This is a genomic window from Stenotrophomonas sp. YJH_SMC_110 (assembly GCF_059369255.1).
In genome coordinates this window covers 56,329-110,603 of record NZ_JCAFSM010000007.1, presented here as the reverse complement: position 1 = coordinate 110,603, position 54,275 = coordinate 56,329, and the positions used below count along the sequence as shown (strand labels likewise).

At 67.8% G+C, this 54,275-nt stretch carries 61 protein-coding genes and 1 pseudogene (2 of these 62 only partly in view); 44 read left to right on the top strand and 18 right to left on the bottom strand.

All coding sequences use genetic code 11. The features are described 5' to 3' along the window. Positions 1-550, bottom strand: the 5' portion of a protein-coding gene (locus AC5P6H_RS14160) for a transposase (protein WP_495202783.1). 101 nt of this gene lie to the left of the window's left edge; the window shows 550 of its 651 coding nt (coding positions 1-550); it begins with the start codon at positions 548-550; its stop codon lies beyond the left edge, outside the window. A gap of 208 nt (positions 551-758) precedes the next feature. On the opposite strand from AC5P6H_RS14160, the gene AC5P6H_RS14155 reads away from it, so the two are divergent. The 13 genes from AC5P6H_RS14155 to AC5P6H_RS14095 all read left to right on the top strand — a co-directional run bounded on the left by AC5P6H_RS14155 (position 759) and on the right by AC5P6H_RS14095 (position 14,183). Continuing rightward, the gene (locus tag AC5P6H_RS14155; protein ID WP_069117492.1) at positions 759-1,298 is read left to right on the top strand and encodes a GNAT family N-acetyltransferase; all 540 of its coding nucleotides are present in this window, start codon (positions 759-761) and stop codon (positions 1,296-1,298) included. After that, complete coding sequence (locus tag AC5P6H_RS14150; RefSeq protein ID WP_014646265.1) at positions 1,295-1,627, top strand: non-heme iron oxygenase ferredoxin subunit; 333 nt, start codon at positions 1,295-1,297, stop codon at positions 1,625-1,627. The genes AC5P6H_RS14155 and AC5P6H_RS14150 overlap by 4 nt, the downstream gene beginning before the upstream one ends. Before the next feature lie 175 nt (positions 1,628-1,802). Next, a complete protein-coding gene (locus tag AC5P6H_RS14145) occupies positions 1,803-2,204 on the top strand; it encodes a hypothetical protein (RefSeq protein ID WP_041863144.1) in 402 nt (133 codons plus the stop codon). Between the two features lie 151 nt (positions 2,205-2,355). Beyond that, positions 2,356-4,650: a TonB-dependent receptor gene (locus AC5P6H_RS14140; protein WP_495202782.1), complete on the top strand. Its 2,295-nt coding sequence runs from the start codon at positions 2,356-2,358 to the stop codon at positions 4,648-4,650. A 68-nt stretch (positions 4,651-4,718) separates the two neighbouring features. Next, on the top strand, positions 4,719-5,438 hold the full coding sequence (locus AC5P6H_RS14135) for a tetratricopeptide repeat protein (RefSeq protein WP_495202781.1): 720 nt from the start codon (positions 4,719-4,721) through the stop codon (positions 5,436-5,438). A 10-nt stretch (positions 5,439-5,448) separates the two neighbouring features. Then, positions 5,449-6,126: a Fe2+-dependent dioxygenase gene (locus tag AC5P6H_RS14130; protein ID WP_032957365.1), complete on the top strand. Its 678-nt coding sequence runs from the start codon at positions 5,449-5,451 to the stop codon at positions 6,124-6,126. A 163-nt stretch (positions 6,127-6,289) separates the two neighbouring features. After that, the gene (locus AC5P6H_RS14125; RefSeq protein WP_197557522.1) at positions 6,290-6,691 is read left to right on the top strand and encodes a hypothetical protein; all 402 of its coding nucleotides are present in this window, start codon (positions 6,290-6,292) and stop codon (positions 6,689-6,691) included. Between the two features lie 145 nt (positions 6,692-6,836). Then, positions 6,837-9,257, top strand: a complete 2,421-nt coding sequence (locus tag AC5P6H_RS14120) for a TonB-dependent receptor domain-containing protein (protein WP_495202780.1) — start codon at positions 6,837-6,839, stop codon at positions 9,255-9,257. A gap of 191 nt (positions 9,258-9,448) precedes the next feature. Further along, complete coding sequence (locus AC5P6H_RS14115) at positions 9,449-10,087, top strand: PepSY-associated TM helix domain-containing protein (protein ID WP_164233148.1); 639 nt, start codon at positions 9,449-9,451, stop codon at positions 10,085-10,087. A gap of 26 nt (positions 10,088-10,113) precedes the next feature. Continuing rightward, complete coding sequence (locus AC5P6H_RS14110) at positions 10,114-10,632, top strand: DUF2271 domain-containing protein (RefSeq protein ID WP_005408420.1); 519 nt, start codon at positions 10,114-10,116, stop codon at positions 10,630-10,632. Positions 10,633-10,754: 122 nt separating this feature from the next. Then, on the top strand, positions 10,755-11,558 hold the full coding sequence (locus AC5P6H_RS14105) for a DUF4198 domain-containing protein (protein WP_014646257.1): 804 nt from the start codon (positions 10,755-10,757) through the stop codon (positions 11,556-11,558). 52 nt (positions 11,559-11,610) lie between these two features. Further along, positions 11,611-12,582: an FAD:protein FMN transferase gene (locus tag AC5P6H_RS14100; protein WP_495202779.1), complete on the top strand. Its 972-nt coding sequence runs from the start codon at positions 11,611-11,613 to the stop codon at positions 12,580-12,582. Continuing rightward, positions 12,579-14,183, top strand: a complete 1,605-nt coding sequence (locus AC5P6H_RS14095) for a sulfite reductase subunit alpha (RefSeq protein WP_495202778.1) — start codon at positions 12,579-12,581, stop codon at positions 14,181-14,183. The genes AC5P6H_RS14100 and AC5P6H_RS14095 overlap by 4 nt, the downstream gene beginning before the upstream one ends. A 147-nt stretch (positions 14,184-14,330) precedes the next feature. On the opposite strand, the gene AC5P6H_RS14090 is transcribed toward AC5P6H_RS14095, so the two are convergent. The 4 genes from AC5P6H_RS14090 to AC5P6H_RS14075 form a co-directional block, all read right to left on the bottom strand. After that, complete coding sequence (locus AC5P6H_RS14090) at positions 14,331-14,939, bottom strand: HutD/Ves family protein (protein ID WP_049441065.1); 609 nt, start codon at positions 14,937-14,939, stop codon at positions 14,331-14,333. A 34-nt stretch (positions 14,940-14,973) separates the two neighbouring features. Continuing rightward, entirely contained in the window at positions 14,974-15,699 is a 726-nt protein-coding gene (locus AC5P6H_RS14085) for a murein L,D-transpeptidase catalytic domain family protein (protein ID WP_478426403.1), read from the bottom strand. A 17-nt stretch (positions 15,700-15,716) separates the two neighbouring features. Next, positions 15,717-16,799, bottom strand: a complete 1,083-nt coding sequence (locus tag AC5P6H_RS14080; RefSeq protein WP_041863141.1) for a L,D-transpeptidase — start codon at positions 16,797-16,799, stop codon at positions 15,717-15,719. A 351-nt stretch (positions 16,800-17,150) separates the two neighbouring features. Beyond that, positions 17,151-17,477: a ComEA family DNA-binding protein gene (locus tag AC5P6H_RS14075; RefSeq protein WP_014036262.1), complete on the bottom strand. Its 327-nt coding sequence runs from the start codon at positions 17,475-17,477 to the stop codon at positions 17,151-17,153. A gap of 199 nt (positions 17,478-17,676) precedes the next feature. On the opposite strand from AC5P6H_RS14075, the gene AC5P6H_RS14070 reads away from it, so the two are divergent. From AC5P6H_RS14070 to murU, 4 genes are all read left to right on the top strand, one after another. Beyond that, the gene (locus tag AC5P6H_RS14070; protein ID WP_032957377.1) at positions 17,677-19,170 is read left to right on the top strand and encodes a M20 family metallopeptidase; all 1,494 of its coding nucleotides are present in this window, start codon (positions 17,677-17,679) and stop codon (positions 19,168-19,170) included. A gap of 69 nt (positions 19,171-19,239) precedes the next feature. Further along, positions 19,240-19,509, top strand: a complete 270-nt coding sequence (locus AC5P6H_RS14065) for a GlsB/YeaQ/YmgE family stress response membrane protein (RefSeq protein WP_005415577.1) — start codon at positions 19,240-19,242, stop codon at positions 19,507-19,509. 64 nt (positions 19,510-19,573) lie between these two features. Continuing rightward, positions 19,574-20,599 carry an aminoglycoside phosphotransferase family protein gene (locus AC5P6H_RS14060; RefSeq protein ID WP_014646249.1) on the top strand — a complete coding sequence of 342 codons (1,026 nt, stop codon included), beginning with the start codon at positions 19,574-19,576 and terminating at the stop codon, positions 20,597-20,599. Beyond that, positions 20,596-21,306, top strand: coding sequence for an N-acetylmuramate alpha-1-phosphate uridylyltransferase MurU (gene murU, locus AC5P6H_RS14055; RefSeq protein WP_049408158.1), 711 nt, complete (start codon positions 20,596-20,598; stop codon positions 21,304-21,306). The genes AC5P6H_RS14060 and murU overlap by 4 nt, the downstream gene beginning before the upstream one ends. Before the next feature lie 470 nt (positions 21,307-21,776). Here murU and hda read toward each other — a convergent pair whose 3' ends face one another. From hda to AC5P6H_RS14040, 3 genes are read right to left on the bottom strand one after another with little or no spacing between them, the layout of a single operon-like run. Continuing rightward, on the bottom strand, positions 21,777-22,484 hold the full coding sequence (gene hda, locus AC5P6H_RS14050; RefSeq protein WP_014646247.1) for a DnaA regulatory inactivator Hda: 708 nt from the start codon (positions 22,482-22,484) through the stop codon (positions 21,777-21,779). Further along, on the bottom strand, positions 22,484-23,653 hold the full coding sequence (locus AC5P6H_RS14045) for an AI-2E family transporter (RefSeq protein WP_014646246.1): 1,170 nt from the start codon (positions 23,651-23,653) through the stop codon (positions 22,484-22,486). The genes hda and AC5P6H_RS14045 overlap by 1 nt, the downstream gene beginning before the upstream one ends. Further along, positions 23,650-24,789, bottom strand: a complete 1,140-nt coding sequence (locus tag AC5P6H_RS14040; RefSeq protein WP_032957235.1) for a DUF2066 domain-containing protein — start codon at positions 24,787-24,789, stop codon at positions 23,650-23,652. Before AC5P6H_RS14040 ends, AC5P6H_RS14045 begins: the two co-directional genes overlap by 4 nt. Positions 24,790-24,888: 99 nt before the next feature. Here AC5P6H_RS14040 and purM point away from each other — a divergent pair, with 99 nt between their 5' ends. From purM to AC5P6H_RS14005, 7 genes are all read left to right on the top strand, one after another. Beyond that, on the top strand, positions 24,889-25,947 hold the full coding sequence (gene purM / locus AC5P6H_RS14035) for a phosphoribosylformylglycinamidine cyclo-ligase (protein WP_134808578.1): 1,059 nt from the start codon (positions 24,889-24,891) through the stop codon (positions 25,945-25,947). Positions 25,948-25,968: 21 nt separating this feature from the next. Continuing rightward, a complete protein-coding gene (locus AC5P6H_RS14030) occupies positions 25,969-26,457 on the top strand; it encodes a hypothetical protein (RefSeq protein ID WP_495202777.1) in 489 nt (162 codons plus the stop codon). Beyond that, positions 26,454-26,876 (top strand): hypothetical protein, encoded by a 423-nt coding sequence (locus AC5P6H_RS14025; protein WP_014646242.1) that lies wholly within the window; start codon positions 26,454-26,456, stop codon positions 26,874-26,876. The genes AC5P6H_RS14030 and AC5P6H_RS14025 overlap by 4 nt, the downstream gene beginning before the upstream one ends. 41 nt (positions 26,877-26,917) lie before the next feature. Next, on the top strand, positions 26,918-27,580 hold the full coding sequence (locus AC5P6H_RS14020; RefSeq protein ID WP_032957613.1) for a DUF2238 domain-containing protein: 663 nt from the start codon (positions 26,918-26,920) through the stop codon (positions 27,578-27,580). Further along, positions 27,577-28,236 carry a phosphoribosylglycinamide formyltransferase gene (gene purN, locus AC5P6H_RS14015; RefSeq protein WP_014646240.1) on the top strand — a complete coding sequence of 220 codons (660 nt, stop codon included), beginning with the start codon at positions 27,577-27,579 and terminating at the stop codon, positions 28,234-28,236. Before AC5P6H_RS14020 ends, purN begins: the two co-directional genes overlap by 4 nt. A gap of 68 nt (positions 28,237-28,304) precedes the next feature. Next, on the top strand, positions 28,305-29,129 hold the full coding sequence (locus AC5P6H_RS14010; RefSeq protein ID WP_046429311.1) for a DUF3108 domain-containing protein: 825 nt from the start codon (positions 28,305-28,307) through the stop codon (positions 29,127-29,129). A gap of 2 nt (positions 29,130-29,131) precedes the next feature. Continuing rightward, positions 29,132-29,815, top strand: coding sequence for a DUF3108 domain-containing protein (locus AC5P6H_RS14005; protein WP_014036249.1), 684 nt, complete (start codon positions 29,132-29,134; stop codon positions 29,813-29,815). Between the two features lie 139 nt (positions 29,816-29,954). Here AC5P6H_RS14005 and AC5P6H_RS14000 read toward each other — a convergent pair whose 3' ends face one another. The 3 genes from AC5P6H_RS14000 to AC5P6H_RS13990 are packed head-to-tail and all read right to left on the bottom strand — an operon-like array spanning position 29,955 to position 31,792. Continuing rightward, the gene (locus AC5P6H_RS14000) at positions 29,955-30,272 is read right to left on the bottom strand and encodes a hypothetical protein (RefSeq protein ID WP_032957609.1); all 318 of its coding nucleotides are present in this window, start codon (positions 30,270-30,272) and stop codon (positions 29,955-29,957) included. Continuing rightward, the gene (murA, locus tag AC5P6H_RS13995) at positions 30,269-31,540 is read right to left on the bottom strand and encodes a UDP-N-acetylglucosamine 1-carboxyvinyltransferase (RefSeq protein ID WP_014646237.1); all 1,272 of its coding nucleotides are present in this window, start codon (positions 31,538-31,540) and stop codon (positions 30,269-30,271) included. Before murA ends, AC5P6H_RS14000 begins: the two co-directional genes overlap by 4 nt. Before the next feature lie 21 nt (positions 31,541-31,561). Further along, positions 31,562-31,792, bottom strand: coding sequence for a BolA family protein (locus AC5P6H_RS13990; protein WP_005408396.1), 231 nt, complete (start codon positions 31,790-31,792; stop codon positions 31,562-31,564). Positions 31,793-31,846: 54 nt separating this feature from the next. Here AC5P6H_RS13990 and AC5P6H_RS13985 point away from each other — a divergent pair, with 54 nt between their 5' ends. The 17 genes and pseudogenes from AC5P6H_RS13985 (at position 31,847) to AC5P6H_RS13905 (ending at position 45,952) form a co-directional block, all read left to right on the top strand. Beyond that, entirely contained in the window at positions 31,847-32,848 is a 1,002-nt protein-coding gene (locus AC5P6H_RS13985) for a KpsF/GutQ family sugar-phosphate isomerase (RefSeq protein ID WP_014646236.1), read from the top strand. A 67-nt stretch (positions 32,849-32,915) separates the two neighbouring features. Next, positions 32,916-33,464, top strand: coding sequence for a KdsC family phosphatase (locus AC5P6H_RS13980; protein ID WP_014036245.1), 549 nt, complete (start codon positions 32,916-32,918; stop codon positions 33,462-33,464). After that, the gene (gene lptC, locus AC5P6H_RS13975) at positions 33,461-34,036 is read left to right on the top strand and encodes an LPS export ABC transporter periplasmic protein LptC (protein WP_262093209.1); all 576 of its coding nucleotides are present in this window, start codon (positions 33,461-33,463) and stop codon (positions 34,034-34,036) included. Before AC5P6H_RS13980 ends, lptC begins: the two co-directional genes overlap by 4 nt. Positions 34,037-34,137: 101 nt before the next feature. Continuing rightward, a complete protein-coding gene (gene lptA / locus AC5P6H_RS13970; protein WP_032959333.1) occupies positions 34,138-34,704 on the top strand; it encodes a lipopolysaccharide transport periplasmic protein LptA in 567 nt (188 codons plus the stop codon). Further along, entirely contained in the window at positions 34,704-35,423 is a 720-nt protein-coding gene (gene lptB, locus AC5P6H_RS13965; RefSeq protein WP_005415558.1) for an LPS export ABC transporter ATP-binding protein, read from the top strand. Before lptA ends, lptB begins: the two co-directional genes overlap by 1 nt. Positions 35,424-35,463: 40 nt before the next feature. After that, entirely contained in the window at positions 35,464-36,885 is a 1,422-nt protein-coding gene (locus AC5P6H_RS13960) for an RNA polymerase factor sigma-54 (protein ID WP_142234376.1), read from the top strand. A 58-nt stretch (positions 36,886-36,943) separates the two neighbouring features. Then, positions 36,944-37,261: a ribosome hibernation-promoting factor, HPF/YfiA family gene (gene hpf / locus AC5P6H_RS13955; protein ID WP_005415556.1), complete on the top strand. Its 318-nt coding sequence runs from the start codon at positions 36,944-36,946 to the stop codon at positions 37,259-37,261. A gap of 21 nt (positions 37,262-37,282) precedes the next feature. Beyond that, entirely contained in the window at positions 37,283-37,735 is a 453-nt protein-coding gene (locus AC5P6H_RS13950) for a PTS sugar transporter subunit IIA (protein ID WP_032130191.1), read from the top strand. Next, complete coding sequence (gene hprK / locus AC5P6H_RS13945; RefSeq protein WP_005408388.1) at positions 37,732-38,682, top strand: HPr(Ser) kinase/phosphatase; 951 nt, start codon at positions 37,732-37,734, stop codon at positions 38,680-38,682. Before AC5P6H_RS13950 ends, hprK begins: the two co-directional genes overlap by 4 nt. Positions 38,683-38,709: 27 nt before the next feature. Then, entirely contained in the window at positions 38,710-39,594 is an 885-nt protein-coding gene (rapZ, locus tag AC5P6H_RS13940) for an RNase adapter RapZ (protein WP_014646231.1), read from the top strand. 480 nt (positions 39,595-40,074) lie between these two features. After that, complete coding sequence (locus AC5P6H_RS13935) at positions 40,075-40,467, top strand: PTS sugar transporter subunit IIA (protein WP_032958481.1); 393 nt, start codon at positions 40,075-40,077, stop codon at positions 40,465-40,467. After that, positions 40,460-40,729 carry an HPr family phosphocarrier protein gene (locus AC5P6H_RS13930; protein ID WP_005408385.1) on the top strand — a complete coding sequence of 90 codons (270 nt, stop codon included), beginning with the start codon at positions 40,460-40,462 and terminating at the stop codon, positions 40,727-40,729. The genes AC5P6H_RS13935 and AC5P6H_RS13930 overlap by 8 nt, the downstream gene beginning before the upstream one ends. Positions 40,730-40,731: 2 nt before the next feature. Further along, positions 40,732-42,501: a phosphoenolpyruvate--protein phosphotransferase gene (gene ptsP, locus AC5P6H_RS13925; RefSeq protein WP_032958484.1), complete on the top strand. Its 1,770-nt coding sequence runs from the start codon at positions 40,732-40,734 to the stop codon at positions 42,499-42,501. 228 nt (positions 42,502-42,729) lie between these two features. Then, complete coding sequence (gene mgtE, locus AC5P6H_RS13920; RefSeq protein WP_008266103.1) at positions 42,730-44,091, top strand: magnesium transporter; 1,362 nt, start codon at positions 42,730-42,732, stop codon at positions 44,089-44,091. A 60-nt stretch (positions 44,092-44,151) separates the two neighbouring features. Then, positions 44,152-44,418 (top strand): hypothetical protein, encoded by a 267-nt coding sequence (locus tag AC5P6H_RS13915; protein ID WP_032958486.1) that lies wholly within the window; start codon positions 44,152-44,154, stop codon positions 44,416-44,418. A gap of 70 nt (positions 44,419-44,488) precedes the next feature. Beyond that, on the top strand, positions 44,489-45,289 hold the full coding sequence (locus AC5P6H_RS13910) for a carboxylesterase family protein (protein ID WP_495202776.1): 801 nt from the start codon (positions 44,489-44,491) through the stop codon (positions 45,287-45,289). Between the two features lie 171 nt (positions 45,290-45,460). Next, positions 45,461-45,952 (top strand): annotated as a pseudogene (locus tag AC5P6H_RS13905) (REP-associated tyrosine transposase). Between the two features lie 92 nt (positions 45,953-46,044). Here AC5P6H_RS13905 and AC5P6H_RS13900 read toward each other — a convergent pair. From AC5P6H_RS13900 to AC5P6H_RS13890, 3 genes are read right to left on the bottom strand one after another with little or no spacing between them, the layout of a single operon-like run. Further along, positions 46,045-46,995 carry an aspartate carbamoyltransferase catalytic subunit gene (locus AC5P6H_RS13900; protein ID WP_014646226.1) on the bottom strand — a complete coding sequence of 317 codons (951 nt, stop codon included), beginning with the start codon at positions 46,993-46,995 and terminating at the stop codon, positions 46,045-46,047. Positions 46,996-47,010: 15 nt separating this feature from the next. Further along, positions 47,011-47,505, bottom strand: a complete 495-nt coding sequence (gene ruvX, locus AC5P6H_RS13895; protein WP_049440988.1) for a Holliday junction resolvase RuvX — start codon at positions 47,503-47,505, stop codon at positions 47,011-47,013. Then, on the bottom strand, positions 47,498-48,064 hold the full coding sequence (locus AC5P6H_RS13890; RefSeq protein WP_014646224.1) for a YqgE/AlgH family protein: 567 nt from the start codon (positions 48,062-48,064) through the stop codon (positions 47,498-47,500). Before AC5P6H_RS13890 ends, ruvX begins: the two co-directional genes overlap by 8 nt. A gap of 91 nt (positions 48,065-48,155) precedes the next feature. On the opposite strand from AC5P6H_RS13890, the gene AC5P6H_RS13885 reads away from it, so the two are divergent. Both AC5P6H_RS13885 and AC5P6H_RS13880 read left to right on the top strand, forming a co-directional pair. After that, the gene (locus AC5P6H_RS13885; protein WP_049440990.1) at positions 48,156-49,943 is read left to right on the top strand and encodes a DUF4153 domain-containing protein; all 1,788 of its coding nucleotides are present in this window, start codon (positions 48,156-48,158) and stop codon (positions 49,941-49,943) included. After that, a complete protein-coding gene (locus tag AC5P6H_RS13880; protein ID WP_262088352.1) occupies positions 49,940-50,485 on the top strand; it encodes a DNA-3-methyladenine glycosylase I in 546 nt (181 codons plus the stop codon). The genes AC5P6H_RS13885 and AC5P6H_RS13880 overlap by 4 nt, the downstream gene beginning before the upstream one ends. Before the next feature lie 60 nt (positions 50,486-50,545). On the opposite strand, the gene AC5P6H_RS13875 is transcribed toward AC5P6H_RS13880, so the two are convergent. Beyond that, positions 50,546-51,253 carry a YitT family protein gene (locus tag AC5P6H_RS13875; protein ID WP_014036228.1) on the bottom strand — a complete coding sequence of 236 codons (708 nt, stop codon included), beginning with the start codon at positions 51,251-51,253 and terminating at the stop codon, positions 50,546-50,548. A 110-nt stretch (positions 51,254-51,363) separates the two neighbouring features. Beyond that, on the bottom strand, positions 51,364-51,576 hold the full coding sequence (locus tag AC5P6H_RS13870; protein WP_014646220.1) for a DUF4287 domain-containing protein: 213 nt from the start codon (positions 51,574-51,576) through the stop codon (positions 51,364-51,366). Between the two features lie 298 nt (positions 51,577-51,874). Between AC5P6H_RS13870 and AC5P6H_RS13865 the strand changes: the two genes are divergently transcribed. Next, complete coding sequence (locus AC5P6H_RS13865; RefSeq protein WP_495202775.1) at positions 51,875-52,771, top strand: LysR family transcriptional regulator; 897 nt, start codon at positions 51,875-51,877, stop codon at positions 52,769-52,771. Between the two features lie 62 nt (positions 52,772-52,833). Here AC5P6H_RS13865 and AC5P6H_RS13860 read toward each other — a convergent pair whose 3' ends face one another. Continuing rightward, positions 52,834-53,817, bottom strand: coding sequence for an aldo/keto reductase (locus AC5P6H_RS13860; protein WP_495202774.1), 984 nt, complete (start codon positions 53,815-53,817; stop codon positions 52,834-52,836). A 121-nt stretch (positions 53,818-53,938) separates the two neighbouring features. Further along, on the bottom strand, positions 53,939-54,275 hold the final stretch of the coding sequence (locus AC5P6H_RS13855) for a PilT/PilU family type 4a pilus ATPase (RefSeq protein ID WP_042358565.1). 827 nt of this gene lie beyond the right edge of the window; the window shows 337 of its 1,164 coding nt (coding positions 828-1,164); its start codon lies beyond the right edge, outside the window — the gene reads right to left on this strand; its stop codon occupies positions 53,939-53,941.

Below are 54,275 nucleotides of genomic sequence, written 5' to 3'. Positions count from 1 at the left end.
CAGGAATGCCCTGCGCAATGAACTCCACATACCGCCTTCGCCGCTCTTCCACATCGAAGGCCATCAAATCGAACGCCGGGTGTGGTGTAAGCAGCGCGTTGCACGTTCCCCGCGCATTGGCCCGATAGCTGGACCAGCGATAGTCGCCGGGATGCGCCACCCTCCCCGCCCGCACCGGATTGAGCTCGATGTAGCGCTGGCAGGCCAGCAGATAGCGATCCGTATCCACCTGCGTGGAATGGAAACGTCCTTCCCACAGGGTTCCCGTGCGGCCCTGTCGATCGTTCACCCGGCGCACGTAGGCCCGGTTTACCGCCTGCATCATCCGAGACAAGCCGCCGGACACATCGGGTGTCGCCAGCAGGTGGATGTGATTGTCCATCAGCACATAAGCGTGGACCCGGCAGTGCTGCTGGTCTGCGTGATGACACAGCAGGCGCAGGTAGGCGACGCGGTCGCCATCCGCAAAGAACACGCGCTGACGATTGTTGCCGCGCTGGACGACATGTTGCGGATATCCGGGCGCATCGATGCGCCGTGGCCTTGGCATGGGCTGCTCCTGGTAGCAGGGGGTCAGGGCCCTTCGCTGCGCAAAGGGATCTGACCCCGAGCATCTGCCGATTCCGGGCCCGTGCCAGTCGGTCCATGGCCTGCCGTTGAGTCAGTAGATGCCGGGGTCAGATCCCTTTCGCGTTGCGAAAGGGATCTGACCCCACTCCCCCATTTGCGCCCGCCCACGCCCCACCTAGAATGGGGCCATGAGCACCCTGACCTTCCGCGCCGCCACGCCGGCCGACATCCCCGCCCTGATCGCCCTCGTCACCTCGGCCTACCGGGGCGACGCCAGCCGCGTTGGCTGGACCACCGAAGCCGACCTGCTGGATGGCGCCCGCATCGACGCCGAAGGCATCCAGGCCGACCTCGACCGCCCGCGCTCGACCATCCTGCTGGCCGAGCGCGAAGGCGTTCTTGTGGCCTGCGCCCACGTTGCCGACGTCGACGGCAACGGCTACTTCGGCATGTTCTCGGTCGATCCTGCCCAGCAGGGCGGCGGGGTCGGCAAGCAGCTGATGGACGCCGCCGAAGCGCACGCCGCACGCGAATGGAAGGTGCCGGTGATGCAGATGACGGTGATCGACGTACGCGACGAACTGATCGCCTTCTACGAGCGCCGCGGCTACCAGCGTACCGGCATCAAGAAGCCGTTCCCGTATGGCGACGAACGCTTCGGAATCCCCAAGCGCGACGACCTGCGCTTCGAGGTCCTGGAAAAGCCACTGGCCGGAGCCGCCGCGTGAGCGATACCTGGACCTTCGTGTGTGCCGGCAACGAGCTGCTGCCCGGTGAAATGAAGAGCGTGTTCGACGAAGTGACCGGCACGCCGATCGTGGTGTTCAACCTCGACGGCGAGCTGTACGCGCTGGAAGACCAGTGCACGCATGAGGAGTTCGAGCTGTCCTCGGGCGAGTTCAACACCGACGAAGGCAGCGTGGAATGCGTGCTGCACGGCGCGCGCTTCGACGTGCGCGATGGCCGCGCCCTGTGCGCCCCGGCCTATACGCCGGTACCCAAGTTCCCGGTGAAGCGCGAACACGACGCCGTCTGGACCCGCGACGACCGCGATTGACGCGGCGTTCGGCCGCCGGCGACTCCGCCCAGGGGTGGAAGCCAGCGGAGCGCGCTGAGAGGCGTTCAGGGGCCTCCCCGGGCCTCCAGACCGCTCGTTCGCCCGCGCATATGCGAATCATTATCGTTGATGTTATCCTACGTAACATCTTCGTAACGACTCCGTCCCCTGCGCCATGGCTTTGCCCGCGCCCGCCGCCACGCTGTGCCAGCTTGCCCGCCATGGGTGGCCGTTGGCTGTGGCCCTGCTGCTGACGCTGCTGCTGGGCTGGTCGGCCCTGCACGAAGGGCGCGATGGACCCGCCACCTACGGCTGGCAGGCACACGCTGAAGATCTTCAGCAGGCTATGCCGATGCCGGCCCCGCCGGCGGACGAGTGCCCGCGCCATGCGGTGCCAGCACCGGAGCCGCCGCTGGATGGCGAGGGCACAACGCCCTGTACCGGACTGGCTCCCCCGCGCGCCGCCCTGGTCGCGCATGTTCCGCTGTGGCGCTCCGATGCCCTGCACTGGCAGCTGCACGATCCCGCACTGCGGTTGAACCCCGGCCACGCACCGCCCGCACCGCACGCCAGCTGAGGCGCCCTGCGGCCATTGCCGTGCGCCTGGAGTCGTCCGCCGCCCAGCCGAGCATCGGCTCGGCTCTACAGAAAACGCCCTCTACATGCCGTCGCGCTGTCTGCGCTTCGGCCCTCGCCCCTTTCCGATCCCAGCCACTACCACCCAAGCCATGACCCACATCACGTCCCGCAAGCGCGCCCCGCGCGTTTCCCTGCTCGCCACCGCCACCCTGGCCGCCGGCTTCGCGCCGTTGGCCGCACAGGCGGCCGACAGCGCTGACGCAGCCTCCTCCCGCAAGGCCACCGACCTGGGCAAGGTGCAGGTGCGCGGCAGCTGGTTCAATCCGTCCTCGCCGAAGTTCACCGCTGAACTGCTGGACACCCCGAAGTCGGTGTCGATCGTCTCGGAGAAGCTGATCGCCGAAACCGGTGCGACCAACCTGCAGGATGCGCTGCGCATGGTGCCGGGCATCACCTTCGGTGCCGGCGAAGGCGGCAACCCCACCGGCGACCGTCCCTTCATCCGTGGCTTCGATTCGCAGAGCAACGTCTTCGTCGATGGCCTGCGCGACGTCGGCTCGCAGACCCGCGAGATCTTCGACCTGGAGCAGGTGGAAGTAGTCAAGGGCCCGAGCTCGGCCTACGGCGGCCGTGATTCCGGCGGTGGCAGCCTGAACCTGGTCAGCAAGACGCCGAAGCTGAAGAACGAGACCAGCGCCAGCATGGGCATCGGCACCGACAGCTACGCGCGCGGCACCGTGGACGCCAACTACGTGCTGGGCGATGGCATCGCCGCGCGCCTGAACCTGATGAAGCACGAATCGGACATCGCTGGCCGTGACGCCGCCAATGTCAGCCGCTGGGGTATCGCGCCGTCGATCGCGTTCGGCCTGAACGGCCCGGCCCAGCTGATCGCCAGCCACTACCACATGCAGAGCGATGACCTGCCGGACGCGGGTGGCTTCCCGTATGGCAACCCGAACGGTGCGCCGGCCTCGAAGTGGGTCGACGGCCGCCCGATGGTGCCGGACCGCAACAACTACTACGGCCTGGTCGACCGTGACTTCCAGCGTACCCGCGCCGACATCAGCACCCTGGATGCCAGCTACGACTTCGGCGGCCACAAGCTGCGCAACATCGCGCGCCTGGGCAACACCAGCAACGACTACCTGTGGACCCAGCCGGACGACAGCCAGGGCAACCCGAACAACTACGGCACCCTGTGGCGCCGGACCAACAGCCGTGCCGTCGACGTCAAGAGCTTCGCCGACCAGCTGGGCCTGACCGGTGCCTTCCAGACCGGTGCGCTCAAGCACAGCTACAGCGCGGGCGTGGAATACAGCGACGAGAAGATGACCCGCGGCAGCTATCTGATGACCCCGGGCACCAGCAACCCGCTCACCGGCAACAGCAAGTGCCCGACCACCGGCGCGGCCACCGGCTACAACTGCACCGATTTCGCCAATCCGAACCCGCGCGATCCGTGGGCGGCCACCCATTCGGTGTACCGCAGCGACAAGGCACTGGACGTAGAGCAGCGCACCAGGACCACCTCGGCCTACGTGTTCGACACCATCGAGCTCAATGAGCAGTGGATGATCAACCTCGGCCTGCGCTACGACGACTTCCGCACCACCCTGACCACCCCGGTGGCCGGCAAGGCACCGACCCGCGTGCGCAACAGCAACGACTTCCTGAACTACCAGGCCGGCGTGGTGTTCAAGCCGGCCGCCAACGGCAGCATCTACCTGTCGTGGGGCACCTCCTCGACTCCGCCGGGCATGGACGGTGGTGATGGTTCGGACGGCCTGAGCGCCGCCGTGGCCGACCTCAAGCCGCAGGATACGAAGAACCTCGAGCTGGGCACCAAGTGGGACCTGTTCGACCAGCGCCTGAACCTCACCGCGGCGATCTTCCACACGGTGATGAACAACGCGCGCGTGACGGTCGACAACGGCACCAGCCAGAATGCCGGCAAGAAGGAAATCAACGGCTTCGAGCTGGGCTTCACCGGCCAGCTGACCGACGCCTGGAGCCTGTACGGCGGCTACACCTACCTGGACTCGGAACTGAAGGACAACGGCTTCGTCTGTGGTGCACCGGTCGGCCGCACCTGCCCGTCCAACGTCTACGTGCCCTCGCCGTACAACGGCAACGTATTCCCGAACACCGCCAAGCACAGCGCCAACCTGTGGACCACCTACCGCTTCCCCATCGGCCTGACCGTCGGTGCCGGTGCGTTCTACTCGGACAAGCAGTACGGTGACGTCGCCAACACCAAGTGGATCGCCAGCTACACCCGCTTCGACGCGATGGCCAGCTACGCGATCCAGGACAACATCAGCCTGCAGCTCAACGTGCAGAACCTGACCGACAAGACCTACTTCACCAAGGCCTATGCCTCGCACTACGCGAGCATCGCCCCGGGTCGCTCGACCACCCTGGCACTGAACGTGAAGTTCTGATGTAGCTTCGCTCCACCACGGCGGCAGGCTCTCCTGCCGCCGTTTTTGTTTCCGGCGATACTCACCCCATGGCAACCCGTACCCCCATCGACAGCGACGCCCTGGCCGAACTGCTGCAGCACGATCCGCAGGCCGCGTTCGTACGCGTGCGCGACGCTGCGCAGGCTGGGCAGGTCGATGCACAACTGCTGCTCGCGCAGATGCACATGGAAGGCAAAGGCACCGCGCAGGACGCCTCGGCGGCGCTGCTCTGGTACGAAACCGCCGCCAACAACGGCGCGCCGATGGCGATGAACATGCTCGGCCGCTGCCATGAGCTGGGCCACGGCACGGCGGTCAACCTGGCGCTGGCGGCGGTGTGGTACCGGCGCGCGGCCGACACCGGCCTGGACTGGGGCCTGTACAACCTGGCCAACCTGCTGGCCACCGGCCGCGGCATTGCGCAGGACCGCGCGCAGGCACTGGCCCTGTACACCCGTGCCGCGCACCTGGGCCACGCCAAATCGATGAACCTGCTGGCCCGCCACCTCGAAGACGGGCTGGATACCGCACCCGATCCGCAGGCGGCGCTGGCCTGGTACCAGCGCGCGGCCGAGGCCGGTGATTTCCGCGGCCAGGCCAACTACGCCTCGATCCTGCTGCAGGCCGGCCAGGTCGAGCAGGCCGTGCACTGGCTGCGGCTCGCACTGGCGCACGGCAGCCCGGCATTCATGGCGCACATCGTGCCGGAGCTGGCCGCGTCACCGCATCCACAGGTGCGCGCCCTGGTCGCACCGCCGTCCCTCTGAGGAGTCCCGCATGCTGCTGCACATCCCCGACATTCTCAGCGCCGACCAGGTCGCCGACTTCCGCCGCCGCCTCGACGCCGCCGACTGGACCGATGGCCGCGAAACCGTGGGGCATCTGGGCGCACAGGCCAAGCACAACCAGCAGCTGCCCGAGGCTTCGCCGCTGCGCCGCGAACTGGGCGAGATCATCCTCGTCGCGCTGGCCCGGCACCCGCTGTTCTTCAGTGCCGCGCTGCCGCTGAAGTACCTGCCACCACGCTTCAACCGCTACAGCGGTGGCGGCACCTATGGCTACCACGTCGATGGCGCGGTGATGAACCTGGCCAATGGCGAACAGCTGCGTTCGGACATCTCCTGCACCCTGTTCCTGTCGGCGCCGGACGAATACGAAGGCGGCGAGCTGATCATCAGCGATACCTACGGCGAGCACGAAGTGAAGCTGCCGGCCGGCGACCTGGTCGTGTATCCGTCCAGCAGCCTGCACCAGGTGCGGCCGGTCACCCGCGGCGCGCGCGTGGCCTCGTTCTTCTGGGTGCAGAGCATGATCCGCGACGATGTGCAGCGCCGCCTGCTGTGGGAAATGGATGGCGCGATCGAGCGCCTGCGGCAGACCGGCGGCGACGCCGAGGCGGTCCTGCAGCTGACCGGCGTGTACCACAACCTGTTGCGGCGCTGGAGCGAAGTCTGAGCCTTGCCGGGCCGGCCTGCGACATTTTGGCAATCATTCTCATTTGCAACAGCTAACAGCTCTCATTACAATCACGCCCCGTTGATGCCGGCCGCTGCCGGCAGCCCCAGGGAACCCCCGCTTGCTGCGCCCGCTTCGCCCTCGCCCACTCATCCATCGCAAGATGGGCACCGCCATGCGCGGCCAGCGTCCTGCGCTGGCCAGCCTGCTGGCGTGGGTGGCAATGCTGGCGTTGCTGCTGGGCACCCTGCCGCTGCTGCCACAGGCCCACGCCGGCATCGCCGTGCAGGTGCCGTTGGAGGAGCGCGGAGGCGAAGCGCCCCTGCAGGAAGAGGCGCCGGCCAAGCTGCGCCGCTGCGCCTCCGCTCCGGTGAAGTCGGCCGAGAAGGCACGCCCGCCGTTGCTGCTGGCCAGCCACTGGCTGCGCACTGAGCTCGACCTCGTACCCGCCATGCCGGCCATGCCCGGCGTGCGCGCGGACTGGCCGCTGGCCGCTCCGGACACGCCCTGGGCCGATGCGCCCGGGCGCCGTCAGCAACGCGGCCAGGCGCCGCCGCTCGCCTGATCCACGGCCCGACGTGACCGCCTGCGCGGTCGCGCCTGCACGCCGCTGCCTGCTTCATCCCTGCCGCCCCTGACCGGCCCTTCCGTGCCTGCCGCGCCCTTCGCGCACGGCACCGCGCCACCCTGCATCCTTCGAGGTAACTGCCATGGCTCAGCGCCATCGTGTCCGTTCGTCCCTGTCCCGTACCCTGCTGACCAGCGCCGTGCTGGCGGCTTGCGCCAGCCCCGCCTTCGCCCACGGTGACGCCGCAGGCGCGCCGCAGACGCTGGACAAGGTGGTGGTCACCGCCGCCGGCTTCGAGCAGAAGGTGATCGATGCCCCGGCCAGCATCAGCGTGGTCAGCCGCGAGGAACTGAGCAAGCGCCCGTACACCAGCCTGGTCGATGCGCTGCGCGACGTCGAAGGCATCGACGTCGGCCTGGAAGCGACCGACAAGAACGGCCGCGCCACCGTGTCGATGCGCGGCCTGCCGTCCGAGTACACCCTGGTGCTGATCGACGGCCGCCGCCAGAGCAATGTCGGCCAGATCTATCCGAACAACTTCGGTGGCGGCCAGTTCGCCTACCTGCCCCCGCTGGATGCGATCGAACGCATCGAAGTCGTGCGCGGGCCGATGTCCACGCTGTACGGTTCGGACGCGATGGGCGGTGTCATCAACATCATCACCCGCCGAAACCAGGACAGCTGGCACGGTTCGGTCAGCCAGGGCTTCACCGTGCAGCAGGACGACCAGTTCGGCGATGCACGCACCACCGACCTCTACCTCAGCGGCCCTTTGCTGAAGGAGCGCCTCAGCCTGGCAGTACGCGGCAGCTACTACGACGCGAAGGCTTCCAACCCGGAATGGGATGCGTTGTCCCTGCCCGACGGCACCCTGTGGGAGCGCAGCATCGGCTTCGGCGGTGGTGGCAAGTCGGTGGCCAACACCAACTGGAACAGCGGCGTGCGGTTGGACGTCCGCATCAACGACGATCACGAACTGTGGCTGGACTACGACGTGTCGCGGCAGAAGTTCGACAACAGCGAAGGCCAGACCGGCACCCTCGACAGCCTGGCCAGCCTGTGGCGCGTCGGCAATGCCGTCATTCCCAACCCGAACGGCAGCGGTACCGTCACCCGTCGCGTGGTGCAGCCGCGCGTGGGCTACACCGCCTACCAGCGCTACGAACGCGACCAGTTGTCGCTGACCCATCAGGGCCGCTACAGCTTCGGTACCTGGCAGACCTCGCTGACCCACAGCAAGAGCAGCAACCTGGGCCGTTCGCTGCCGCTGACCCTGGAAGAGCGCGCCAACCTGCAGACGCTATGGAATGACGTCTGCCGCCGCACCGGTGCTGCCAACAACTGTGCGGCCGGCCGCGGCAACGCCCTGGTTGCCCTCAACCCGAGCGAGATGGCGCGCCTGCAGGCGTTCCTGCCGCGCCCGCTGCGCACCATGGAACTGGAAGGCTACGTGCTCGACACGATGCTCGACCTGGACTTCGGCGCGCACACGCTGACCGTGGGCGGCCAGTACAACGACACTGACATGGTCGACGGTGTGTTCGGCATGGATGGCGCCGGCTACCGCAGCAACGTCAAGCAGATGCACCGCATGTGGGCGCTGTTCGCCGAGGACAACTGGGCGCTGACCGACACCCTCACCGCCACCTTCGGCCTGCGCTACGACGACCACAACGTATTCGGCAGCCATGTCAGTCCGCGTGGCTACCTGGTGTGGAATGCCAGCGATGCGTGGACCTTCAAGGGCGGCGTCAGCACCGGCTACAAGACCCCGCGTCCGGACCAGCTGTTCCCGGGCATCACCGGCTTCGGTGGCCAGGGCGCGCTGCCACTGGTCGGTTCGCCGAACCTCAAGCCTGAAACCAGCACCAACTACGAACTGGCCGCCTACTATGAAGGCCAGCGCTGGGGCTTCAACGTCACCGGCTTCTTCAACACGTTCGAAGACAAGATCGCCAGCGGCGGCACCTTTGCGAACTGCGAAGTAGCCCGCGCCGGCAGCGGCTACTGCGTGGACATCGGCCCGGGCTGGGCGGCACTGGGCTACAGCACGTTCACCCAGAGCGTGAACATCGACAAGGCCGAGACCCGCGGTGCCGAACTGGCCGCGCATGTCGACCTGCTCGACACCCTGCAGCTGCGCGGCAACTACACCTGGACCAGGAGCGAGCAGACCAGCGGCGCGCAGAAGGGCCTGCCGATCAGCGGCACGATGCCGGCCAGGCACATGGCCAATGCCAGCCTCAACTGGCAGGTCAACGAAGCGATCAGCCTGTCGCTGATCGGCGAAGGCCGCTACGACCGCTACCGCGACACGCTGCTGGACGCCAACGGCGCCAGCCACACCCGCTACTACCAGGACTACACCATCTTCCATCTCGGTGGCAGCTGGAAGGCCACGCCATGGCTGACGGTGAACGCACGGGTCAACAACCTGTTCGACAAGGACTTCGTTTCGCAGTCGTGCCTGCTGATCAGCCAGAGCGAGTTCAACTGCGTGGACGACTACGCGACCAAGGACCAGCGCCGCAGCTACTGGATCTCGTTGAACGCGAAGTTCTGATCGCCGCGCCCGGCCCCGGTGGGTGCCGACCTTGGTCGGCACCGCTTCATCCACGCGTGGCGTGGATCTACCGATCGGTAGTGCCGGCCGCTGGCCGGCAATCGCCCTCCAGCGATACAGAACGACACGCAATTGCGAGCTATTCTCATCAATGATGTAATGGGCAGTCCCCGTCCGCCTCGAACCGTGCCGTGAGCCGTCCTGCCTCTTCCACCGTGGCGCAGCAACAGAACCGTGGCTTCTGGCTGCGGACGCTGCACCAGTGGCACTGGATCAGCTCGGCGGTGTGCCTGATCGGCATGCTGCTGTTCGCGGTGACCGGCCTGACCCTCAACCACGCCGCGAAGATCGAAGCCAAACCCCAGGTGCAGAACCAGCATCTGGAACTGCCGGCCGATCTGCTCGGCCAGCTCGGCACGCGCGAAAACGGCAATGCACCGATTCCGCGCCCGGCCCGGCAATGGCTGGACACGCAGCTGGGCATCGCCATCGGCGGGCGCCCGGCAGAGTGGTCGGCCGAGGAGATCTACCTGTCGCTGCCGCGCCCCGGCGGCGACGCCTGGCTGAGCATCGATCGCGGGACCGGCGCGGTGGAGTACGAATCAACCTCGCGCGGCGCGGTGTCCTACCTCAACGACCTGCACAAGGGCCGCAACGCGGGCCCGGCGTGGAGCTGGTTCCTGGACCTGTTCGCCGTGGCCTGCCTGGTGTTCTGCATCACCGGCCTGTTCCTGCTGCACCTGCATGCACGCCAGCGGCGCATGACCTGGCCGCTGGTCGGCCTCGGCCTGATGATTCCGCTGCTGATCGCCCTGCTGCTGATCCACTGACTTTCCTTCGTTTCCGGAGCCGCCCCATGCGCGTCACCCTGACCATCGCCCTCAGCGGCCTGCTGGCCACCTCGCCGGCGTACGCCACCACCCTCGACATCAACGTCGAAGTGCCCAAGCTCAACGTGGCCGAGTACCACCGCCCGTACGTGGCGGTGTGGCTGGAAGGCGCCGACCAGAAGGTCGCGGCCAACCTGTCGGTCTGGTACCAGCAGACCAGCAACAGCGAAGGCCACGGCACCAAATGGCTGCCGGACCTGCGCCAGTGGTGGCGCAAGAGCGGCCGCACCCTGCAGGTGCCGGTGGACGGCGTGACCGGCCCGACCCGCCCGGCCGGCAAGCACGCGCTGTCGTTCAACGACAGGCAGCCGGCACTGAAGCAACTGGCCCCGGGCAACTACACCCTGGTGGTGGAAGCGGTGCGCGAAGTCGGTGGCCGCGAACTGCTGAAGATCCCCTTCACCTGGCCGGCCACCGCCGCGCAGAACGGCAAGGCGCAGGGCGCCACCGAACTGGGCCAGGTCACCCTTGCCGTCAAACCATAACCGCCTGAGCCGGGGTCGGATCCCTTCCGCAGGAAGGGCTCTGACCCCATCGCCCTATCCCTCGGGGTCAGAGCCCTTTCCGCTGGAAAGGGATCCGACCCCTTCCAACTGGAGTCTTCCGCATGAAGCGCACGCTCGTCCTCGCCGCCGCCCTGGCCGCTGCCCTTCCCTTCTCCGCCCTGGCCCACAAGGCCTGGCTGCTGCCCTCGCAGACCGTGATCGCCGGCAACGCGCCGTGGATCACCGTCGACGGTGCGGTCTCCAACGATCTGTTCTACTTCAACCACGTGCCGCTGCGCCTGGAATCGCTGGTGATCACCGCGCCGGACGGCAGCACCGTGCAGCCGCAGAACGCGTCGACCGGCAAGTACCGCAGCGTGTTCGACATCGAACTGAAGCAGTCGGGCACTTACCGCATCGCGTCGGTCAATGACGGCCTGTTCGCCACGTACGAGCAGAACGGCGAGCGCAAGCGCTGGCGCGGCAGCGCGGCTACCTTCGGTGAATTGCCGAAGGACGCGAAGAAGCTGGAAGTGAGCCAGTCGATCGGCCGCGTGGAGACCTTTGTCACCAACGGTGCGCCGAACGACACCGCGCTGAAGCCGACCAACCGTGGCATCGAGCTGGTCGCCGTCGGCCACCCGAATGACCTGTTCGCCGGCGAGGAAGCCACCTTCCGCGTGCTGGTCGATGGCAAGCCGACCGCCGGCCTGCAGTTCGAGATCGTGCGTGGCGCCACCCGCTACCGCAACGCGCAGGACGAGCTGAAGCTGACCAGCGATGCCAAGGGCGAGATCAAGGTGACCTGGCCGGAAGCCGGCATGTACTGGCTGGAGACCGGCACCGAGGACAACAAGACGTCGGTGAAGCAGGCCGCCAAGCGCCGCCTGAGCTACGTCGCCACGCTGGAAGTGCTGCCGCAGTAATGTGGACCGCGATGCCGGGCGTTCCCCGGCATCGCCACCGCAACGCATCACCATGACCGATTCCCATCTCGACATCGCCCGCCTCGGTGGCACCACCATGGGCACCACCTGGAGCGTGTCGCTGGTCGCGTCGCGCCAGCGCGACCTGCACCCGCTGCACGCCGGCATCCAGGCGCGGTTGGACGACGTGGTCGCGCAGATGAGCACCTGGGAGCCCGGCTCGGATCTGAGCCGCTACAACCGCGCCGACGCTGGCCAATGGTGCGTGCTGCCGGCGGAGACCCGCCACGTTGTGACCTGCGCACAGGCCATCGCTGCCGCCAGTGACGGCGCCTTCGATCCCACCATCGGTCCGCTGGTTGCACTGTGGGGCTTCGGTGCACATGCCGGTGAACGCCGCCAGCCCGACGCCGCTACCCTGCAGGCCACCCGTGAGCGTTGCGGTTGGCAGCGCCTGCAGTGGCAGGATGATGCGCTGCTGCAACCGGGCCGGCTGGAACTGGATCTCTCTGCGATCGCCAAGGGCTTCGGCGTCGATCACGTCGCCGCTTGGCTGCGCGCGCAAGGCATCGCTGCAGCATTGATCGAAGTCGGCGGCGAACTGGCCGGCTACGGCCGCAAACCGGACGGCCAACCGTGGCGCGTGCTGGTGGAATCCGCACCGGAAGAGGATGTGCACACCGAAACCCCGCCACGGGTGCTGGCGCTGGACGGCAAGGCGGTGGCCACTTCGGGCGATCGCTGGCACCAGTACCAGGCCGATGGCGAGGCCTACAGCCACAGCCTCGACCCGCGTACGGGCAGGCCGGTGCAGCAGGTCGCCGCAGCGGTCACCGTCGTGGCCGACGACGCCATGCACGCCGATGCCTGGGCTACCGCACTGACCGTGCTGGGTCGCGAACAGGGCATGGCGCTGGCCGAGCGCGAAGGACTGGCCGCGCGCTACCTGCAACGCACCGCAGACGCCCCGCAGGAATTTCTCAGCAGCGCCTTCCAGCGCCTGCTCGACGGGCAGGACGCATGAGCACTCGGCCATCGCGTGCGTGGCTCGGCAACACACTTGTACTGATCGTACTGGCGCTGATCGCCTGTGCGCTGCTGCGCCTGCACCTCGGCGAATCCTGGTGGCAGGGCGCACCGCCGGCACGGCAATCGCAGATCGCCATCATCGCCACCGCGCTGTACGCGCTGGCCTGCGCAGCCCTGTGGTGGCGCACTCGTCCGCGCGATGATGCGGCGTCCGCCGATACCGCGCCGCTCCTGCTGGTCTGGTCCAGCCAGACCGGCTTTGCCCGCGAACTGGCCGAACGCAGTGCCGAGGCCCTGCGTGGTGCCGGCGTGCCGGTGCGTGTGCGCGGATTGCACCAGGTGGATGCAGCGTTGCTGGCCGACAGCCAGCGCGCGCTGTTCATTGCCAGCACCACCGGCGAAGGCGATCCGCCCGACCACGCCCTGCCGTTCCTGCGCGGGGTGATGGCCACGCCGCCTCCGTTGCAGCATCTGCAGTACGGCGTGCTCGCGCTGGGCGACCGCAGCTATGGCCACTTCTGCGGATTCGGCCACCAGCTGGACCAGTGGCTGCGCCAGCATGGCGCGCACCCGCTGTTCGATGCGATCGAGGTCGACAATGCCGATCCGGCGGCGCTGCGACATTGGCAGCAGTTGCTGGGACAACTTGGCGGAGGCGCCACTGAACTGCCCGACTGGAGCCCGGCCGAGTATCAGCCGTGGACGTTGCTGCAACGCCAGCATCTGAATCCGGGCAGCCCCGGCGGCCCGGTGTACTGGGTGCGCCTGCAGCCACCGCCTGGCGTCGATGTGCAGTGGCAGGCCGGCGACATCGCCGAGATCGGCCCGCAGCACCCACGCCACAGCGCGCGCGCCTGGCTCGATGCACAGGGCTTCAATGCAGACACCATGCTGGATGACGGGCAGGCGTTGCTGGCCCGTATCGAGCGCTCGCATCTGCCCTCGCTGGTTCCCCCGGGTGATCTGCCCGCACTGCTGGCAACCCTGCAACCGCTGCCGCATCGCGAGTACTCGATCGCCTCGGTGATGGCCGACGGCGCGGTGGAGCTGCTGGTGCGCCGCCAACTGCGCGCCGACGGTACACCCGGCATCGGCAGCGGCTGGCTGTGCGACCACGCGCCCATCGGCGAACCGGTGCAACTGCGGCTGCGCCGCAACGACAATTTCCATGGCGTGCCCACCGATGTACCGCTGCTGCTGATCGGCAACGGCACCGGCATCGCCGGCCTGCGCGCGCACCTGCACGAACGTGCCCAGCGCGGCGCGCGCCGCACCTGGCTGCTGTTCGGCGAGCGCACCGCCGCGCACGACTTCCATTTCGGCGAAGAACTGCAGGCGATGCTGGCCAGCGGCACGCTGGCACGGCTGGATGCAGTGTTCAGCCGCGACGGCGGCGCGCATCGCTATGTGCAGGACCGGCTGCAGGCCGAAGCGGCGACGCTGCGGCAGTGGGTCGATGAAGGCGCGACGATCCTGGTCTGCGGCAGCCTGCAGGGCATGGCCCCGGGCGTGGATGCAGTGATCGAGCGGGTGCTGGGTACCGCAGGCAAGCAAGCGATGCTGCTGGCCGGTCGTTACCGGCGCGATGTGTATTGAACGAACCGTCGGGGTCGGTTCCCTTTCCGCAGGAAAGGGCTCTGACCCCAACCACAGCCGCACCATGACGGCGTGCCCAGGCATGGTGGCAACCGCACAGCAGTAGATCCACGCCATGCGTGGATGGCGCCCACCGGCGCCCAGGAATCATGCTCCCGCCGCGCTCACCCGTATCGCCAACAACTCGCCACCACCGCTGAGCGCATGCCGTTGCCTCTCGCCCGCCGCCAACCACGCGGTGTCTCCCGCCTGCAGCGCCGGCAGGCCACTATCGGCACCGAACTGCGCCTGTCCGGCCAGCAGATGCAGCGCCCACGCAACGCCCGGTTCGCAGAAGAAGAACATCGATCCCACCAGCGGCCGGTGCAGCAGTTCGGCCTGCAGCAGCTCGCGCTTCCACATCAGGTTGAAGTCGTGGGTGGTGCCATCGACCAGTTCACCGTGCAGCGCTTCTTCACCGGCAAAGCGCACCCGCCCGTGCGGCGGCAGCACCTGGGCCACGCGGCCATCCTCGAAACGCAGGCGCACGCCATTGCCCTGCAGCAGCACCAGTTCTCGCTCCACGCCGGGGAAGGTGGAGAACGCAGCGTCCTGCTCGATCTCGGCCACCGACAGGCGCAGCGCCCAGTCATCACCCTGTGCGGGCAGGCGCAGGATCTCGCGGGTCCAGCCAAGTCCATTCCGCCAGCGTTCGCGACGATAGTCCAGGCTGGAAATGACCTGGCTCGGAGTGTGCAACAGGGAGTCGACGTTCATCGGCGCATTGCATCACGCCACGCGCCATCATGCATCACCGCGTAGCGAGCGTGCCCTGGCCACCGCATCCGCCGGCCAGCAGCTGCGAGTGCTTCAGCCAATCCTGGTCAGGGTAGTACGCAAACACCATCGTGCCGCCACGCAACGCATCGATCAGCGGCTTGGCCACCGAAAGGCGCACCGCCGGGCAACCCAGGCTGCGACCCAAGCGCCCCTGTAGCTGCGCGGTGGCCGGGTTCACGTACGGCGCACCGTGGATGACGATCGCGCGTTCGCGCGCACGGTCGTTGAAGCCCGGCTCCAGCCCGGCCAGGCGCAGCGAATATCCATTACCGCCCATGTAGGTCTCCTGCGCGGTAAACGCGCCGAGGCTGGACATGAAACTCCCATCGCGGTTGGAGAAGTGCTGGGTGCGGTTCTCGCCGCTGTTGCGGCCATGCGCCACCCATTCCTCGAACAGCAGGCGCTGGTGGGCCAGGTCGAACACCCACAGGCGCGGCTCGGTGGACGGCCGCGAATAATCGATCACGCTGAGACGATCACCGTTGATGCCCAGCTCCGGACGCTGCAACGCACAGCGCATGGCGTGCGCCGCCAGCTGCAACACGTGGCGGTCAGCCTTGGGCGCACTGCGCGACAGCAAGGCAGCCAGTTCATCAGCGCTGGTGGCAAGGGCGGGCGTCTGTGCCAGCGCCGGGGCGCTGGCCGAGGTCGCCAGCAGGCCGAACGCGGCCAGCCGGCACAGGCGGGATGCAGTCATGGGCACAACGAGGGGACTCAGTTGCCCTTGAGGGTGGACCCTGGCGGCTCGGATTCCAAGACCGGCTGCATTCCGGATTCAGCCGGGCTTGGGCGGACCGCCGGCAACGAGGTCACCAGCAGGGTCGTGCCCGGCACCAGCACCTGGTACAGCTGGCGGGCAAAATCGGCCGGCAGCGCCATTGGCAACGAGGGCGTGGCCAGCAGGTCCGGGGTGGCCTGGGCACGATCCTGGCCCAGCAGCGGATAGGCCGTCCACTGGTGCAGGCGCTGGTTCACGTCCAGCGGGCTGGGCGTATCGCTGTAGCCCTGCCCCATCACGAACAGCGTGGTGCCCTGGAATGCGGGCAGGGCGTCGGCCTTCAGCGGCGACTCGCCGATCATCACGCCGTCGCGCAGCACGTACAGGCGCTGGTCATGCAGGCTGACCAGGATGCCGACCTGCCCGGCCGGGGCTGCGCTGTCGTCCCACCAGGCCTGCGCCGGGGCCCCGCCCTCGGTTTCCGGCAAAGCCTGGCCGCGCGCGTTGACCGGTGCCAGCACCGAAGGATAGGCCAGGGTCATCGGCGAACTCTTGGCGTCGGCCACCACCACCGTATCGCCGCGCTGGGTTTCGCTGAACAGCTTCTGCGCGAACGCCTGCGGCAGGCGCACGCAGCCATGCGAGGCCGGATGCCCGGGCAGGCTGCCGCCATGCAGGGCGATGCCATCCCAGGTCAGCCGCTGCATGTAGGGCATCGGCGCGCTGTTGTAGAGGTTGGACCTGTGGTCCTTGTCCTTCTGCAGGATGGTGAACACGCCGGTCGGCGTCTCGTGCCCGGCCTTGCCCGAGCTGATCGTGGTCAGGCCGATGGCGATGCCGTTGCGGTAAACGTAGGCACGCTGCTCATCGAGGCTGACCACCAGCACGATCGGGCCGGTCGGCGAGATTTCCGGATGCCACAGGTACTCGCCCGGTTTCAGGTCGGTCGGCCCGCGCACGTCGGCGGTGCTGGCTTCGGCCGCAGGCTTGGCTGTCGGCGTCGGCGCAGCGGCATGGGCCAGCAGTGGCAGGGTCAGTGCCAGGGCGAGCATCAGGGTCGTGGGGCGGTGCACAAGCATCCAGCGGGGTCCTTTCCATGCGGAGCGGCCACCGTACACCATCGGCCCGTGGTGGCCGCGGCAAAACCAGGCGCCGGAAATGAAATTGCCCGGCGACACAGCCATGTGTCGTACCGGGCAATCGTTACGTCCTTGTCGGCCTGCTGCCGCCCCCTCGCATCCTGCGCTGTGGGGGTAGCGTTGCATCCTGCACGCGGCCGCGTCTGTCCTGTTTGTATCTCAGCCCCTTCCACAGGTCTGTGATGCCACCATCCTGGTGATTGGTGCCGCGTCCTGCGGCGGTCGGTGGTCACGGCCTTCCTGTCCGTGACCGGTGAACCAGCCTCCTGCCGGTTCCGACGATTCCTGCTGTCAGCGCCTGGGTACGGTCCGCACCGGTACCGATCCGGGTACCGGATCCGCCGGCAACAACCTGTTGCCTACGGTGATCCGCTGTCGATTCCGTTCGACGATCGCTTTCCCTATCCCCTTCACCTGCGTCAGGTCCTCGACGCGATGAAACGGGCCGTGTCTGCGCCGGTGCTCGACGATCGCCTCGGCCTTGGCGGCTCCGACCATCGTCAATCCCTGCTGCAGCGCCTGGGCATCGGCGCGGTTGATGTCGATCGGTTCGGCGGCATGCGCCCCAGCGATCCCCACTACCAGCACCAGCGCCCTCAACACGACAAACCAAGGCACGACGTGTATCTCCCTGTGATTCTGGCCGCCCCGACCGGCAATCCCGTCGGCAGGAACAGTGTCCGTCACCACATGTGCACAGCCTATCGGTTTCCCGGATTTCCGTAAGCCAGCCAAATACCCGACGTGATGTAGGAAAAACCCTACCCGCGGCACAGGCGTAGAATGGCCGGATCAGCCCATGCAACCGGAGTTTCAGATGGACAGCGCCAAGCTCGGCCAATTCGTCAATGACAAGTGGGACAGCGAAATCGTCCCGCAGTTGGTCGACTACATCCGCATTCCCAACAAGTCGCCGATGTTCGACGCCAATTGGGTGCAGAACGGCTACATGGAACAGGCGGTCACCCTGATGGAGAACTGGGCCAAGGCCCAGCAGCTGCCCGGCCTGAAGGTTGAGGTGGTGCGCCTGGAAGGCCGTACCCCGCTGATCTTCCTGGAAATTCCGGCTACCGGCGCCGAAACCGGCGACGACACCATCCTGCTCTATGGCCACCTGGACAAGCAGCCGGAAATGACCGGCTGGGACGACGACCTCGGCCCGTGGACCCCGGTCCTGCGCGGCGACAAGCTGTATGGCCGCGGCGGTGCGGACGACGGCTACGCGATCTTCGGCTCGCTGGCTGCGGTACTGGCACTGCAGGCCCAGGGCCTGCCGCACGCCCGCTGCGTGGTGCTGATCGAAGCGTGTGAAGAGTCCGGCAGCTATGACCTGCCGGCCTACGTCGACCACCTGGCCGACCGCATCGGCAAGCCGTCGCTGGTGGTCTGCCTGGATTCGGGCTGCGCCAACTACGACCAGCTGTGGTGCACCACCTCGCTGCGCGGCCTGACCGGCGGCAATTTCACCGTGAAGGTGCTCAACGAAGGCGTGCATTCCGGCGATGCCTCCGGCGTGATCCCGTCCAGCTTCCGCCTGCTGCGCCAGATCCTTTCGCGCATCGAGGACCAGGACACCGGCCGCATCCTGATCGACGGCATGAACGTGGAGATCCCGGCCGAGCGCCTGGAACAGGCCAAGCGTGCCGCCGAAGTGGTGGATACCGAGATCTTCGAGAAGTTCCCGATGGTCGACGGCCTGCGCCCCATGAACGAGGACCTGACCGAGCTGGTGCTCAACCGCACCTGGCGCCCGGCGCTGTCGGTCACCGGCGTCGGTGGCATGCCGCCGCTGGAATCGGCCGGCAACGTGCTGCGTCCGCAGACCTCGGTGAAGCTGTCGCTGCGCCTGCCGCCGACCGCCGATGGCAAGACCTGCGGCGAGCTGCTGAAGGAAGCACTGCTGCGCGACCCGCCGAACGGCGCGCAGGTCACCCTGGACCTGGAAAAGGCCTCCACCGGCTGGAATGCCCCGGCGATGGCGCCGTGGCTGACCCAGGCCATCGACGACGCCAGCCAGGCCTTCTTCGGCAAGCCGGCGATGTACATGGGCGAAGGCGGCTCGATCCCGTTCATGGGCATGCTGGGCGAGAAGTTCCCGGGCGCGCAGTTCATGATCACCGGCGTGCTCGGCCCGCACTCCAATGCGCATGGCCCGAACGAGTTCCTGCACATCCCGATGGGCAAGAAGGTCACCGCCTGCGTGTCCAAGGTGATCAGCGAGCACTACGCCGCCAGCCTGCGCGGCGAGACCAGCGGCTCGCCGGTGGCTGCCGACAGCGGCACCCGCCACGGCGACCACGGCTGCTGCTGATCCGGCACTCGTGACGGACGCAGCCTGGCCTTGCTAGGCTGCGTCCACACTCAAGCGGAATCCGCGCGCATGAATGGTCTGTTCGGCAGCAGCAGCTGGCTGTACATCCTGCTGGTCGGCTTCTTCGTCGGCCTGCTCGGGCGTTTCTTCATGCCCGGCAACAACCGCATGGGCTGCCTGCTGACCATCGTGCTGGGCATCCTTGGTGCCCTGCTGGCCGGTTGGTTCGGCCAGTACATGGGCTGGTACGCCCCCGGCGAACCGGCCGGTTTCCTCGGCGCGGTGGTGGGCGCGGTGGCCGTGCTGGCCGTCCTGCGCCTGTTCAGCGGTCGCCGCTGACGCCGCTCCCCCTTCCCTTCCTGTTGCCGACGTTGGCGCGCCCGGCGCGCCCGGATATGCCCGCATGACCGAACCCGCCTCCGATCCCCAGCGCAGCGCGCAGCGCCTGCAGTGGGCCCGTACCCAGCTCGATGATGCCAACGCGGTGGTCGAACGCGCTTCGGTTGACGCCGGCATGCGCAGCTACTGGCGCACCACCAGCACGCGCGGCAGCCACATCGTGATGGACGCCCCGCCGGGGCTGGAAGATCCGCGGCCGTGGCTGCGCATGCGCGGCCTGCTGCACGACAACGGTCTGCGCGTGCCCATGCTGCTCGCGCAGGACCTGGATGCCGGCTTCCTGCTGCTGGAAGATCTCGGCGGCCCGACCCTGGCCAGGATCCTCGACGAGCGCAACGCTGACGAATGGTTCGGTCGTTCGATCGAGCAGCTGCTGCGCCTGCAGGCGATCCCGGTGCCGGCCGACTTCGGCCAGTTCGGCGAAGCACTGCTGCAGCGCGATGCCGGCCTGTTCGACGAATGGTTCCTGCAGCGCCACCTGAACCTTGAACTGGACTGCGGCGAGATCGAAGGCCTGCAGCTGGTGCATCGCCGCCTGATGGACAACGCGCTGGGCCAGGCCCAGCTGATGACCCATCGCGACTACATGCCGCGCAACCTGATGCCGGTCGACGATGGCCCCGCGGTCCTGGATTTCCAGGACCTGGTGCGCGGCCCGATCGCCTACGATGCGGTGAGCCTGTTCAAGGACGCCTTCCTGAGCTGGCCACTGCAACGCGTGGACGAATGGCTGGCGCAGTATCACGAGCGCGCCCGCGACACCGGCCTGCCGGTGCCCGACCGCGCCACCTTCCTGCGCGATGCCGACTGGATGGGCATCCAGCGCCACGTGAAGATCCTGGGCCTGTTCTGCCGGCTGCGTTACCGCGACAACAAGGGCCATTACCTCGACGACGCACCGCGCTTCATCACCTATCTGGATGAAGTGCTGCCGCGCTACCGCGAGCTGGCACCGCTGCAGCAGCTGCTGGACGACCGCATCAAGCCGGCGCTGGCCGAGCTGGGTGCACCGATGCGCGTGGCCCGATGAAGGCACTGGTCTTTGCCGCCGGCCTCGGCGAGCGCATGCGCCCTTTGACCCTGCACACGCCCAAGCCGCTGCTGGAAGTAGCTGGCAAGCCGTTGATCGTCTGGCACCTGGAACGCCTGGCCGCACTCGGCGTGCGCGAGGTGGTGGTCAACACCGCATGGTTGGCCGAACAGTTCCCGGCGACGCTTGGCGATGGCAGCCAGTGGGGCCTGCGCCTGCATTTCCTGTACGAAGGGCAGACCCCGCTGGAAACCGGCGGCGGCATCCTCAACGCCCTGCCGGTGCTGGGCGATGCCCCGTTCCTGGTAGTGAACGGCGACATCTGGACCGATTTCGATTTCGCCACGCTGCCGCGCGAGCCGCAGGGCCAGGCGCACCTGGTGCTGGTCGACAATCCGGTTCAGCACCCGAATGGTGACTACCGCCTGGATGCACAGGGGTTCCTGCACCACGACCGCGAAGGACCATGCCTGACCTATGCCGGCATCGGCGTGTACCGTCCTTCGATCGTGGCCGACTGGCGCGCGGTGATCGGCGATGCGCCGGGCAGCGAGCGGCTGCCACCGAAGTTCTCGGTGGTGCCGCTGCAGAAGCACTTCATGGCGCAGGGGTTGATGACCGGGCAGCACCATCGCGGGCGCTGGACCGACGTCGGCACCGTGGATCGCCTGCGCGCGCTGGATGCGGAGTTGGCGGCGAACGGCTGAGCCCCTCGTGGTTGGTCGCGTAGAGCGGATCGCGTGCTTGGCCGGGCGGGTGGGCCATGCAGGGGACGCTGCAAGTACGTCCCTGTAAGCTCGATGGCGCCATCCATGGCGCCAACGCCCCTGCATGGCCCACGCCGCCCGGCCCCTGACAGTTTCCGTGCGCGTCCAGCCACGGAAGAAAGAAAGAAAAGCAAAAGCGGGTCGCTTCGCTGCGCTTGCTCGGGTGTCGACCAAGGTCGACACCCACCAACAGCCGCGGGAACCTGTCGAAGGCGGGGTGGCTCAGGTTGCGGGGGCGTGAGCGCCATGGATGGCGCGACCGAGGCTACAGGGACGTACTTGCGCCGTCCCCCGCAACCTGAGCCACCCCGCCCCCCTCAGGAAGCCACTTCTGCCGTTGACGTTGACGTTGCCGGCCAGCGGCCGGCACTACCGCGGGTGCAGGGCGCAGCCCTGCCGAACAACATCCCTCAGTAACGAGGCCGGCCTTCTTCCAGCACCTGGCGCAGGAACGGCACGGTGATCCGCCGCTTCGCCGCCAGCGATTCGCGGTCCAGCCAGTCCAGCAGGGTGATCAATCCACCCAGCTCACGGCCGGTGTGCGACAGCAGCCACTCGATGGCCGCTTCGTCGATGGCCAGGCCGCGTCGCAGTGCACGCTCGCGCAGCACGGCCGCCCGCCCTTCCTCATCCAGCGGCTGCAGCAGCACGCGTACGCACTGGCCCAGCCGCGAGCGCAGGTCCGGCAGCACCAGGCCCAGTTCGCCCGGCGCCTTCTGTGCCGTGTACAGCACGGTCACGCCCGCAGCGCGCGCACGGTTGTGGAAATCGAACAGCGCGATCTCATCCTCGCGGTTGCCGGCAACCTCGTCCAGGCCGTCCAGCGCCACCAGTTCGCGCGCTTCCAGCCCATCAAGCGCCGCACGGACACGGCCGGCGGCGCTGGCCAGCGGCACGTACGTCGGCAACCGTCCGGCCTGCTCGGCGCTGGAGCACATCGCCAGCGCCTGGTGGGTCTTGCCGGTTCCCGCCGCACCTTCCAGGTAGACCCAGTCGTGGCTGGCGCCAACCGCGATCGCGCGCAGCTGCGCCAGCGCGCCATCCGGCGCGCCGATGAAGGTCTCCAGGCGCTGGTCCCGCGGGTAATGCAGGGCCAGCGGCAGTTGCGGCACACCCATCACTTCAGGTCGGGGCCCTTGTCGTCCGGAACGATGATATGGGGCGCGTCGACCACGCCATCAAGCACGATCGCCGGCTTCTCGCCCACGTACAGTTCGCTCTGCCGATAGCGCTGGTGGGCATAGCGCAGCAGCACGTTGGTCACCGCCGCTACCGGCAGCGCCAGCAGCATGCCGAGGAAGCCGAACAGCTGGCCGCCGGCCATCACCGCGAAGATCACCGCCACCGGGTGCAGGCCGATCTTGTCGCCGACGATGCGCGGGGTCAGCACGTAGCTTTCCAGCAGCTGGCCCACGGTGAACACCACGCCGACCAGGATCAGCAGCTTCAGGTCGAAGCCCTGCGCCTGCACCAGCGCGGCGATCACCGCCATCAGCACGCCGGTGGTCGCGCCCAGGTACGGGATGAAGCTGATCAGGCCGGCAATCAGGCCGATCAGCAGGCCCAGCTTGAGGCCGACAAGCGACAGGCCACCGGCGTAGATCACGCCCAGCGCCAGCATCACCAGGAACTGGCCACGGATGAACGCACCCAGCACCTCGTTGGATTCACGCGCCAGCGCGCTGATGGTGCCGATCTGGTTGCGCGGAATCACCGAGGCCACCCGCTCGACCAGCTTGTCCCAGTCGCGCAGGAAGTAGAACGCCAGGATCGGCAGCAGCAGGATGTTGACCACCCAGGTCACCATCGCAAAGCCCGAACGCGAGACGTAGCCCATGAACGTGGTGGCGAAGCCGCCGGCCTGCTGCCAATGGCTGCGCACCCATTCGATCAGGCGGTCCGGATCCAGCCACTGCATCACTTCCAGGCCGGTCTTGTGCTCGAACCAGGGGATGCCGGTCTGCATCAGCCACGCCTGCGCCTGCGGCGCGGCCGCGATCAGGGTGGTGATCTGGCGCTCGATCATCGGCACCAGCACCAGCAGCAGTGCCACGATCACCAGCACCATCGCTGCGAACACCAGCACCACGCCGGTCATGCGCGAGCGGCCGGTGGCCTCGATGCGGTCCACCAGCGGGTCACCCAGCCAGGCCAGCGCCAGTGCCAGCACGAACGGGGTCAGGATCGGCGCCAGCAGCCACACCACCCAGCCGATCAGGCCGGCGAACAGGATGTACTTCAGCCGGCGCAGGAACTGCGCGATTTCAGCTTCCGGGCTCAGGATCATCGCAGGCGGTACTCGTTGCTGACCGGCGCGGCTACCGGGGCACCGGTGGTGTCATCGATCGGGGTCGGCAGGGCCGGCAGCGGCGCGCTTGGCACCAGCACGCCGTTGTCGCCAAGCATGCGGTTGAAGCCGGCCAGGCCGGTGGTCATCTCCACGCTCAGCTCCAGTTGGCCGGCCGAGGCGTGCAACGGGGTGACGTTGCGCACCACCGGCACCTCGCGCAGGCCAGCGGCCAGCCGCAGGTAGTCATCGGCGCTGTTGATGCCGGTCACCACCAGGCGGTAGGTGCCGGCCTGGCCGACGGCCACGCCGGCCTTGGCATAGCGCTTGACCAGCGCATCGGCGGCACCGTCGGCACCGGCGGCCATCGCGCGCATGGCGTTGGCGTCCTTGCTGGTCCACTTGTTCAGTTCGCGGCCGTTGTCGACGAACACCCAGTCCGCCTGCCAGCCACCGTTGGCGCGGTACAGCTTGCCGATCAGCTGCATCGGCGGCGAGTAGCGCGAGGAGGCACGGGCCACGGCGGCGCTGTCCTGGCGCCAGATGGCACCGGCCAGGGCCTGTTCGGCAGCACCGCCGCTGGGCAGGCCCAGCTTGTAACCCCGCTCGATGGCGCGGTTCAGCAGCGGGCGGGCGGCATTGGCCTGCTGCACGCTGACCAGGCGCGGGCCACTGCCGTCGTCGACGGCCAGCCACAGCACCGGCTTCGGTCGCGGCTGCGGCCACAGCGGCAGGCCCAGCGCCGAGACCAGCGAATCGACATCGTCCTCGCGGAAGCGGGCCACCAGCAGGGTCCGGAAGCTCGGTGCGCCGCTGGCACCCACGCTCTGGTCCTGCTTGTAGTCGTAGCTGGCCACGTAGTCCTTGGCATTGCGCAGCGCCTGCACCACGCCGGGGCGTGACATCACGTTGCGGTCGCCGGACAGCTTGCCCAGCACCACGCTCAGGGCACGGGCCAGGGCACCGTTGCGATCGGCCTCGGCCTGGCTGTTGACGGGCACTTCGGCCTCGTAGGCCCCCGAAGCGGTGGCGACATCTCCCTCGGTGCGCAGGCCGCTCTGGGCCATCGTGGCCACCGGCAGGCTCAGTGCAAGGAGCAGGGTCAGAATCAGGCTGCGGCGCATCAGGACATCCATTGGCTCGACGAATCCGGGGGAATTGTTGCCCGAATACGGCCTTTGCGCCAATGCGGCCTGTTAAAATCGCTCATTCAACCCCTGCCAGCGCCGACGCCCGTGACCAACACCCCGTCTTCCGCCCCTTCCCCCCTCACCTACCGTGACGCGGGTGTCGACATCGACGCCGGCAACGCGCTGGTCGAGCGGATCAAGCCCCTGGTCAAGCGCAGCTTCCGCCCGGAAGTGATGGGCGGCCTGGGCGGCTTCGGCGCCCTGTTCGACCTGTCCAACAAGTACCGCGAGCCGGTGCTGGTGTCGGGTACCGATGGCGTGGGCACCAAGCTGAAGCTGGCCCACCAGCTGAACCGCCACGATACGATCGGCATCGACCTGGTCGCCATGTGCGTGAACGACGTGCTGGTGCAGGGTGCCGAGCCGCTGTTCTTCCTGGACTACTTCGCCACCGGCAAGCTGGACATCGACACCGCCGCAGCGGTCGTGGGCGGCATCGCCAACGGCTGCACCGAGGCCGGCTGCGCGCTGATCGGCGGCGAAACCGCTGAGATGCCCGACATGTATGCCCCGGGCGAGTACGACCTGGCCGGCTTCACGGTCGCCGCGGTCGAGAAGAGCGAGCTGAAGGACGGCGCCAGCGTGGCCGCCGGCGACGTGCTGATCGGCATCGCCTCGTCCGGCCCGCACTCCAACGGCTACTCGCTGGTGCGCCGCATCTACGACCGCGCCGGCCGCCCGGCCGACCTGGAGCTGGAGGGCGGCGTGAAGCTGGTCGACGCGCTGATGGCACCGACCCGCCTGTACGTGAAGCCGATCCTGGCACTGCTGAAGTCGCACGGCGAGGCCATCCACGGCATGGCCCACATCACCGGTGGCGGCCTGACCGAGAACATCATCCGCGTGGTGCCCGACGGCCTCGGCCTGGACATCCGGGCATCGTCCTGGACCCTGCCGCCGGTGTTCCAGTGGCTGCAGAAGGAAGGCGCCGTGGCCGACAGCGAGATGTGGCGCACCTTCAACTGCGGCATCGGCTTCGTGCTGATCGTGGCAGCCGACCAGGTCGCCGCCGTGTCCGAGGCGGTCAAGGCGCAGGGCCTGGACCACTGGACCATCGGCCAGGTGGTCACTGCTGAAGGCGCCGAGCGCGTTCACATCGGCTGAACCCGGCCCCGAGGAGCCCGCATGGACGCAATGCCCCCGCTGCCCCCTACCCCCGTGCCGCCGCCAACGACGGCGGTACCGGCGTTCAACCCCCAGGACGCCGACCACCTGCGCATGCTGTCAATCGCGCACTACGTGGTCGGCGGCCTGATCGCGCTGTTCTCGCTGATCTTCATCGTCCACATCGTGCTCGGCGTCACCGCGCTCACCGGCAACCTGCCGATGAACTCCGGCGGCCAGCCCTCGTCGCCGGCCGAACAGCGCGTGTTCGGCTGGATGTTCGTCGTGATCGGCTGTGTCATCGTGTTCGGTGGCGTCACCCTGGGCGCGTTCGTGGCCTACGCCGGCCGTTGCCTGGCCCGCCGCCGCCGCTACCTGCTGTGCCTGATCGTGGCCGGGCTGGCCTGTCTGTTCACGCCGATCGGTACCGTGCTGGGAGTACTCAGCCTGATCACGCTGCTGCGTCCGCAGGTCAAGGCCGCGTTCGACACAGCGGGCACGGCGGCATGACGAGCCCGGGCGCACCGCCGCCGCTGCCGCAGCAGACCCTGGCGCACCTTCAGCTGGGCAGCCACCTGCAGACGCTGAAGGTGCTGTTCTACGCGCTGGCGGTTTTCCACTGGATGGCCGCGCTGGCCTTCCTCGGTTTCATCGGCCTGGTTGCCAGCTCGCGCGGGCTGGACGATGGCGCGGTACTGGCCACCGTGTACGGCGTCGTTTCAGCGCTGGCTGCCGCGCTGGGCTTCGTGCAGCTGCACACCGCGCGCCTGCTGTCGCGCCGCACCGGGCTGGCCTGGTGCCAGCGCGCGGCCTGGCTGGCGGTGCTGGCCGGCCCGCTGGGCATGGCCCTGACCGCCTATGCCTGGGTGTTCCTGTCCAAGCCTGACATGGCCGCCCTGTTCGACCGCGGCGACCATCTCCGCGTCTGAACTTGCCGGCAGACGCCCCGCCCTTTCCTGATCGACTTCCCATGTCCGCGCCTGCCCTCCCCACGACCGCTTCGCCCAGCGCCTTCCGTTTCTCGCGCCCCAAGAAGCTGGCCTTCGCTGCCGTGCTGGCGGTATTCGCGGTCAGCTGGATCCAGCCGCTGTGGCCCACCGAGCAGGCGCTGCACAGCACGCTGACCGTGATCGGCCTGGGCGCCCTGCTGTGGGTCGACCGCCGGGGTGGCTGGCTGGGCAACGGTGCCTTCATCGCGATCTGCGGCTTCATCGCGCTGCACTGTGTGGCCGCCCGCTGGCTGTACTCGAACGTTCCCTACGACGCGTGGACGCAGGCGCTGATCGGCTGGTCGCCGAATGCGGCGTTCGGCTGGCAGCGCAATCATTTCGACCGCCTCATCCACTTCCTGTTCGGCGTCTGTTTCACGCCGGCACTGCTGCAGCTGGCACGTCACGCCTGGCCGGCGCTGCGCCGCGGCCAGGCCTTCACCCTGGCGGTGATGACGGTGATGTGCGCCAGCCTGGTCTACGAGTGGTTCGAATGGGCCATCGCGCTCGCCCTGTCGCCGGACGCCGCCGAGGCCTACAACGGGCAGCAGGGCGACATGTGGGACGCCCATGCCGACATGCTGATGGCCACCGTGGGCAGCCTGCTGACCTGGCCGCTGATCCGCCGGAGTACCCCGCAATGACCGCGCCCACCCGCATTGCCGTGCTTGCCTCCGGCCGCGGCAGCAACCTGCAGGCCATCCTCGATGCCATCGCTGCGGGACGCCTGCGCGCCGAGGTCGTCGGCGTATTTTCCGACCGCCCGGCCGCCGCCGCGCTGCAGCGGGTCAGCGCCAACCTGCGCTGGGCGCATGCGCCGAAGGAATTCCAGGACCGCGCCGCCTACGAGCAGGCACTGGGCGACGCACTGGCCGCGGTCGCACCGGACTGGATCGTCTGCGCCGGCTACATGCGCATACTCGGCGCCGCCTTCGTGCAGCGCTTCAATGGCCGCCTGGTCAACATCCACCCGTCGCTGCTGCCGCTGCACAAGGGGCTGGACACGCATGCGCGGGCACTGGATGCAGGCGATGCCGAGCACGGTGCCAGCGTGCACCTGGTCGTACCCGAGCTGGACGCCGGCGCCGTGCTGGCCCAGGTGCGGGTACCGGTGCTGCCCGGCGATGACGCCGACACGCTGGCCGCGCGTGTGCTGGCGGTGGAGCATCCCCTGCTGATCGCCACGCTGCAGCTGCTGTGCGCCGGCCGCCTGACTGAACGGGAGGGCCAGCCGCAACTGGACGGTCACCCCCTGTTTAGCCCGCTGGCCCTAGATTCCGCCGGGAACCTGAACCGGTAACGCCCACGCACACGCCCCGCTGACTGCGGGGCTGGCATCCTGCCCACCTCCTGCGGCTCCTCTCTTCCATGAAGACCACGACCCTGCTGTCCACTTCGCTGCTGCTGTCGCTTGTCGTGCTCCCCGGCGTGGGTTGGGGCCAGGCGCAGGCGCCTGCCTCGCCGGCTCCGGCGCCGGTGCCAGCGGTGCAACCGCCGGCCGAAGCGGCGGCCCCGGCCCTGCCGGCCTTGGCGTGGGAACCGCCGCCGCTGCAGCCGTTCAGCGCCACCTACCAGGCCTTCTACAAAGGCAAGGAGGCCGGCGACGCCAGCATGCAGGTCACCCATACCGGCGGCAACCAGTGGCGGGTCGACATGCAGGTGGTCGGCCGCCGCGGCTTTGCCAGCGTGCTGGGCCTGAACATCGAGCAGAGCACGGTGTTCGAGGAGCGCGCCGGCGCCTATGCACCGCTGAGCCAGAGCACGGTGCGCAAGGGCCTGTTCCTGGGCAAGAAGGCGGTCGGCACGTACAACTGGCAGGCCGGTACCGCGCAGTGGACCGGCGACGTCGAGAAGAAGCGTGCGCAGCCGATTCCGCTGCAGCCGGGCGACCAGAGCGCCCTGCTGATCAACCTGGCGATCATGCGGGATGCCCGTCCGGGTGCCACCATGCACTACCGCTACGTGGACATGGGCAAGGTCCGCCAGCACGACTACCAGGCCGCGCCGCAGACCGAGAACGTCGAGGTCGGCGACCTGTCCTACAACGCGCTGCGGGTCTACCGGACCAACGGCGGCAACAACGAAACCATCCTCTGGATCGCCAACGGTGTCCCCACCCCGGTGCGCATCCTGCAACGCGAAGACGGCGAAGACCGCGTCGATCTGCGCCTGATCGAATACCAAGGAGTCTGAGCATGAGCACCCTGACCCGCCCCCTCACCTGGATCGCTGCAGCCGCGCTGTCGGTGGCCAGCCTGCCGGCCATGGCCCTGCAGCCGTTCAAGGCCGATTACCTGGCCAGCTACATGGGCATGCAGGCCAATGGCAGCATGACGCTGAGCAGCGAGGGTGCCAACAAGTGGCGCTACACGCTGCAGGTGAAGAACCAGCTGGCCGACCTGAGCCAGAGCACCGTGTTCGAAGAAGTGCGCGGCCAGCTGCGCCCGCTCAGCAGCCAGGACCGTTCGGCGCTGCTGGTGAAGAAGCGCAACGTGCAGGCCAACTACAACTGGACCAGCAACCAGGCCACCTGGACCGGCGACATCAAGCCGGACCGCGCTGGACCTATCGCACTGAAATCCGGTGACATGGACGCGCTGCTGATCAACCTGGCGATCGCCCGTGACCTCGCCGCCGGCAAGCCGCTGACCTATCGCATGGTCGACGAAGGCCGCATCAAGAACATGACCTACCGCGTGATCGGCAAGGAGTCGATCACCGTGGGCGGCAAGAGCTACGAAGCGACCAAGGTCTCGCGTGCCGACGGCAACAAGGAGCTGATCGCCTGGATCGTGCCGGAGTTCCCGGTGCCGGCACGCATGCTGCAGCGGGAGAACGACCGCGATGCCCTGGACCTGACCATCAAGGCGATGAACTGAGTGCCGGGGTCGGATCCCGTCCCCTCGGGGACGGGCTCTGACCCCGGTTGTGTGGCTGGGGCCGGAGCCCTTTCCGATGGAAAGGGCTCCGACCCCAGGCCCCGCGAAAAGAAAACGCCCGCTTTCGCGGGCGTTTTTCTTACTTCTTTTCTTCGGCCGCCGCCGGCTTGAACTCGGTACGGCAGTCCACGCGGATCTGCTCGCCGGTGCTGCGCCAGACGAAGGTGCGGCAATGGCGGTTGCCGTCCTGGCTGTCATTCACCGCAACCGCATAGAACGACTCGATGATCTCGTCGCGCGAGACCGTGCCATCGCCATTCCAGTCCATGTCCTTCTGCTCGATGCCCTGGGTGATGGCGATGTTGGCGTACCAGGCGTAGCCCAGCCACGCCAGCACGATCAGCACCAGCGCCAGCAGCGCCTTGCGACGCGGGCTGAACTTGCCGCGCAGGATCATGGCACGCGCCGGATGGTGGCACCGAGCGAAGACAGCTTCTCTTCGATGTTCTCGTAGCCACGGTCAAGGTGGTAGATGCGGTCGATGGTGGTCTCGCCGCTGGCCATCAGGCCGGCCAGGATCAGCGAGGCCGAGGCACGCAGGTCGGTGGCCATCACCGGTGCGCCACTCAGGTGCTCGCTGCCCCGCACGATGGCGGTGTGGCCTTCGACCTGGATGTCCGCGCCCAGGCGCAGCAACTCGTTGACGTGCATGAAACGGTTTTCGAAGATCGTTTCGTTGATCACGCCGACGCCGTCGGCCACGCAGTTGAGCGCCATGAACTGCGCCTGCATGTCGGTCGGGAACGCCGGGTACGGCGCAGTGGTCAGGTTGACCGCCTTCGGCCGCTTGCCCTGCATGTCCAGGGTGATGGTGTCGTCGGTGGTCTCGATCTTCGCACCGGCTTCGACCAGCTTGGACAGCACCGCGTCCATGGTGTTCGGGCGCGCACGGTTGACCGTGACCTTGCCGCCGGTCATCGCCGCAGCCACCAGGAAGGTGCCGGTCTCGATGCGGTCGGGCAGCACTTCATGGCGGCCGCCGGACAGGCGCTCGACGCCTTCGATGACCAGGCGGGCAGTGCCCAGGCCTTCGATCTTCGCGCCCAGCGCGATCAGGCAATGCGCCAGATCGGTCACTTCCGGTTCCATCGCACAGTTGTCGAGGATGGTGGTGCCTTCGGCCAGCACCGCGCCCATCAGCACGTTCTCGGTGCCGGTAACGCTGACCATGTCGAAGGTGAAATGGCCGCCCTTCAGGCGCTTGGCCGTGGCCTTGATGAAGCCGTTCTCGACCACGATCTCGGCGCCCAGCGCCTGCAGGCCCTTGATGTGCTGGTCGACCGGACGCGAGCCGATCGCGCAGCCGCCGGGCAGCGACACTTCCGCCGCGCCGAAGCGGGCCAGCAGCGGGCCCAGCACCAGGATCGAGGCGCGCATGGTCTTGACCAGCTCGTACGGGGCAACATGCTGGTTGACCGGACGCGGGTCGACCACGATCGCACTGCCGCGCGACAGCGTGCCCTGGTCGATGGTGACCTTGGCACCCAGTTCACCCAGCAGCTTCACCGTGGTGACCACATCGTGCAGGTGCGGCACGTTGGTGATCTCCACCGGCGCATCGGCCAGCAGGGTCGCGCAGAGAATGGGGAGGACGGCGTTCTTGGCGCCGGAGATGCTCACTTCACCGTGCAGCGCAGCGCCGCCGGTCACAACGATCTTGGCCATGTATTCGGGATCTTCTGCGGTTCAGCCGGCTTCGGCCGGGGTCACGGTTTTCAGCGCCAGCGCGTGGATCGCGCCGCCCATCAGGTCGCCTAGGGTGGCATAGACCATCCGGTGGCGGGCCAGCGGCATCTTGCCGGCAAAGGCCTCGCAGACCACGGTCGCTTCGAAATGCACGCCATCGTCGCCCTGCACGTCGGCGCGGGCGCCGGGCAGGCCGGTTTCGATCAGGTTGCGGATGGTGTCGGCGTCCAACGGGCTTTCCTAATAAAATGTGCCTCCATTCTACTTCCGCTGCGTGGCGTCCGCATGGCCGAATCCCTGTTGCCCCCCCGTTCCGTCGACCCTGCCGGCCTGGTCGCCAGCGGCCGCCGCGTCTTCGAGATCGAGCGGCAGGCGCTGGATGCCGTGGCCGACCGCCTCGGCGAGGCCTTCCAGCAGGCTTGCCAGGCGATCCTGGCCAGCCGCGGCCGGGTGGTCGCCACCGGCATGGGCAAGTCCGGGCACATCGCCCGCAAGATCGCCGCTACGCTGGCCTCCACCGGCACTCCCGCGTTCTACGTGCATCCGGGCGAAGCCGGCCATGGTGACCTGGGCATGATCACCGAGGCCGACGTGGTGCTGGCGCTGTCCTATTCGGGCGAATCGGACGAAGTGCTGATGCTGCTGCCGGTGCTCAAGCGCCAGGGCAACGTGCTGATTTCCATGACCGGCCGCCCGCAGTCCAGCCTGGCCACCGCCGCCGATATCCACCTGGACGTCAGCGTGCCGGCCGAGGCCTGCCCGCTGGCGCTGGCGCCGACCTCCAGCACCACCGCCTCGCTGGCGATGGGCGATGCGCTGGCCGTGGCCCTGCTCGACGCACGCGGCTTCACCGCCGACGATTTCGCCCGCTCGCACCCGGCCGGCAGCCTCGGCCGCCGCCTGCTGCTGCATATCACCGACGTCATGCACACCGGGGAGGACCTGCCCAGCGTGGGGGCCGACGCCAGCCTCAGCGAGGCGCTGGTCGAAATGAGCCGCAAGCGGCTGGGCATGACCGCCGTGGTCGATGCCGACGGTGTGCTGATCGGCCTGTTCACCGACGGTGACCTGCGCCGGGCGCTGGACAGCGCGCTGGACGTGCGCACCGCGAAGATCGCCGATGTGATGACCCGCAACCCACGTACCATCGGCGCCGACCAGCTGGCGGTGGAGGCTGCCCGGCTGATGGAGACCCACAAGATCACGGGCCTGATCGTGGTTGACGACCAGGGCCGGGCGGTCGGTGCCCTGAACATTCATGACCTGTTGCGGGCCCGGGTGGTTTAACCGACAGTCCGTAGACCCCATTCAGTCTGTACCGTCCCAACCCGAATCCACCGAGCCTGCCACCCTGATGCCCTGGTCCCCCCTGCCCGCCTTCCCCGCCCACCTGCATGCCGCCGCGGCCCGCGTCCGCCTGGCCTGCTTCGACGTGGACGGCACCCTCACCGACGGTCGGCTGTACTACGACAAGGACGGCAACGAGAGCAAGGCGTACTTCGTGCAGGATGGCCTGGGCCTGAAACTGCTGCAGCAGCACGGCATCCACCCCGTGCTGATAACCGCGCGCAACAGCCAGTCCGCGCTCAGGCGCGGCGCCGACCTCGGCATCGATACCCAGATCGCCGTGGGCGACAAGCTGGCCAGCGTGCAGGCGCTGTGTGCGCAGCACGGCATCGGTCTGGAGCAGGTGGCCTTCATGGGCGACGACCTGCCGGACCTGGCACCGCTGGGCGCGGTCGGCCTGGCGGTGGCGCCGGCCAACGCCCACCCGTGGATCGCCGAGCGCGTGCATTGGCAGACCCGCGCCGACGGCGGACGTGGTGCAGCCCGTGAGCTGTGTGACATCCTGCTGGCCGCGCAGGGTCATGTGGACGCGGTCCTGGCGAGGTTCGGCGCATGAACCTGCCGAGCCTGAACTGGCGCACACTGCTCGGCATCGGCCTGCTGCTGGCGGCCCTGCTCAGCAGCTGGGCGGCCCTGCGCAACCGCGACAAGGGTCCGGCCACTGCCGGCCAGGATGTCGGCGTGGACTACGTCCTGCACGACTTCCAGGTCGTCGCCCTGGATGAGCACGGCAAGGAATCGACCACCCTGCGCGCACCGTTGCTGGAGCGCCAGCGTGGCGACCAGACCATCAACATCGCCACGCCGCTGTTCGAGATGCCGGACAAGGATGGCAAGCACTGGACCCTGCGTGCCGAGACGGGCTGGCTCAGCGCCAAGGGCGACCAGATGAAGCTGCGCGGCAATGTCGCCGGCGACAGCCCGGCCGATCCGGGCGTGGTGCCGACCACCTTCCGCACCGACCACCTGGACGTGTTCCCGAAGGAGAACCGTGCCCGCACCGATGCGCTGGTCACCATGACCCGCCCCGGCATTGAACAGTCCGGCGTTGGCTTCGAGGTGGATTCGAAGAACAACACGTATCATTTCCTCAGCCAGTCCAAGGGCCGTTACACGCCCCGACGCTGATTCCGCCGCCCTCCTGCGACGTCCCCGGACAGGCGCAAGGCAGGCAGCCCACCCATCCGCCCCCGGTTTCCCGGGCGGCCCCACCGGTAGAACGGACCCCGATGAAGATTCCCTTTGCAGCCGTACTCGCGCTCGGTCTCCTTGTTCCCAGCGCTGCCTTTGCCAAGTCCACCGACCGCAACGAGAACATGAACATCGACTCCGGCGCGCAGTCGGGCGTGCTCACCGGCGATGGCAAGACCGTGCTCTCGCAGGGCGTGACCGTCACCCAGGGCTCGCTGGACATCCGCTCGTCCGAAGCCGAGATCTACCTGAAGGACGGCGAGGCCGTGCGTGCGGTGTTCACCGGCAAGCAGGCCACGATGAAGCAGCAGCTCGACGATGGCACTTGGATGGACGCGGTGGCTGATCGCATCGACTACGACATCAAGACCGAGATCATCACCCTGACCGGCAACTACAAGGTCACCAGCGCGCGCGGCACCAATGCCGGCCAGCGCATGGTCTACAACACCCGTAGCGGCGAAATGAATTCCGGTGGCGATGGCAGCCGCGTGCGCACCGTCATTCCGCCGAAGAACAAGAACGCGGCGGCACAGCCGGCGGCCACGCCCAAGGCGGCGGCGCCGGCCAGCACGTCGGCCAAGCCGGCCGGGAGCAAGAAGTAATGCTCGTCGCCAAGGGCCTGCGCAAGCGCTACAAGCAGCGCGAAGTCGTGAAGGACTTCGGGCTGACCCTCGACGCCGGTGAAGTGGTGGGCCTGCTCGGCCCCAACGGTGCCGGCAAGACCACCTGCTTCTACATGATCGTCGGCCTGGTCGCCGCCGATGCCGGCAGCATCGTGCTCGACGGCAAGGACATCACCAGCGATCCGATGTACACCCGTGCCAAGCAGGGCGTGGGCTACCTGCCGCAGGAGCCGTCGGTGTTCCGCAAGCTGACGGTGGCCGACAACCTCCGCCTGGTACTGGAGCTTCGCGAAGACCTGGATTCGGCCGGCCGCGAACGCGAATTGAACAGCCTGCTCGACGAACTGCAGCTGGGCCATGTGGCCGACCAGCTCGGCGCCAGCCTGTCCGGTGGCGAACGTCGTCGCTGCGAGATCGCCCGCGCACTGGCCGCGCAGCCGCGCCTGATCCTGCTCGACGAACCGTTTGCCGGTGTCGACCCGATCTCGGTGGGTGAAATCCAGCGCATCGTCACCCATCTCAAGCAGCGTGGCATCGGCGTGCTGATCACCGACCACAACGTGCGCGAGACCTTGGGAATCTGCGACCGCGCGTATATCCTCGCCGAGGGCACCGTGCTGGCCCAGGGCTCGCCGGAGGCGATCCTGGACAACGCCGACGTACGTCGCGTCTACCTTGGGGATTCCTTCAAGCTGTGACCGCAGGCGCCGGGTCCCTTTCCTTCCGTTCGGCACAGGCATGAAGACTCGGCTGCAGACATCGTTGGGACAACAGCTGGTGCTCACGCCCCAGCTGCAGCAGGCGATCAAGCTGCTGCAGATGTCCACGACCGAGCTGGAGCTTGAAATCGCCCAGGCCGTGGAGAGCAATCCGCTGCTGGACTGGGCCGACAGCAACGACAGCAGTGCCGCCAATGAGGCCAGCGACAGCACCGATGCCGACGCGCCCGCCGAACGCACCGACAACGGCGACGACTGGGCGCCGGCCGAACTCGACTGGAGTGCCGCCGGCAGTGGTGGCAGCTTCGACGATGACGATGACACCGGCAGTGCCGCCGAGCGCGTGGCGGAAACCGAAACGCTGGCCGACCACCTGCTGTGGCAGCTGCACCTGTCGCATCTTTCCACGCATGACCGCAGCATCGGCGCTGCACTGATCGATGCGCTGGACGACGATGGTTACCTGCGCGAACCGCTGGCCACCATCGCCGAAACCCTGCTGCCGGCGGTCCATGCCGGTGAGGATGAAATCCTCGCGGTGCTGCATCGCATCCAGCGTTTCGACCCGGTCGGCGTTGCCGCGCGCACGCTCGGCGAGTGCCTGCAGCTGCAGCTGGACGTGTTGCCTGCCGATACGCCGGGGCTGGCGCTGGCGCGACAGATTGCCGCAGGCCCGCTGGAACGGCTGCCGCGCAGTGGCGTCTCCGGGCTGGCGCATGAACTGAAACAGCCGCTGGACGAGGTCGACACGGCGGTCGCGCTGCTGCGCTCGCTGGACCCGCGTCCGGGCACGCAGATCGCGCCGCTGTCGCAGGACACCTATGTGGTGCCCGACGTGGTGGTGTGGCGGCAGAACGGCATCTGGCGCGCAGCGCTGGCGGCCCATGCCGGGCCGAAGGTGGTGATCCACCGTGGCTACGAACAGCTGATCCGCCGCTGTGGCGAGGCCGACGCCGGCTACCTGCGCGGCCAGCTGCAGGAGGCGCGCTGGCTGCTGAAGGGCCTGCAGCAGCGCGGCGAAACCCTGCTGCGGGTGGTGCGCAGCCTGATCCTGCAACAGGCCGGCTTCCTCGAATTCGGCGAGCAGGCGCTGCGCCCGCTGACCCTGCGCGAGATCGCCGCCGAGCTGGGCCTGCACGAATCCACGGTGTCGCGCGCGATCGCCCGCAAGCACGTGCGCACGCCGCGCGGCACCCTGCCGCTGCGCGCCTTCTTCGCCTCGGGCATCGATACCGAAGGCGGTGGCGAGGCGTCCAGCACGGCCATCCAGGCGATGATCCGCCGCCTGATCGACGACGAGAACCCGCGCAAGCCGCTTTCTGACGCCAAGCTGGCTGACCTGCTCAAATCGTCGGGAATTCCAGTAGCGCGACGCACCGTGGCGAAGTATCGTGAAGCCATGAACATTTCCGCCTCGCACGAAAGGGTCAGAATCGCTTGACGCGCCGCCGCGCCCGGCGGAGAGGTTCATTGGCACATCCGAACACAGGAGAAACCCGATGCGCATCGAAACGTTTGGCAAAGACGTCGAAGTCACCCCGGCCCTGCAGTCCTATGTAGAGGAGAAGCTGGCCCGGATCGGAAAACACTTCGACCAGCACTGCGAAGCGCGGGTGACCCTCAAGCTGCAGAAGACCGAACACCACGTCGACGCCAGCCTCAACATTCCGGGGCAGACCCTGCACGCCGAGGCGGGCGGCCAGACCATGTATGCCGCGATCGACCTGCTTGCGGACAAGCTTGACCGCCTGGTCATCAAGCACAAGGAGAAAAAACAGCAGCACGCACCGCTGCCGGTGGGCGACAATGGTGGCTGATCGCCACCGTTCCCCGCAGACATGCCCCTGACTGACCTCCTGGCGGCCGTGCAGACCCAGCTCTGCACGGCCACCGACCGTGACAGCGTCCTGCAGGCCGCCGCCGGGTTGCTGGCCTGCCGCCAGGCCAACGCCGAACAGATCTATCTGAACCTGTGCCAGCGCGAAGCCCTGGGCAGCACCGCGATCGGCCACGGCATCGCCATCCCCCACGGCCGCGCGCCGACCCTGGACCGCCCCCGTGGCGCCCTGCTGCGACTGGCGACCCCGGTCGATTTCGGCGGCGACGAACCGGTGGACCTGGTGTTCGCGATGGCCGTCCCCGCCCACTACACCCACCAGCACCTGATGCTGCTGTCCGAGCTGGCCGAGCTGTTTTCCGCACCGGACATCCGCCAGGCCCTGCGCGAAGCCGGCGATGCCCGGGCGCTGCGCGAGGCGCTGGACATGACCCCACCTGCGAGTGCCGCATGAATACCAGCATCACCGCCCGTGAACTGTTCGAACAGCAGCGCGAGCGGCTGGGGCTGCGCTGGGCCGCTGGCAAATCCGGTGAGAAACGCGAGCTGGAGGCCGGCAACACGGTCTCGCGGCGTCCGTCGCTGGCCGGCTACCTCAATGCGATCTATCCCAACAAGGTGCAGATCCTGGGCACCGAGGAACTGTCCTGGCTGGACGCGCTGGAACCCCGCCAGCGTTGGGAGACCATCGAGAAGATCATGCAGTCGCATCCGCTGGCGCTGGTGCTGACCCGCAACCAGGCGTGCCCGGAAGACCTGCGCGCGGCCGCCGATGAATCCGGCACACCGCTGTGGCTGTCGCCCAAGCGCGGCCACGAACTGCTCAACCACCTGTCCTACCACCTGGCGCGCACGCTGGCGCCGCGGGTGATCCTGCATGGCGTGTTCATGGAGATCTATTCCATCGGCGTGCTGATCACCGGTGAGGCCGGGTCGGGCAAGAGCGAGCTGGCGCTGGAGCTGCTAAGCCGCGGCCATCGCCTGGTAGCCGACGATGCGCCCGAATTCACCCAGATCGCCCCGGACGTGCTCGACGGCACCTGCCCCGAACTGCTGCAGGACCTGCTGGAAGTGCGCGGCCTGGGCGTGCTGAATGTGCGCGAGATGTTCGGCGACACGGCTGTAAAGAAGAACAAGTACCTTCGGCTGATCGTCCACCTGACCAAGCCGATGACCGAACCCACCCCGCATGGCTACGAGCGCCTGACCGGCGACTCGGGCACCCGCCATGTGCTGGACCTCGACGTTCCGCTGATCACCCTGCCGGTGATGCCCGGCCGCAACCTGGCCGTGCTGACCGAAGCCGCCACCCGCCTGCACATCCTGCGCACCAAGGGCATTGATCCGGCAGCGATGTTCATCGCCCGCCACAGCAATCTGCTGGAACGGCGAACACCCTGATTCCCCTGCCCCTCGAAGAGCCTGTTCATGAGCACCGCCACCCCCTCCGCCCCGACCCTGATCATCGTCAGCGGCCTGTCCGGCTCGGGTAAATCCGTCGCCCTGAAGACCTTCGAGGATCAGGACTACTACTGCTCGGACAACCTGCCGATCCACCTGCTGCCGGACTTCGTGCGCAGCCTGCTGGCCAACCACGATGGCAGCGCGCCGCGCCGGCTGGCGGTGGGCATCGACGTGCGCGGCCAGGCCGACCTGAGCCAGCTGGGCGACTGGCGGCAGCTGGCCACCGACGCCGGCGTGGAAGTGAAGGTGCTGTTCTTCGAGGCCAGCGACGAAACGGTGCTCAAGCGCTATGCCGACACCCGCCGCCGCCATCCGCTGAGCCAGCTGGGCCTGTCATTGCCCGAGGCGATCGCCCGCGAGCGCGAGCTGACCGCGCCATTGCGCCGCGAGGCCGATGCGGTGATCGATACCAGCAACCTCAACGTGCACCAACTGCGGCGGCGGATCATCACCGAGTTCGCGATGGACCATGCCACCGGCCTGTCGCTGCTGTTCGAATCATTCGCCTACAAGCGCGGTGTACCCGCCGAGGCAGACTTCGTGTTCGATGCGCGGGTGCTGCCCAATCCACACTGGGACCCGGACCTGCGTGCGCTCAGCGGCCGCGAACCGGGTGTGCGCGACTACCTGGAAGCGCAACCGGACGTGCAGCGCTACCTGGCCCAGCTGATGGATTTCCTCGATACCTGGCTGCCGAAACTGGGTGATGGCACCCGCAGCTACGTGACCGTGGCGTTCGGCTGCACCGGCGGCAAGCACCGCTCGGTGTTCCTGGCCGAGCGCATGGCCCGGCATGCCCGCGAGATGGGCTGGCAGGACGTGGCGACGTACCACCGCGAACAGGATTGAGGGGGGCCGGCCGGGCTGCGCCCGGCACCCGTCGGTAGTGCCGGCCGCTGGCCGGCAACAGCAACAGCAAAAGCGGCATTCCGTGGGATGGCGGGGCGGTGTGGGTAGGCAGGACACGCCGTGCCCCCCCCTCCGGGGTCCGGCCCAGCCGCTGGCGGCTGGGCGTTCGGGCGCTTGCGAAGCAGTGCTTCGCAAGCAAAGCGCCCTCACCCATGGGGGCTCGATGGCGCCAACGGTCCTGCCTACCCACACCGCCCCGCCTCTGACAGATTCCGTGCGCTGTTGGTAGGTGTCGACCTTGGTCGACACGATGGATCCACACCATGCGTGGATGAATCGCTGCCAGGCATCGAAAAACGCATGGGGTCGGATCCCTTTTCCAGGGGAAAAGGGCTCTGACCCCGATAACGCTGAATACGGGACACAGTGCCCCTCATCTGCTGCTATCGCCGATTCACCTTGACCTGTTAACGTGCAGTAATGACCTGTGGCATTCTCCTCGTAACACATCCCGGGGTCGGGACCGCCCTGCTTGACGTGGCGACCCGGCTCCTGCGGCAATTGCCGCTGAAAACCGAAGCTTTCGAAGTACCGTTCGACGCAGACATGGACGCCCTGCTCCCGCTCGCCTCGGCCGCCCTGCGGCGGGTCGACAGTGGTGAGGGCGTGCTGATCCTGACCGACCTGTACGGCGCCAGCCCCGCCAACCTTGCAGGGCAGCTGGCCCGGCTGGGGACCCCGGTTCGCCGGGTGTCGGCGCTGAGCCTGCCGATGTTGCTGCGGGTGATGAATTATCCGGAACAGGGACTGGATCAACTGCCCGCCACAGCCGCGGCGGGTACCCGTAATGGAGCGATAGTCGACGATGCTTGAACGAGAACTCACCGTCAGCAACCGCCTGGGCCTGCATGCCCGGGCCACCGCCAAGCTGGTGCAGACCCTGGCGCCGTTCCGCTGCAACGTGACCATGGCCGCCAAGGGCCGTGAGATCAACGCCAAGAGCATCATGGGCGTGATGCTGCTGGCCGCCGGCCAGGGCACTCCGGTCACCGTGCGCATCAACGGCGAAGATGAAGCCGCCGCGATGGAGGCGGTGGTCGGCCTGTTCGAACGCCGCTTCGACGAGGACAGCTGAGCGTGCCACGCGCACGCGCCGGCCAGCTCCCTTCCGGCCAACGGCCGGTACAGCTGTTGGCCGGCCATGGCGCGGCGCGCGGAACGGCGATGGGCCGGGCGCGCGTGCGACTGCCGCATGCATTGGAAGTGGCCGAGCAACGCGTGGCCGCCCACCAGGTCGAGGCCGAACTGGCCCGCCTGCACCGTGCGCTGGATGCCGCGCGTACGGAAATGCACGAACTGCGTCAGCGCCTGCATGGCGCACTGAACCAGGAAGTGGGCGAGTTCCTCGACCTGCACGCGTTGCTGCTGGACGACCCCGAGCTGCTGTATGGCCTGGACGAACTGATCCGCAGCGGCCCGTACAGTGCCGGCTACGCGCTGCGCCTGCAGCGTGACCGCCTGGCCAAGGTCTTCGATGGCATGGACGATGCCTACCTGAAGAGCCGCATGGACGATCTCGACCATGTGATCGGCCGCATCCACGCCTTCCTGCAACCCGAACGCCCGCCGGTGATGAAGGGCCTGGCCGGCGAGATCCTGGTCTGCGACAACATCGCCCCATCCGAACTGGCGCAGCTGCAGGCGCAGGGGGTGGTCGGCATCGTCACCGCCGCCGGCAGCGCGCTGTCGCACAGCGCAATCCTGGCGCGCAGCCTGCACCTGCCCCTGATCGTCAATGTGCCGCAACTGCTCAGCCGCGTCGCCGACGGCGACGTGCTGATCATCGACGGTGCCGACGGCAGCATCACCGTCAACCCGCTGGCCGACAACCTGCGTGACTACCGCGCACGCCTGAAGGAACACGCGCGCGAGCAGCGCGAGCTTGGCCGCCTGCGCAGCAAGCCCAGCCGTACCCGCGACCAGGTCGACATTGCCCTCCTGGCCAATGCCGAATCGCTGGAGGACGTCACCCAGGCGCATGCGCTGGGCGCGCAGGGGCTGGGCCTGTACCGCACCGAATTCCTGTTCCTGCAGCGCAACGAGCTGCCGGACGAAGAAGAACAGTTCCAGACCTACCGTGATGCCGCACTGGGCATGAGCGGCCGGCCGGTGACCATCCGCACGCTCGACCTGGGTGCGGACAAGGCCGATCGTACCGGCCTGACCCTGAGCAACGAAGAGAACCCGGCACTGGGCCTGCGCGGCGTGCGCCTGTCGCTGGCACGGCCCAAGGTGGCCGACACCCAGCTGCGCGCGATCCTGCGCGCCTCGGCCTACGGCAAGCTGCGCGTGCTGGTGCCGATGGTCAGCACCCGCGAGGAACTGCTGGCGGTGCGCCGGCGCATGCTCAAGCTGAGCGAACAGCTGCGCAGCGAAGGCCATATGGTGTCCGAGCACGTGCCGCTGGGCGCGATGATCGAAGTCCCGGCGGCGGCATTGGCGCTGGAGAGTTTCATCGATCTGGTCGATTTCCTGTCGATCGGCACCAACGACCTGGTGCAGTACCTGCTGGCCGCCGACCGCAACAACGAGGCGCTGGGCGAGTTGTATTCACCGTTGCACCCGGCGGTGCTGCGGCTGTTGCAGATGGTGATCGAGACCGGCGCACGCCACCGCATTCCGGTGGCGGTCTGCGGCGAGATGGCCGGTGATGCGCGGATGACCCCGTTGCTGCTGGCGCTGGGCCTGAGCGAGTTCAGCCTGCATCCCGGTACGTTGCTGGAGGTGCGCCGTGCCATCCGCGAAGCCGATCTGGGTGCGCTGCGCGCCCGTGCCCCGAAGCTGCTGGCCGCGCGCGACCGCCGCGCCATCGAACGCTGGCTGGCGCTGGTGGCCGATACGCCCTGACACCACCCGCTCGCCGGGCATGCACGCCTGGGGCCAGATCCCTTTTCCGCGGGAAAAGGGATCTGGCCCCGTCTCGTTGAAGGCCAAGAGGTTGCCGGCCAGCGGCCGGCACTACCGCCACCCGGCGGCTATGCGTTGAAACATCCCCTTGCGATAATGACGCGCTGAACACCCCTGTTGCCGCATCCTTGCCGGGATCGCGGCTTTTCTTATCCCGCGGGAGCTGCGATGGCTGAAGCTGTACGCCACGACAAGACTGCGCGCCAACTGCGGATGTTGTCCGATGCACTGGACAGCGGCCGGCTGGGCCCGGTACGTCGGCTGGTCAACACCCTGGCCCCGGCCGAGATCGGCAACCTGCTTGAATCGCTGCCGCCGGGCAAGCGCGAGGTGGTGTGGGGCCTGGTTGATCCGGAAGATGACGGCGAGGTGCTGGTCCACGTCGGCGAAGACGTGCGCGAGAGCCTGCTCGCGGACATGGACCCGGACGAGATCATCGCCGCGGTCGAAGACCTGGACATCGACGACCTGGCCGACCTGGTCGAAGACCTGCCCGATACGGTCATCGACGAGGTCCTCAAGTCGATGGACCGCGAGAACCGCGAGCGCCTGGAGCAGGTGCTGTCCTATCCCGAGGACAGCGCCGGCCGCCTGATGAACCCGGACGTGGTGACCGTGCGCGCCGACGTCAATGTCGACGTGGTGCTGCGCTACCTGCGCCTGCGCGGCGAACTGCCGGACCATACCGATCACCTGTTCGTGGTCAGCCGGCGCCATCAGTACCTCGGCCGGGTGTCGCTGGCGGCACTGGTGACCCACGAGGACACCACCCCGATCAACCGCCTGATCGACGACGAGCAGCCGGCCATTGACGTCGGCGAGAGCGACCAGGAGGTCGCCCGCCAGTTCTCCGACCATGACTGGATCTCCGCGCCGGTGGTGGACGACAACAACATCCTGATCGGCCGCATCACCATCGATGACGTGGTCGACATCATCCGTGGCCAGGCCGAGCACCAGGCACTGGGCGCCGCCGGCCTGGACGAGGACGAAGACCTGTTCAGCCCGGTCTGGCGCGCCATGCGCCGACGCTTGATGTGGCTGTCGGTGAACCTGTGCACCGCCTTCCTGGCCTCCAGCGTGGTCGGCCACTTCGAAGGCACCATCGACAAGCTGGTGGCGCTGGCCGTGCTGATGCCGATCGTGGCGGGCCTGGGCGGCAATGCCGGTACCCAGGTGCTGGCGCTGATGGTGCGTGGCCTGGCACTGGGCCAGGTAGGCGCGTCCAACGCGCGCACGCTGCTGTGGAAGGAGGTGCGGGTCGCCTTGTTGAACGGCGTGATGCTGGGTTCCGTGCTGGGGCTGATCGTGCTGGCCTGGTTCCACTCGCCCGGGCTGTCGGCAGTGATCGCCATCGCGCTGACCTGCAACCTGCTGTTCGCCGCACTGGCCGGCGTGCTGGTGCCACTGACCCTGAAACGCTTCGGCTTCGACCCGGCGCTGGCCAGCGGCATCTTCCTGACCGCCGTGACCGACTCGATGGGCTTCTTCACCTTCCTCGGCCTGGCCACGCTGGTGCTGCTGCACTGAACCCTGCAGGGTCGGATCTCCGCTGCGCGGGGCTCTGACCCGATCCCAACTGGAACACCCATGGCAACAACGATCGAAAACTATTTCCAGCCCGGCTGGCGCGACCAGCAGCACACCTGCCCGGCCTGCGAATGGAAGGGCAGCTCGCGTGCTATGGAGATGGAGCTGGACGAGGACGCCACCGAGTACGCCTGCCCGGTCTGCGAGAACCCGCTGCTGGTGGTGCTGCATCCGGACATCGCGCAGGTGCAGGCCGCCGCCGCCGAGGGCAATGCCGAAGCGCAGGAGCAGCTGGACATCATTGCCAGTTTCCCGCGACCGGAGTGACGCGCCGCACGATGCCGCGTTGACCTGCGGCGGGCTAGGATGCAGCTGACCCTGCCGCCCCGGAAATCCCATGGTCCGATTGATGTCGCGCTGGCTGCCGCTGCTGGCCTTTCTGATGATGAGCGGTTGCACTTCGCTGCCGGACAGCGCGCGCGGCCGTTTCGAGGGCCGCGCAGTGAAGGTGGACGGCGAGACCGCCTACTACCAGGTGTTCATTCCGGCCGGCGTTCAGGCCACCGCTCCCACCAGACTCCCGGTCATCCTGTTCCTGCACGGCTCCGGCGAGCGTGGCGGCGACGGTGTCAAGCAGACCCATGCGGGGCTGGGGCCGCACCTGCGCAGGCACGCGGCCGACTTCCCCGCATTGGCCGTATTCCCCCAGGTGCCGGGCCACCAGGAATGGAGCGGGCGCAACAACCGCGTTGCGCTGGCCGCCCTGGACGCCACCATCGCCGAGTTCGGTGCCGATCCCTCACGGCAGTACCTGACCGGGATGTCGATGGGCGGCTATGGGAGCTGGAACATCGCGCTGGATGACCCCGGGCGCTTCGCCGCGATCGTGCCCGTGTGCGGCGCGGTGCTGGCGCCACGCGCGGTGCGCCCGACCCTGTTCGTCGAGCAGGTCGCCCAGGAAACCGATCCGTATGCGGCCATCGCCCAGCGCCTGAGAGGCACGCCGATCTGGATCTTCCACGGTGCGCTGGATGATGTAGTGCCACCGGACGACGATCGCAGACTGCACGCCGCATTCCGGAGCGCCGCTGCACGCGACGTGCGCTACACCGAGTACCCGGAAGGCAACCACAACGCCTGGGACGCCACCTATGCCGACCCGGCGATGTGGGCATGGCTGTTCGCGCAGAAGCGCTGAGCCGCAGCTTCAGTAGTTGCCAACCTTGGTTGGCATTGACTGCCCTGGTAGTTGCCAACCTTGGTTGGCACTGACTGCTCTGGTAGTTGCCAACCTTGGTTGGCACTGGCCTACCTGAAACCAACCCATTCCCCGATGTTCACTGGAAGCAGGCCCGTCCATGCTTGCTCCATGCAGAACACACGTCTCCTGCTCGGTCGTCGCTCCAGCATCGGCCTCAGCTATATCCTCACCGCCGTCGTCCATGACCGCGCGCCGCTCTTCACCAACGCCGCAGCGGCCGCCTTGGCAGTCCGCTAATTCCAGCGACTGGATCAGGAAGGCTTCACCCGCTCGATTGCGTACGTGGTCATGCCCGACCACATCCACTGGCTGGTCGAACTACGTGCGGGAACGCTGGAAACCGTCATGAAGCGTTTCAAGTCGCGCACAGCCCAGCAGGCAAACCGGTTGCTGGGGCGAGTCGGGCGCTTCTGGCAGGCCTGCTATCACGATCATGCGATCCGCTCTGACGAATCGTTGCACCGGCGTGCGATGTACCTGATGGGAAATCCGATCAGGGCCGGACTGGCGACGCGGCTTGGGCAATATCCCCATGCATGGTGCGAATGGGAGCTTGGGGCTTCGTGTGATCCGCTCGACAACTTGGGCGCGGATGGATAGTGCCAACCAAGGTTGGCATCTACCAGAGCGGTGCGCGGACAAGCCGCGCGGCAAGTGTGTCAACCAAGGTTGACACCTACCAGAGCGGGTGGTCAGCCCAGCAGGGTTTCCAGCACGGCCATGCGCACGGCGACGCCGTTGGCGACCTGGCGCAGCACCCACGACTGCGGGCCGTCGGCCACGTCGTCGGTCACTTCCACGCCGCGGTTGATCGGGCCCGGGTGCAGCACCGCGGCATCCTTGCCGGCGCGCGCCAGGCGCTCGCGGGTCAGGCCGTACTGGGCGTGGTACTGCTCCAGCGACGGCACCAGGCCTTCTTCCATGCGCTCGCGCTGCAGGCGCAGCATCATCAGCGCGTCGACGCCTTCCAGCATCGCGTCGAAATCATCGCCGACCACGCAGCCCTTCAGGGTCTCATCGTCCGGCAGCAGCGACTGCGGGCCGCACACGCGGATCTCACCCACGCCCAGCGTGCGCAGCGCATGCAGGTCGGTGCGGGCCACGCGCGAGTGCTTCACGTCGCCGACGATCACCACTTTCATCTTCGAGAAATCCGGGCCCTTGGCCTGGCGCAGGGTCAGCATGTCCAGCAGGCCCTGGGTCGGGTGCGCGCTGCGGCCGTCACCGGCGTTGATCAGTGCGGTGCCCTCGCCCGCCGCTTCTGCCAGTGCGGCTACCGCGCCATCCTCCGGGTGGCGCACCACGAAGCCGCGCACGCCCATCGCTTCCAGGTTGCGCAGCGTATCGCAGGCGGTTTCGCCCTTGCGGGTGGACGAGGTCGAGGCATCGAAGTTGAGCACATCGGCGCCCAGGCGCTGCGCGGCCAGCTGGAATGAGCTGCGGGTGCGCGTGGACGGCTCGAAGAACAGCGTGCACACCGCCGAACCGGCCAGCACGTGGCGCTTGTTGCCGACGCGGCCGACTGCGGCATCGCGGATCTGACCTGCCCGGTCAAGCAGCTGCAGCAGGGTCCCGCGCGGCAGGCCCTCCAGGGTCAGCAGGTGGCGCAGGCGTCCGGAGGCATCGATTTGCTGGGCGGTCATGGCGGTGTCGGGCAGTCAGGGAATGGGGGTGGCGTCGTCGGGGGACGACAGCCAGCGGTCGATGATCACCGCCGCGGCCACGGCATCGAGCGCGGCCGCATCACGGCGGCGCTTGCGCCCTTCGGCGCGCTCGACGGCGAAGCGGCGGGCGGCCTCGACCGAGCTGGAACGCTCGTCGATCATCACCACCGGCAGCTTGAAACGTTCCCGCAGCTGGCGGGCGAAGCCCTGCGCGCGCTTGCGGTTGGGTTGGTCCTGGCCGTCCAGGGTCAGCGGGTCGCCGACCACCAGGCCGTCGGGCTTCCATTCCTTGAGCAGGCGTTCGATCGCGGTCCAGTCCGGGCCATTGCCGTGCACATCGACCACCGCCACCGCGCGCGCATGCGCAGCGAAGGCACTGCCGATGGCCACGCCGATCCGCCGCGAGCCGACGTCGAAACCCAGAACGGTGCCGTCACGGCGGATCGCCGGGGCAGCAGGAGCCGGTACGGGCGTGGCCGGCTCAGACATGGCCGCTGTAGTCGGTCAGGCGGAACAGGTCCACGCCGATGCGCGAGGCCGCACCCTGCCAGCGCTGCTCCAGTGGCAGCTGGAACACCAGCTCGGCATCGGCCGGCACGGTCAGCCAGCTGTTCTCGGACAGCTCGCTTTCCAGCTGCCCTGCGCCCCAACCGGCACAGCCGAGGGTGACCACGGCATTGGCCGGGCCTTCGCCACGCGCCATCGCTTCAAGGATGTCGCGCGAAGTGGTCAGGTACAGGCCGTCACCCACGATCAGGCTGGAATCCCACGCCCGCGCGTCGTCATGGATGACGAAGCCGCGCTCGGGATGCACCGGGCCGCCGTTGAGCACCATGCGCGCCTGCAGGTCGCCGTCACCGGTGGTGATGTCCATCTGTGCAAGCACTTCACCCAGCGTGTACTCGGAAGGCTGGTTGACCAGCACGCCCATCGCCCCGTTCTCGTCGTGCTGGCAGATCAGCGCGACGCTGCGGGCAAAGGTCGCGTCGAGCAGCGACGGCAGCGCGACGAGGAGGTGATCGGCGAGGGAGGTCGGCGTTACAGGCATGGTCCCATTCTACCTGCTGGGGGCGGGATGGTCGCGCAATGGCGGCGAACCGCGATGGGCTAGGATGGTGCTTTGCCATGGAAGGTCATCGATGCAGTCTTCATCGCCCCTGACCCTGCCGGCACGCAGCGCCATCGTCCTGATTGCCCTGCTGCAGGGTCTGATGCTGTATGCCGCGCAGGAACTGTCCGATGCGTGGCCGTTCCGCGATATCGGCTGGCGCTACTGCTGGTACGCCTGGGTGCTGGCCATTCCCAGCGCGGTGGCGCTGAGCCTGGTCGAGCTGGGCCAGCGCCGCCTGTGGCTGCAGGCCGTGCTCGGCTCGGCGGTGGTGCTGGCGCTGGCCGCCTGGATCGGCTGGAACCTCACTGGCGAGACCGCGCTGGAGTCGAGCGCGCTGCAGTTTCCACTGACCCTGGGCATGGCCGTGGCGGTGTTCGTGGTGCTGCCCTGGTGGCAGTTCCAGCTGCAGCACGGGCACTGGCGCGCCAGCTACCCCGAGCTGTTCGAGCGCGCCTGGCAGAACGGTTTGACCCTCGCCCTGGCGGCACTGTTCACCGGGCTGACCTGGCTGCTGCTGTGGCTGTGGGCGGCGCTGTTCCAGCTGCTGGAGGTCACCGTCTTCCGCGACCTGTTCCGCCAGGATGCCTTCATTGCGCTGGCTACCGGCAGCCTGGCCGGGTTCGGCGTGCTGATCGGGCGCACCCAGCACCGCGCGATCCAGATCACCCGCCAGGTGCTGTTCGCGATCTGCCGCGGACTGCTGCCGCTGCTCTCGTTCATCGCCGTATTGTTCGTGCTGAGCCTGCCGCTTACCGGGCTGGAACCGCTGTGGAAGACCCGCTCGGCCGCCAGCCTGCTGCTGGTGCTGTCGCTGTTGCTGGTGACGTTCACCAATGCGGTCTACCAGCAGGGGGACGACACCGCGCCCTACCCCGTCGTGCTGCGCCGTCTGGTTGAAGCCAGCCTGCTGGCGCTGCCGGTCTACGCCGCACTGGCGCTGTACGCACTGGGGCTGCGCGTGGTGCAGTACGGCTGGACCGTGGACCGGTTCTGGGCGGTACTCGTCGCAGTGGCCGTGGCCGGCTATGCCGTGGGCTACGCGCTGGCGGTGCTGCGCCGGCAGCGCCGCTGGTTGCAGATGCTGGAGCCGGTCAACCGCTGGATGTGCTGGGCGGTGCTGGCACTGGCATTGCTGGGCAACTCGCCGCTGCTGGACCCGGTGCGGCTGACCCTGTCCAGCCAGCTGGCGCGCCTGCGTGCCGACCCGCCCGCGATCACCAGCAGTGACGTCAACGTGCTGCGCTTCGATCTTGGCCACCGCGGCGTGCGGGCGCTGCGCGAACTGCAGCGTGATCCAGCCATCACCGCCGATGCCAACGCGCCACAGGTGATCGCTGCCGCGCTGGCACGTACCTCGCGCTGGGATGACGGCCAGCGCCTCGACAAGGGGCCGCAGGACGTCGTCGCCCTGCAGCGCGCGTTGAAGCTGGCCAAGGGATCCAGCTCGCCACCGGACGACTGGTGGCAGGCACTGGCCACGCGCGCGATCGATGGCGAATCCTGCGCCCAGAGCGAGCGCGACTGCCTGATCGTGCATCGCGATCTGGATGGCGACGGGAACACCGACGTGCTGCTGTGCGAGCTGTACACCATCCGTGGGCCGGACTGCGTGCTGTACGCACGTGGCAGGGACAACCACTGGCGCCGGGCCGGTTCGCTGTTCGGCACCGCCAGCGGCCAGGCCGAGGCGATCAACCAGGCGCTGCGTGATGGCAAACTCACTCTTGAACCGCCGCGCTGGCCGATGCTGTCCATTGGTGGGCGCCCCGCAGTGGCCATCGATCCCGAACCCGAATCCAGCGAGTCTTCCCCATGAGCGGCTACTGCCTCATCGCCCCGGGCCATCCGGTGCACGACTACTACCACGCCAATGAATACGGCTACCCGCAGCGTGACGAGCGCGAGCTGTTCGAGCGGCTGGTGCTGGAAATCAACCAGGCCGGGCTGAGCTGGGAAACGATCCTGAAAAAGCGCGAGGGCTTCCGCGCGGCCTATGACGGCTTCGATGTCGACCGCGTGGCGGCCTATGCCGAGCAGGACATCGAGCGCCTGCTATCGGACGCGGGCATCATCCGCAACCGGCTGAAGGTACTGGCCGCCATCCACAACGCGCAGGTGATCCAGCAGCTGCGGGCCAGTCATGGCAGCTTCGCGGCGTGGCTGGATGCGCATCACCCGCGCAGCAAGGCCGACTGGGTGAAGCTGTTCAAGAAGACCTTCCGCTTCACCGGTGGCGAGATCACCGGCGAGTTCCTGATGAGCCTGGGCTACCTGCCCGGCGCGCACGCCGAGGATTGCCCGGTGCATGCGCGGCTGCTGACGCTGTCGCCGCCGTGGTTGCAGGCCGCCGTCCGCTGAGGGATCTCCGCGCGTGGATGCCGGTAGTGCCGGCCGCTGGCCGGCAACCCCGTTGAACGGTCACACGCCCATGTAACGGCCGGGGCGGTGGTTGAACATCAGCACCAGGCTGAGCACCACCGCGCCGATGGCCGAGTACAGCACCTTCGATGGCGACAGCACGAAGAACGCGGCTACCATCAGGCAGGCGTCGTAGGACATCTGCACCTTGCCGGCGCTCCAGCCTCGGGTGCGCTGCAGGTACACCGCCAGGATGCCGATGCCGCCAAGGCTGGCGCGGTGTCGGATGAAGAACAGGATGCCGAGGCCGGACAAGGCACCACCGACGATCGCCGAATACAGCGGGTTGATGTGCGAGAAGTCGATCCAGCGCGGCAGCAGGTCGGTCAGCACGCCACAGGCGGTGACCGCAGCGAAGGTCTTCAGGGTGAATTCCCAGCCCATGCGCCGCAGCGCCACCCAATAGAACGGCAGGTTGACCAGCACGAACACCAGGCCGAAGTTCCAGCCCATCGCGTAGTGCAGCAGGAAGGCCATGCCCGCCATGCCGCCGATCATCAGCCCGCCCTTGGCGAAGATGGCCAGGCCCAGCGAGGCCACCATCGTGGCCAGCACCATGCCCTGCACGTCCTCGGCGATCGAGTGACGCAGCGCTTTTTCGTCGGCGGTGGTGCCAGCACTGTCGGGCGGCGGGGTCAGCGGACCGGCGGTGACCAGGTGGCCGTCAGCGTCGTCGCACGGCGCGGGGCCATGGGAAGGAAGGGACATGCGGTGGGGGAACAGCAGGTGGGGAGCGGTATTAGACACGATCTGCATGACAGTTGCAGATGAAATCGTTCAACTGAATGCGCCTCGCACTGCCCCGGGCTCGGCGCTGCTCAGCCCTTGCCGGCCAGATGGTGAGCCACCAGTGCGTTGGCATGGCCATGGCCCAAGCCATGTTCACTCTTCAGGAAGCTGACCAGTTCCATGTGTTTCAGGCCCTTCTTCCCGGCCAGCAACCCGAACCAGTGCGCCACCGGCTGCCCGTAGGTCTTCTCGATGGAGGGGAAATACGAGGCCGGGCCTTTCGGCTTGGTGTCAGTGCTCATGTGCAGCTCCCGTTGAAGTCATTCATTCGACGAACCACAGACGCAGAAATCGACACACCCAAACGTCCGACCCCGCCTCGCCCGACAGGCCGCAGCCAACTGTCGAAGGCGGGGTGGGTCCGGTTGAGGGGGTGTGAGCGGCATGGATGCCGCGACCAAGCCCCCATGGATGGGTTTACGGCGTCCCCCTCAATCGGGCCCACCCCGCCATCTCACGGATAGCCAGTTTTTGAAGTTGACGTGGCCGTTGACGTTGCTTCGGCAGGTGCCGGGCGCAGCCCGGCCGTATCATTCCAGCATGCCCCGCGAAAACCTCAACGACCTGCAGGCCTTCGTCCACGTTGCCCGCGAGGGCAGCTTCACCCGGGCCGCCGCCCAGCTGGGCGTGTACCAGTCCGCGCTCAGCCATGCCATGCGCGGCCTGGAACAGCGCCTGGGCGTGCGCCTGCTGACCCGTACCACCCGCAGCGTATCGACCACCGAAGCCGGTGCCCGCCTGCTCGACACCCTGGGCCCACGCCTGGCCGAGATCGAGGACGGGCTGGCCGCACTGGCCGAGTACCGCGAACGCCCGGCCGGCACCATCCGCATCAATGCCACCGGCCATGCCGCCGAGTACATCGCTTGGCCGCGGCTGGCGCCGTTGTTGCAGCGTTATCCGGACCTGAAGGTGGAACTGACCACCGACTACGGCCTGGCCGACATCGTCGCCGAGCGCTACGACATCGGCATCCGCCTCGGCGAGCGCCTGGCGCGCGACATGGTCGCGGTGCCGATCAGCCCGCCGCTGCGCATGCGCGTGGTCGGTGCACCCAGCTACTTCCGCCAGCACGTGGTGCCGCAGCATCCGGACGACCTGGCCAAGCACAACTGCGTGACCCTGCGCCTGCCTACGCATGGGGGACTGATGCCGTGGGATTTCGGCCAGGATGGCAACGAACTGAGTGTGCGCGTTGGCGGGCAATGGACGTTCAACACCATGGGCATGACCCGCGCCGCTGCGCTGGCCGGCAGCGGACTGGCCTGGCTGCCGGAAGACCAGGTGCAGCCGATGCTGGACGATGGCCGCCTGCAGTCGGTGCTGGACGACTGGTGCCCGCACTTCGATGGCTACTACGCGTACTACCCGTCGCGCCGCCACGTCACCGTGGCGATGCGCACGGTGCTTGATGCGCTGCGCGGGCCGCTGGGGTGAGGGGCAAGGCGTGCGGACCAACGGTCCGCACCCACCACCAACGGTCCGCACCCAGCTGGTGATCAGCCCTTGGCCTGGGCGGCACGCTGCGCGTTGTAGCGCTCGCCGACGATCGACACTTCGTCCAGCGCCTGTGCGATGCGTTGCAGCTGCTCCGGTGCCAGCTGCAGGTCGGCCGCGCCGAGGTTTTCTTCCAGGCGATGGATCTTGGTGGTGCCTGGGATCGGCACGATCCACGGCGCCTGTGCCAGCAGCCAGGCCAGCGCCACCTGCGCCGGCGTCGCGCCCCGTGCTGCGGCAATCGTACTGATGCGATCCACCAGCGCCTGGTTGGCGCGGCGCGCCTCCACTTCGAAACGCGGAACGCTGTTGCGGAAATCGTTGGCATCGAAGGTGGTGTCGGCGTTGATCGTGCCGGTGAGGAAGCCGCGGCCAAGCGGGCTGAATGGCACGAAGCCGATGCCCAGCTCCTGCAGCGTCGGCAACAACTCGCGCTCCGGTTCGCGCCACCACAGCGAGTACTCACTCTGCACGGCGGCAACCGGCTGCACCGCATGCGCGCGGCGCACGGTGGCAGCGCTCGCCTCGGACAGCCCGAAGTGGCCGACCTTGCCTTCGGCGATCAGGTCGCGCACGGTGCCAGCCACATCCTCGATCGGCACGTTCGGGTCGACGCGGTGCTGGTAGAACAGGTCGATATGGTCGGTGCGCAGGCGCTTGAGGCTGGCTTCGGCAACGGCACGGATATTCTCGGGGCGGCTGTCCAGGCCGTCATCGGTGCGCGCGCCCTTGAATCCGAACTTGGTGGCAATCACCAGCCTGTCGCGGTAGGGCGCCAGCGCCCGGCCGAGCAGGTCTTCGTTGGTGTACGGACCATACACCTCGGCGGTGTCGAAGAAGGTCACGCCGCGCTCGACGGCGGCCTGCAGCAGGGCGATGCCCTGGCCCTGCTCCACCGGCTGACCGTAGGCATGGGTCAGGCCCATGCAGCCCAGGCCGAGGGCGGAAACCTTCAGGCCACTGCGGCCCAGTTCGCGTGTCTGCATCGTCGTGCTCCAGAGGGGGAGTGATGACGATACGCCTGTCGTGGCGCTGGATTGAGCCAGCCCGGCCGCAGTCGGTCATGACCGGAATTCATCAATCCAGCCACGACCGATACCGGCCAGGTCAACGGATCTCCGAGATCTCCACGCCGTCCAGCCCCTGCGACAGGGTACGTGCGTCGCCGCCCTGGCTGAGCTTGATGCGCAGGCGCACCTCGTTCTGCGAATCGGCGTAGCGCAGCGCGTCCTCGTAGCTGATCTCGCCGGCCTGGTACAGCTCGAACAGGCTCTGGTCGAAGGTCTTCATGCCAAGCTGGACCGAGTCCTTCATCACTTCCTTCAGCTTGTGGATCTCGCCGTCGCGGATGTAGTCCTGCACCAGCGGCGTGCCCAGCAGGATCTCCATCGCCACCTTGCGCGAGCGGCCATCGGGCGATGGCACCAGCTGTTGCGCGACCACG

Excerpts from the sequence above, each read along its gene's own strand:
- AC5P6H_RS14155 (WP_069117492.1), top strand. The coding sequence starts at position 759 with ATGAGCACCCTGACCTTCCGCGCCGCCACGCCGGCCGACATCCCCGCC.
- AC5P6H_RS14145 (WP_041863144.1), top strand. The coding sequence starts at position 1,803 with ATGGCTTTGCCCGCGCCCGCCGCCACGCTGTGCCAGCTTGCCCGCCAT.
- AC5P6H_RS14140 (WP_495202782.1), top strand. The coding sequence starts at position 2,356 with ATGACCCACATCACGTCCCGCAAGCGCGCCCCGCGCGTTTCCCTGCTC.
- AC5P6H_RS14135 (WP_495202781.1), top strand. The coding sequence starts at position 4,719 with ATGGCAACCCGTACCCCCATCGACAGCGACGCCCTGGCCGAACTGCTG.
- AC5P6H_RS14130 (WP_032957365.1), top strand. The coding sequence starts at position 5,449 with ATGCTGCTGCACATCCCCGACATTCTCAGCGCCGACCAGGTCGCCGAC.
- AC5P6H_RS14125 (WP_197557522.1), top strand. The coding sequence starts at position 6,290 with ATGGGCACCGCCATGCGCGGCCAGCGTCCTGCGCTGGCCAGCCTGCTG.
- AC5P6H_RS14120 (WP_495202780.1), top strand. The coding sequence starts at position 6,837 with ATGGCTCAGCGCCATCGTGTCCGTTCGTCCCTGTCCCGTACCCTGCTG.
- AC5P6H_RS14110 (WP_005408420.1), top strand. The coding sequence starts at position 10,114 with ATGCGCGTCACCCTGACCATCGCCCTCAGCGGCCTGCTGGCCACCTCG.
- AC5P6H_RS14105 (WP_014646257.1), top strand. The coding sequence starts at position 10,755 with ATGAAGCGCACGCTCGTCCTCGCCGCCGCCCTGGCCGCTGCCCTTCCC.
- AC5P6H_RS14100 (WP_495202779.1), top strand. The coding sequence starts at position 11,611 with ATGACCGATTCCCATCTCGACATCGCCCGCCTCGGTGGCACCACCATG.
- AC5P6H_RS14095 (WP_495202778.1), top strand. The coding sequence starts at position 12,579 with ATGAGCACTCGGCCATCGCGTGCGTGGCTCGGCAACACACTTGTACTG.
- AC5P6H_RS14090 (WP_049441065.1), bottom strand. The coding sequence starts at position 14,939 with ATGAACGTCGACTCCCTGTTGCACACTCCGAGCCAGGTCATTTCCAGC.
- AC5P6H_RS14085 (WP_478426403.1), bottom strand. The coding sequence starts at position 15,699 with ATGACTGCATCCCGCCTGTGCCGGCTGGCCGCGTTCGGCCTGCTGGCG.
- AC5P6H_RS14080 (WP_041863141.1), bottom strand. The coding sequence starts at position 16,799 with ATGCTTGTGCACCGCCCCACGACCCTGATGCTCGCCCTGGCACTGACC.
- AC5P6H_RS14070 (WP_032957377.1), top strand. The coding sequence starts at position 17,677 with ATGGACAGCGCCAAGCTCGGCCAATTCGTCAATGACAAGTGGGACAGC.
- AC5P6H_RS14065 (WP_005415577.1), top strand. The coding sequence starts at position 19,240 with ATGAATGGTCTGTTCGGCAGCAGCAGCTGGCTGTACATCCTGCTGGTC.
- AC5P6H_RS14060 (WP_014646249.1), top strand. The coding sequence starts at position 19,574 with ATGACCGAACCCGCCTCCGATCCCCAGCGCAGCGCGCAGCGCCTGCAG.
- murU (WP_049408158.1), top strand. The coding sequence starts at position 20,596 with ATGAAGGCACTGGTCTTTGCCGCCGGCCTCGGCGAGCGCATGCGCCCT.
- hda (WP_014646247.1), bottom strand. The coding sequence starts at position 22,484 with ATGGGTGTGCCGCAACTGCCGCTGGCCCTGCATTACCCGCGGGACCAG.
- AC5P6H_RS14045 (WP_014646246.1), bottom strand. The coding sequence starts at position 23,653 with ATGATCCTGAGCCCGGAAGCTGAAATCGCGCAGTTCCTGCGCCGGCTG.
- AC5P6H_RS14040 (WP_032957235.1), bottom strand. The coding sequence starts at position 24,789 with ATGGATGTCCTGATGCGCCGCAGCCTGATTCTGACCCTGCTCCTTGCA.
- AC5P6H_RS14030 (WP_495202777.1), top strand. The coding sequence starts at position 25,969 with ATGGACGCAATGCCCCCGCTGCCCCCTACCCCCGTGCCGCCGCCAACG.
- AC5P6H_RS14025 (WP_014646242.1), top strand. The coding sequence starts at position 26,454 with ATGACGAGCCCGGGCGCACCGCCGCCGCTGCCGCAGCAGACCCTGGCG.
- AC5P6H_RS14020 (WP_032957613.1), top strand. The coding sequence starts at position 26,918 with ATGTCCGCGCCTGCCCTCCCCACGACCGCTTCGCCCAGCGCCTTCCGT.
- purN (WP_014646240.1), top strand. The coding sequence starts at position 27,577 with ATGACCGCGCCCACCCGCATTGCCGTGCTTGCCTCCGGCCGCGGCAGC.
- AC5P6H_RS14010 (WP_046429311.1), top strand. The coding sequence starts at position 28,305 with ATGAAGACCACGACCCTGCTGTCCACTTCGCTGCTGCTGTCGCTTGTC.
- AC5P6H_RS14005 (WP_014036249.1), top strand. The coding sequence starts at position 29,132 with ATGAGCACCCTGACCCGCCCCCTCACCTGGATCGCTGCAGCCGCGCTG.
- AC5P6H_RS14000 (WP_032957609.1), bottom strand. The coding sequence starts at position 30,272 with ATGATCCTGCGCGGCAAGTTCAGCCCGCGTCGCAAGGCGCTGCTGGCG.
- murA (WP_014646237.1), bottom strand. The coding sequence starts at position 31,540 with ATGGCCAAGATCGTTGTGACCGGCGGCGCTGCGCTGCACGGTGAAGTG.
- AC5P6H_RS13985 (WP_014646236.1), top strand. The coding sequence starts at position 31,847 with ATGGCCGAATCCCTGTTGCCCCCCCGTTCCGTCGACCCTGCCGGCCTG.
- AC5P6H_RS13980 (WP_014036245.1), top strand. The coding sequence starts at position 32,916 with ATGCCCTGGTCCCCCCTGCCCGCCTTCCCCGCCCACCTGCATGCCGCC.
- lptC (WP_262093209.1), top strand. The coding sequence starts at position 33,461 with ATGAACCTGCCGAGCCTGAACTGGCGCACACTGCTCGGCATCGGCCTG.
- lptA (WP_032959333.1), top strand. The coding sequence starts at position 34,138 with ATGAAGATTCCCTTTGCAGCCGTACTCGCGCTCGGTCTCCTTGTTCCC.
- lptB (WP_005415558.1), top strand. The coding sequence starts at position 34,704 with ATGCTCGTCGCCAAGGGCCTGCGCAAGCGCTACAAGCAGCGCGAAGTC.
- AC5P6H_RS13960 (WP_142234376.1), top strand. The coding sequence starts at position 35,464 with ATGAAGACTCGGCTGCAGACATCGTTGGGACAACAGCTGGTGCTCACG.
- hpf (WP_005415556.1), top strand. The coding sequence starts at position 36,944 with ATGCGCATCGAAACGTTTGGCAAAGACGTCGAAGTCACCCCGGCCCTG.
- AC5P6H_RS13950 (WP_032130191.1), top strand. The coding sequence starts at position 37,283 with ATGCCCCTGACTGACCTCCTGGCGGCCGTGCAGACCCAGCTCTGCACG.
- hprK (WP_005408388.1), top strand. The coding sequence starts at position 37,732 with ATGAATACCAGCATCACCGCCCGTGAACTGTTCGAACAGCAGCGCGAG.
- rapZ (WP_014646231.1), top strand. The coding sequence starts at position 38,710 with ATGAGCACCGCCACCCCCTCCGCCCCGACCCTGATCATCGTCAGCGGC.
- AC5P6H_RS13935 (WP_032958481.1), top strand. The coding sequence starts at position 40,075 with ATGACCTGTGGCATTCTCCTCGTAACACATCCCGGGGTCGGGACCGCC.
- AC5P6H_RS13930 (WP_005408385.1), top strand. The coding sequence starts at position 40,460 with ATGCTTGAACGAGAACTCACCGTCAGCAACCGCCTGGGCCTGCATGCC.
- mgtE (WP_008266103.1), top strand. The coding sequence starts at position 42,730 with ATGGCTGAAGCTGTACGCCACGACAAGACTGCGCGCCAACTGCGGATG.
- AC5P6H_RS13915 (WP_032958486.1), top strand. The coding sequence starts at position 44,152 with ATGGCAACAACGATCGAAAACTATTTCCAGCCCGGCTGGCGCGACCAG.
- AC5P6H_RS13910 (WP_495202776.1), top strand. The coding sequence starts at position 44,489 with ATGGTCCGATTGATGTCGCGCTGGCTGCCGCTGCTGGCCTTTCTGATG.
- AC5P6H_RS13900 (WP_014646226.1), bottom strand. The coding sequence starts at position 46,995 with ATGACCGCCCAGCAAATCGATGCCTCCGGACGCCTGCGCCACCTGCTG.
- ruvX (WP_049440988.1), bottom strand. The coding sequence starts at position 47,505 with ATGTCTGAGCCGGCCACGCCCGTACCGGCTCCTGCTGCCCCGGCGATC.
- AC5P6H_RS13890 (WP_014646224.1), bottom strand. The coding sequence starts at position 48,064 with ATGCCTGTAACGCCGACCTCCCTCGCCGATCACCTCCTCGTCGCGCTG.
- AC5P6H_RS13885 (WP_049440990.1), top strand. The coding sequence starts at position 48,156 with ATGCAGTCTTCATCGCCCCTGACCCTGCCGGCACGCAGCGCCATCGTC.
- AC5P6H_RS13880 (WP_262088352.1), top strand. The coding sequence starts at position 49,940 with ATGAGCGGCTACTGCCTCATCGCCCCGGGCCATCCGGTGCACGACTAC.
- AC5P6H_RS13875 (WP_014036228.1), bottom strand. The coding sequence starts at position 51,253 with ATGTCCCTTCCTTCCCATGGCCCCGCGCCGTGCGACGACGCTGACGGC.
- AC5P6H_RS13870 (WP_014646220.1), bottom strand. The coding sequence starts at position 51,576 with ATGAGCACTGACACCAAGCCGAAAGGCCCGGCCTCGTATTTCCCCTCC.
- AC5P6H_RS13865 (WP_495202775.1), top strand. The coding sequence starts at position 51,875 with ATGCCCCGCGAAAACCTCAACGACCTGCAGGCCTTCGTCCACGTTGCC.
- AC5P6H_RS13860 (WP_495202774.1), bottom strand. The coding sequence starts at position 53,817 with ATGCAGACACGCGAACTGGGCCGCAGTGGCCTGAAGGTTTCCGCCCTC.